The following is a 56528-nucleotide window of genomic DNA, read 5'->3' as shown; positions in this document are numbered from 1 at the left end:
GCTTCACAGTGAGCTACAAACCTCTGTGGAAACTGCTCATCGATAGAGAGCTTCAAAAACAAGACCTCCGGAAAATGACCGGACTTTCGGGAGCAACCATCGCCAAGCTCGGCCGAGACGAAAACGTCACCACAACCGTCCTCGTGAAAATCTGCGAAGCACTCAACTGCGACCTCTCTGACATCGTGACCGTAGCAAAGAAGGAATCAAAATGAGCACACCCAACATCAATCGGCACAGAGTTGACCTCTGGAAAGAGGATGTTTACCAATCCGTGAAGATGTACAACGAATGGTTCCTTGAAGCTGCGCCTGAGGCCTACCGTGGATCTCGTTCTGCCGTTATTGATGAAGTTGAGCATCTCTTTGAAGCTACTGATTACATGAATCGGCTTACTCCACAGGACATCATTGACAACCCCCAGATCATCGGCACACTTCGGATGGTCACGGCGCCACCCATCGCTCGTGACCGCCTAGTTGGTCTTGCCGATGTTCCGAAATCTCTCGTGAACACCCTAGAACAAGGGCGACTTCCTGCCCGGATGTCTGATGCAGCGCTCCGCCAGAACCTGACTCAGATTATTGCAATCATTATGGAGTTGCTCGACGACACCCTTTTCGAATGGGTCGAGACGAAAACGCCACCGTCTCATAAACAGGTCGAGCTTGCCTCAGTCATAGTGGGAGATCGTAGATGCGGCGCTGTGACCGACCCCATTTTTCGTAACGCCCAGGAAGCGCGCCAAATGGCTGTTATGCGGGAATGGCTGACTGCGCGGGGTTACCGGGAAGAACGCTTCTCTAGCGACGTAGCTTTGAAAGACCTCCCTGCAGGAACCTTCTCTGTACACCACAATGTCCCAGTCCAGAATCAAGACGGCAAGATCATCAACATGCCGATTGACCTTGTCGTTCAGCCACACGTGCGCAGACCATCTGGCTTCCCTGTCCTTATCGAAGCCAAGAGTGCTGGTGACTTCACCAATACGAATAAGAGACGCAAGGAGGAGGCGACAAAGGCACATCAACTAAAGCGTACTTACGGAGAGGAACTTGACCTTCTCCTTCTTCTATGCGGTTATTTTGATGCTGGATACCTTGGCTACGAAGCCGCTGAGGGGCTCGACTGGATCTGGGAACATCGTGTGGAGGATCTCGAAATTGCAGGGATTTGATCTTAAGACACTGGAGGCCAAGCGTCTGGCTGACCAGGACAGACTAGATGCTAAGCGGGACGCCGTTGAGCGTAACAAGGAAGGACAATTCGCTACTCCCTCATCTCTCGCACACTCGATAGCCAAGTTTGTTCTCCCCCTCGTGACTATTGACAAGCCGCTGTTGCTAGAGCCGTCTAGCGGTTCAGGCGCCTTTATTTCCGCTGCACTGTCTGAGGCAAAGAAATTAGGTATGACCTTTGAGAAGATCATTGGCGTCGAAAAAGATAAGGAATTCGCTGACTTGGCCGCAGAGTTATGGGGCTCGCTCGGAGCAGAAATTGTCAATCAGGATTTCTTAGAGTTCGCCTCCTCTGCCACCCCCACAGCCAATCTACTCATTGCAAATCCTCCATACGTCCGCCACCATCACATGTCTAGAGAGGCCAAAGCTAGGTACTCTGAGATCAGCTCCCGAGTCTCCGGACGAGCTCCATCCGGTTTGTCTGGCCTTTATGTTTACTTCATTCTTAGCGCTCATCTCTGCCTCGCACCAGGCGCTGTTTCCGCATGGCTCGTCCCTTCTGAGTTCCTTGATACTAACTACGGTAAGTTCGTCAGGAAATACTTGGCCGAAACGGTATCTGTTGAGCGCATTCACCGGTTTAACCCCGACGGATTGGTCTTTGACGACGCTCTCGTAACTTCGCTGATCCTTGTTTTCAAGAATCAGAAGCCTGACGAGAGTCACCTCGTCACCTTTTCCGAAGGAGACGACATTAATGACCCAGAAATACAGAAAGTAACGTTCCCACAGTCTGCCCTCCGTGGAGAAAATCGGTGGAGTGGCTATTTCCTCCACGAACCCGCCACCAATCATCACAACGTTGAGCTAACTCTCTCTGACTTCTTTACAATTCGACGGGGCATCGCAACCGGGAATAACTCCTATTTCATCCGACCTAGGCGAGAAGTATTGGCCGAAGGCATCGACGATTCAGACCTCATACCCGTTCTCCCCCCACCTCGGCGACTAGATCTACTTGCGGTCCCCGCCGATGAAGATGGTTGGCCCCTGGTGACTGAGCAACTCGTCCTAATGAGTTCGAGTGAATCGGAATCAACTCTGGCCACCAAGAATCCAAACCTTGCGAGGTACTTCAAGGCTGCCGACGAAAAGACGAGAAACTCGTACTTGGTGCGCAATCGGTCACCTTGGTACAAAGTCGAGAGCCGGGAACCCGCTCCCTTTCTTCTTACATACATGGGGCGAGCGAACGGGAAGGGAGCCCCTTTCAGGTTCATTTTGAATCGCTCCAAAGCCATCGCGACCAATGGATACCTGATGCTCTACCCGTGCGGAGAACTCAAGAAGGCGATTCGCGATGGGTTGCTCACGCTGGACGATGTCCACGCTTCACTAAATCAGTTTTCCCAAGATTCGCTGATTGCTGGCGGCCGTGTCTACGGGGGTGGACTCCGTAAGATTGAACCAAAGGAGCTCTCCAACATTCCTGCTGCTCATCTAGGGCGCCAGCTAGGGCTCCAAGGGTGTACGCGGCAAGACGTCTTGTTTTAGGGAGAACTGTATTTTCGTTGGCTTAGAACGCACTCAGCACGACTACACCTTTTAATGCCCCACGGGCGCCTTCGAGCTCTTGCCAGTTGAGGTCTATGTTGGGTCCGGTGGGGTGGGGCGTCGCTGCCGAGAAGGCCTCGCTCTTGCAAGTTCGATTGCGCCGCTATCGTTGTTTTCGGTTGCAGGCATGTGCGGCGTCATGCCCATCGTGGGGACAAATATATGATCGCCGTCCTCGACCTCACCCCATTCTACGCCGAGTCAGGAATTCCACAGCCACCTTCAAGACCTGATTCGCCGTCCGCGACAAGGCTTGGCAGGATGGTGTCGAGGTCGTCGCAATAGACGGCTTCACGGGATTCAAGAACCCTGTCGGCGAAAAGATCTCGCAAACGATCATGGTCATGAAGCCCTTCCTTGTCATCCATCCACCTAATGGGGCCTTGCAGGAATCCGACTAGCGCATTCAGCAGAACATATTTGGGTCTCTTGATCGCGCTGAGAACCCGGTCCCGATAGTTTTTGGCGCTCACCATACCTTTTGGCGCTCTACTCTCCGCCCCGCCGGCATGGTTCGCGATGCCCGGCTATGTCTCCCGGTCACGGCAGATGCCGAAGCCGCACTGCCCAAATTTGCGGCTCGACGGTCAACACCACGGCGCGTTTTACCTGGTGGCAAGCGGGTTTTGCCCCATCTGCGTCAACCGCATCTCGTATGGCGTTGTATCCACTTCGATACGGTTTGCGAGCACGCCAATGAATCCCGCACTTCTCTGTCTACCTGACACCTTTTGGCGGCACTCATACTTTTCGGCGCAAGCCACACTTTTTGGCGCCACCCCCTTAGAGCACTATTCGCGACCCAATCGAAGCACCCAAAACGCACCCCAGCGCCCGCTTCCACGCCCGCCCCAAGCCATGCAATGATATGTGCGTCGCAGCGATAAGCAACTGTCCGTGTTGGCGAACTATGCCGAACAGCTGGGGTTTAGCGGGTTGGTATCGCAGTACTTGGAGGTGTTGTTGTGAAAATTAATAGTGCTGTCCAGCTCAAGGGATGGATTAAAAATACCGCGCGTGAGCGTAAGGTTGACCCGCTTGCTTCTTCCGACTTTGTAAGCCGGTAGTTTGCCCTGGTAAGTCCAGGCATAAAGCGTTTTTTCGTTAAACCTAGCAGGTCAGCGGCTTTTGGGATAGATATTAGCCCAAGATGGCTTAGTACTTGCACGGGACGGAGGGCGAGTCAACTACTTTGCTGGATTCCCGAAAGGCACGATGACCCAGATGGAGTCTAACCTGATTCACTGTAAAGAATTGCAGGTTACCAGGGGATCTAATGCGCGGCGCCGGGACGTAAAACGAGCCATTCGCGCCCTCGAATCGGGAGCGATAAATGTGGAAGAGATTGTCACCCACACCTTCCCGCTTTCAAAAGTGCATGAAGCTTATCAGGCAGTACACAATCGGGTCGGCGTAAAAATTGCAGTAATACCTGACTAAAGTTGCAGTTCCGGTCAACCTGTGGGGAACGAGACAAGCCTATCCCGCATTCTTGCTACCGAATCGCCTTAACCTTGTGATATATATGGCAAGTGGATTTTTTGAATAGTTTCAAACGCTTGTTGCCCGGAATAGTCTACGCGTGCGTAGTCGCCGGTATCGCCTGGCTGATTAATCTATTTGTTCCCCTGCTGTCATCAATGCTGGTGGCGATCCTACTGGGGGTAGCAGTCCGCAACACGAAGCTAATTCCGGCTGTCTGCGAACCCGGAATCGCTTTTTCAGCGAAGACTATTTTGCGCTTCGGGGTGGTGCTGCTTGGTTTTCGTCTGTCGCTACCGGCTATTGCCACGCTAGGTGCCGGCACGATTGCGACTATCATCTGCGCGGTGGCGGTCACTATGGTGGCGGGTTACCTGCTTACATACTTTATGCGGGTCAGTCACGCCACCGGGATCCTCACCACTTCCGGCACCGCCATTTGCGGAGCCTCGGCCGTTGCCGGGATTTCTCCAGTGGTTTCTGCCCGCAGTCACGAGGACGCCGATGACGCGGTTGCTACCGCTATCGCTTGCGTTACCTTATTCGGGACTATCTGCCTTGCCGCTTTGCCCGCTGCCGCCAACGCATTGCACTTGTCTCCCACTCAAGCAGCTGTCTGGCTGGGGGCTTCTATTCACGAGGTCGGCCAGGTAGTAGCGGCGGCTAATATTTATGACCCAGCAATCTCTGATTTGGCTACCGCCACCAAGCTGGGACGCGTGGCCTGCCTAGCTATCGTAGTGGCAATCGTAGGAATCATTGAACGGCGAGTAGTAGAAGTACGCCACGAACAGGCTGAGAAAGCCAGCTCTGGCAAGCGCCCGCCCCTGATTCCCGGATTCGTGGTGGGATTCCTAATTGCGGTAGTATTAGCTTCAGTGTTTGCCAGTATTTCTACCGTGAACAGCGCTTTCAGCATTTTAGGAGGCACAGTAGCTACAATGCTGCTCACCGTAGCGATGGGCGCAATGGGAGCCGGGGTAAACCTGCGCAACGTAATTAAGTCCGGAGGGCGCGCCCTCGTCCTCGGAATAATCTTGACTGTCCTAATCGTCGCGGTCTCGTTGGGATCGGTACTTCTGTTAGTCGACTAGCATCCGGATGGAAACGCGTAGGTGAACGGGAGCCCTCGTTCAATACCCAATGAGTGGGAAAGATGCAAAAATTCATCGGCAATATCCAATTCTTGCACATCACTGGCAAGAAAATCCTCCGCCCATCCCTTGCTCTGGAATTGCAAAGAACGACATCGCATTAGCCCCCGTTATCCCAATTAATGGGTGTGCTTATAAGAGGATCTCAATGTTCACTCGACTGGCAGGCCTTTGAAGATGACGGTGATCTGCCCGTCAGCATTCTTGGTGTAGCCAAGAAAGTTAGAGTACGGGAACAGGGCTTTACCTTCAGCGCACCAACGCCGATGCCCCCAGGTGACGTTCTCGCTAATAGACCGTGATTCTTCTTGAGCCAAACTCGACATGATCGTGATCAGCAGTTCGCCTTTAGAATCGAAGTGCTTAATGGGCAGGTCGAGGTCACGTGCCCACCCAATCTCTAGGCGCACACCAGGGCTAACGTGACCCACGTATGCCCACAGCGCTTCGCACTTGGCGAGCAGCACACGGCTCATAAACATCGCCAACTCACGCTGATCAGGATTGGCGTCATCCATGAACTGCGGGAACAGAAGGTGTGGGGCGAACGGAATCTTGCCCGAGCTCACTGAGAACCCACAGAATTGGCGGGCCAGCTCCACGTTCGCTTGCACGTCGCCTGAGTAGGGCGAGGAGGACAAAAGGTCGTCATCATCAAGCAGAGCATCGATAGCGTAGAGGCCATGTTTTCGGATACTGGGCAGTACTTCGTCGAATATCCACGACTCAAACTGGACTGCCGTAGATAGCTTGGATGAGGCGATAAGCAGGTACACGTCCCCCTCAGTAATAAATACTGCTTCTTGGGGTCGTCCGAGCACGTCAATGATGGGGTAACGTTTTGGACCCCCATCGGCGCGAGCATGATTGCGTACTGCCTTGCCTGGATTCTCGTAACCGAGCGCGGTAGCGACATCCCGCCCGTAAAACAGCACCCTGCCCGCATCGTCCTCGACGGTACGTACCGTGCCGAAACGGCTATTAGTAAACACCTGTAACTGGTTATGTCCCATGGCTGGGCTCCTTCCTTTGAGAGCCCGTAGATGGAGTATTTGCGACGGTCGCCGCGAGTCAGTGGCTCTCAACGGGAAGCCAGAAACCCTCTGGGAGTTAACCCCCTCAAGGCTTCAAAACCAGTCCCGGTAAGGAGCTACAATTGGATAGGCTCTAGCCCATACGCCCTCGGACACACCCCAATCCGGACGGGTGAACGAGAAGTCGTCATATTTCATTGGCGGGGTTGCCTGATAATGGGAAAGCAGCGTGATTGGTTTTTAGCCTGCGTGCTGTAGCACAAAACACTAGGAGGAGCGGGAATGTTGTACGTTGAAGCCATAGTGTTATGCCTAGTGTTTTGGCTGACGTGCTTCCTAGGTACTGGCACGGACGTAAAGAATGCTCGGAGCTTGTCCTCCTACCCAAGCGAAGCACAAGACGCAGTACACGGCAGGCCTGAGATTACAGATAACGCTGGAAAGAAAACCTCCCCAGTGCTCTCTTTCCTTTCCAGTCTGCCGGTGTTCAGCGTGGTTCTTTTCCTGGCGGGCTTGCCGGTAAAACAAGCAGGCTTTACCGGCAACTTTCTGAATGTTCTGTTTTTAGGGCAGGCGCTAAATCTGTTCGATTTGCTGGTGATTGACCTTCTCTGGTGGAGACATTCCAAACGAGTACGTTTCACCGGCACGAAGAACAACCCCGAGCTTTACCGTAATCCACGTAAACATCTGGCAGCGTTCGCCCGGGGAACCCTCCTGTTCACCCTCGTCGCCGTCCTAGATGGCTGGCTCCTATCCCTGCTCTAATCCTTCCGGTAATAAGAGCATTCATACCCGTCAGCAGCGAGGGGCAGGCCGGCAGCCAACCAGGTAAAACGCACATGAGTTGGCATGCCAGGGTCACGGTGAAGCCAGAGTCGGTGGGTTCGGCGATGATGATTTCGTCATGCACGTGCATCACTATCCGATGCCCCGCAGCAGCAACATTGGTCATGCCACACACGAGGAGGTCGCGGGCTGTGGCCTGGATGATGTTTTCGGTGAGTTTCCCGCCGTAGGTTTCTAGCCTGCCCTATTTGTGTCCGGTGGTGGTGCCCATGTAGGTGATGGCTACTTCCTATTCCTCGCCATCTTCATCACCTCCTTCGTCCGTACCGGGCTCGTTCATGCACTAGAACGACCGATTCCGTCTCTTTAGTGACATTTCCGGGTACTATGGAGATGGAAGTCAGCTCCGAACACCCGCTTGCGCCGTCACTTCTGATACTCGCGGCGGGCGTTCGATTTGGCTGTAGTGGATACTTGGTGGGCTCCGAATACCTGATTTCAGGTTAGAAACCGGGGTCTGCCGAGCTGTGAGAAAACGTGAGGGGCTGCCGTGAGAAACCGTGAGACTCGTTGGGTAGGAGGGTGATGAAGTTCTACGAGCTGGCCGATGCGCTACAGCTTGCCGTGCCTGGAACCTCGAAACCGACCAGCACGAAGCAGGAGACGACCAACCGTGATCATCACTTTCAAACCACTATGGAAACTCCTCATCGACCGCGACATGACCAGAGAGGATCTACGCCACGCCACAGGCTTATCACCAGCCACCATCGCCAAACTCGGACGTGACGGCAACGTCACCACCGACGTCCTCGCCCACATCTGCCAAGCACTCGATTGCAGCTTGGAACAAATCGCCCTAGCTACATCGCGTAGCGTTCCATGCGGTGAAAACCATGAGCACGCATAGTGACCCCCAGACTTCAACCTTTTAAGCAACGGAGCAATTCATGTCAGATATGATTAATCAGATCCCAAGCACAACACCCGATTTCACGACAGAGGCGGCGAACAAACTCGCTCAACTGTTCCCGGAGATCGTGGCCGACGGGAAAGTTGACATCGAAAAGCTCAAAACCATCCTCGGAGTCGACGTTGATGACGCCCGCGAAAGATTCGGCCTTACATGGCCAGGCAAGGCAAACGCTATTAGAGCGGCGCAAACGCCCACCACGGCAACCCTGATGCCCGATAAAGAAAACTCCATCGATTGGGACACTACTCAGAACGTGTTCATCGAGGGCGACAACCTTGAAGTGCTGAAAATTCTACAGAAACATTATTACGGGCAGATCAAGATGATCTACATTGAGAAGGCATGTCCACACTCTATACAATCTAACGCCAGTTCAGAAATGTGCTTCGAGGGCGAAAACATCCTGTTATCAAGGGATTTAGCCGCATGGAGAGTGTGTTGTTAGAGGCTTCAGCGGTGATAACTGCATGTGAAATAAGAGAAGAAACGCCGAGTCTGGTTGTTCAGGCTCGGCGTTTTCGTACGGCAGACTGTCGCCGTTAAATTGTGTGAGGTTGCGTTAAAAGGTTTGAGAATCTCCGCAGAATGACATCGTAAAGCTCTTTTACTTAGTCTTAGAATCCATAATAGCGTCCCTTTGTAGCATCGCATAAACTCATAGATTTTCCCTGAGAATAGAAAATAATAGTTGAAAACTCGAAATAAACATGGTAAACTCAAAAAGAAGGAGGGTGTGATATGTCGGTAAATTATAAACGGCTATGGAAACGCCTGATTGATCTTGAGATTGAAACATCAGAGCTTCAAGCTAGGACGGATATCGCTCCTAGCACTTTTTCTAAGCTTCGAAAAAATAAGTACGTATCCATGGACGTGCTTGTGCGAATTTGCGAGTGTCTCGAATGCCAGCTGAGTGACATTGTTGAAGTAGAGAACGTCTGCACTTCGGAGACCTCTCACGAAGAGGCACACAATGGCTGATTGCACTTTATATAACGACGACTGCATTGTAACCATGGAAAAACTTCTTGCAGGTAGCGTTGATTTAATCCTAACTGATCCCCCCTATAATTTGGGCAACTTCATGAAGGATCGGGATACGAATCTCAAAAAAATGAGGGATAACTTTTTTGGTAGTGCTGGCTGGGACGACCTCTCTGCAGAAGACTGGGAAAAGTCTATGGATCTCTTTTTTGAGAAAGCCGTAAAGCTATTGAAAAAGGGTGGCTCAATGATTGTCTTTATGTCGATCATCAAAGTAGAAACCATCATTCGCTTAGCTCAAAAACATGGTCTCTACTATAAGACAACTGGAATTTGGCATAAGTTAAATCCGATGCCAAGGAACATGCATCTTCATTTTGTTAATTCGACTGAAGCTTGGGTGTATTTTACTTACGGTAAAAAGACAGGAACTTTTAACAATAACGGAAAAGTAATTCACGATTTTGTGGAAGCCGGTGTTGCTGCAAATGGTGAAAGACGTTTTGGAAAGCATCCGACGCAAAAGCCGCTCTCTTTAATGCGATTTTTCATTGAACTCCTAACTAATGAAGGAAATGTCGTTTTAGACCCTTTTATGGGAAGCGGAAGCACTGGTGTTGCTGCAAAGCAATTGGATAGAAACTTTATTGGTATAGAACTGGATGAAAAATACTTTGGCATCGCTTCTAAGCGTATGCAAGAGGTAAATCTATGAGATTGAATGCGATTGACTTATTTGCCGGAGTTGGCGGTCTTTCCCTCGGTTTTGAAAAAGCAGGGTTCAATATTCTGATGGCGAACGAATATGATCCCCAGATTGCTCAGGCATATAAAGCCAACCATTCAAAGACTAATATGGTGGTTGGAGATATACGCGATTTGCCTATAGAAGCTACTTTTAAGGAGTATTTAGGGAAGACGGATATCGTGATAGGGGGTCCTCCCTGTCAGGGATTTTCTCAAAAAGGAAAAAGGAAATCGATCCACGACGATCGAAACTATCTGTTTAAACATTTTGTTCGAGTTGTGGCTTACCTGAAACCGACATTTTTCTTGATGGAAAATGTTCCCAACTTGCTGACGACTAATAATGGGTCTTTTAAGGCTGAAATCATTAAGTTGTTTGGAGATCTGGGATATACAGTCAACGCTCAAATATTAAATGCTGCTGATTTTGGCGTACCACAAAACAGAAGAAGAGCTTTTATTTTAGGGTATTTAGGTGATGCTGTTCCTTCGCTACCCTTACCACTAGAATACAAGACATCAACTTGGGAAGCCATTAGTGATCTGGCTTACCTGAACTCTGGCGAAGGAGAGAATCAAGAGCACTATAGATTTGATCCGCAGTCAGAGTATCAAAAGAAAATGAGATACCAGTCTTCTCTCCTGCATAATCACACTGCGACGAGACATTCGGCTCTGGCTTTAGAAAGAATGCGGATGATTCCACCAGAGCGGGGAAAAGAATGTCTTCCAGAAGAGCATTTAACTAAATCTATATACAGTGGAACATGGGGACGCATACGCAAAGACGAGGTCTCGGTAACTATCACTACAAGGTTTGATACCCCCTCCTCTGGGCGATTTGTACATCCTTTTTTAGACAGAGCCATAACTGTTAGAGAAGCTGCTCGGTTGCAGTCTTTTCCCGATAATTTTGTCTTTTATGGAACAAAGTCTTCGCAAATGCTTCAGGTAGGAAATGCAGTTCCTCCGTTATTAGGTGAAGCTATAGCTAAAGAAATCATTAAGCAAATACGAGGTGAACAATGAGCGTACTACCTAAGCAATTAAAAAAATATCCTGAGATTGACTTGAAACTGGGGATAAAGTCCTCTTTGCCTCACCCAAAAGCTACTTTGGCTTTGACAATTATGCTATGGGAAGTTTCAGATGGGGCAAGTACTATCCACTACTCTGAATCCATTGGAAATGGACAACTTGCCATTGATTCCGTCTGGCAAAAAAAGCTAATAGATAGATATTCAAGCACATATAATCAATCAGGAGTATCTGACGCCGATTTCCTTCAGACGATCAACAATAATTGCCTTGTTAAGTCTCAACTTGAGGCATTAGTTGTGGCTCTAGCTTTAGTCTGGCGACTTGCGAAAGTTGATTTTGTTGAAAATAAACCAGCGAGTAGTGAGCGAACTGGAAAAGAAAGGTTCGACAAGAAACTACTTTATACAAAGAACATTGATGTCGTCCATCTTCTTATGAAGCAAGATAAAGACGCATTTGATCGAGTGCTGCTCAATTGGATTGGATTGTCCTCTGTCTCTGTTGACAACCGTAAAGAACTAGATTTCTTAAACCTTTTGTCAAACTTCTCTGAGGAAGCTGTTTTTAAGTTGCAGGAGAAAGAAACGGGAGATATTGTCTTCAATCAACTTGGTATCTATCAGGCTATCCTTGAAGATGGTACGCCGGTTGATATTAAAGGAGACGTAGAACCAAAAGGTGCATTACGAATATTGAGAAGCTCCCTAAAAGAGGGGCTCTCCTCTCATTTCGATTATTCTGATCAAAACGGTGTAGTGCCAAAAGCAGGATTAGAAGACATCATTAAATCCTATTCCAAACGGGTTGACTCGTATCTAAGTCTCTGCAACTCAAAGCATTTAAGAGTGGCAGCTGAACAGCCAAATGCATCATCACGTATCTCTCAATCTGAAACGGCCAAAAACGTATTGCTATACGGTGTCCCTGGATCTGGTAAGAGCCACACTATTAAGCAAGAGTACTGCGATGATTACACGCATATGGAAAAAGTTGTATTTCATCCAGACTATATGAATACGGATTTCGTGGGACAGATACTACCCACAGTTAAAGAAGATGGTGCTATCACTTATGAATTCACCCCAGGACCGTTTGTTCGTATTATGCGAAAAGCATTTGATGCACCAACAGAGACTTTCTTCTTAGTTATTGAAGAAATCAACAGAGGTAATGCTCCCGCAATTTTTGGCGAGATTTTTCAACTGTTGGATCGTGATATCACAGGTAAAAGCACCTATGCGATCACCAACCATATGATTGCCGATGCCGTATTCGGCGACACAGAAGAGCCTGTCTATATTCCATCCAACCTCTGGATTTTAGCAACGATGAACACAGCCGATCAGAACGTCTTCACTTTAGATACGGCATTTCAAAGAAGATGGAATATGCGCATGATAAAGAACGATATAAGCAAAGCCCATCATGCTGAGACTCCTATTTTAGATACTGGAATTACGTGGAAGACATTCTCTAACGTTATTAATAGTCAAATTCTAACCAACAACGCTGTCACACTTTCTTCGGAGGATAAACGGCTTGGTGCTTACTTTATTGGAGATGAAACCTTGCAACCCTCATCTGAGTCGGATTACTTGTTTTTCGGAGAAAAGGTAATTAAATACCTGTGGGATGACGCATTCAAGTTTAACCGCGATAAGGTGTTTGATTCTCGTTTCACTAGTCTCGAAGAGGTTATTGATCAGTTCAATGCTAGTTCAGGGTTTTCACGATTCAATATTTTTAGCCCTGATGTAAAAGATTTACTTAAGCAAGATTCTGCTGTTACTGAGGAACCTTGATGGGCTGAAACTCACAAGAAAGTGGGGTGAGAAATGGTGTCTACCGGCATTAATGAGCAAATTTCCAATACGATTGTTCACCTATGCAGAACTGCTACGAACAAGGAAGGTGATACTTTCGTAGGTATAAAATCTGAACTGATTGATGGGCAACATCAGTTGACTGTTAATTTTCCTATTGGTTATCAGATTTCTGATAACGAAGAGGATGTCCGAGACGAGATTGTTCAGCTCGTCACTGTTTTACAGGAGTATAATGATGAGCAATCTCAGATCTCTACTTTTTCTAATGAACAGTTACTGAAGACAGTGCGATTCCCTGTTCAATCATATTTCTACGTGATGTTTGATTACTTAAACCACGGAGAGTTTACCATCAAAGAAGATAAGTATGCACAGGGAACGTCGGGACCTATAAGCTGGAGTCAAACTATCAAAAAGGAAAAACCGATAGTCCAGAAGAACGGTTTTGTCTATCCTCAGCAACGAGTTAAAACACATAACGATACCGATAAAGACCTCATCACCGAGATCCATAGATACTGCGTATACCAAAGTTACTTAAAACTTGGATGGATTTATAACCTTCCGTTACCGGTTAAACCTATACGTAAGCATGACAACACAACGTATCTCAAATACCTTCAGTCAAAATTCCTTCAGACGAATAGGGATAGTGATAAAAAACTATTTCAAGCTATGCTGGATATTTTGAATTTTTGTAATACTGAAGATGATCCCAAGCAGTTTTACTTTGGAACAAACTCATTTGAGTACGTATGGGAGCGCCTAATCCAGAGTACTTTTGGAAACATTGATAAGTCGAGATTTTTTCCAAAAACAACATGGAAATTGCGAGTTGGTGTGCAAAGAGAGAATCATCCGCTTGAGCCAGACACGATAATGGTATCGGACGGAGACATATACATACTTGATGCAAAATACTACAAGTACGGGATTTCTCTACTGCCAAAAGATTTGCCCAATTCATCTTCTATCAATAAGCAAATCTCTTATGGCGAATATGTGGCTACAGATTCCAAATTTGAATCTGAACGTAGCAATGGGATGCAGATATACAACGCATTTTTAATGCCGTATAACATGCACTCTGCCCCGATGTTTTCTGGAGAGAAATATTTGGCTATAGGCGAAGCGACTGCGGATTGGAAAGATTACGACATTAACCCTATGACCTATTCGCGAATTCAAGGGATTCTTATTGACGTAAAGTCACTAATGTCAAATAAAATCAAAGGAAATACTAACGAAATCATCGCTTTGTCTAAGGCTATTATTGAATCGTTAGAGAAGAGCTAAGATCATTTGTTGATCCTAGCTCTTTTTTTATACCTACGTTGAGTTGTTGCATTGCTGCATGCAGTGCAACAATATTTTTTTCTGCTATTTGTTTTATACACTTCGAAGAATTGCTGGCAATAAGGGTTGGCACATTTTCTATACATAACTTCGCGAGAGTCCATATAGAAAAGCGAAAAATATATTGCTGAGTAAAGAGAGGGAAGCTTCCAGTCGGGAGCTAATTTAGTTTCATTATATTCAGCTCGTATTCCTTCCAAAGCATGATCCAGCTCTGTTTTTATGAAATAACGAGAGAGATTTTTTATTGTCTTTACACGCAGTTTCGTATCTTCTTGAGAGATCCAATCTTCCAATACTGATTCAAGGTCGTCGTAGGACTCAAATTCATCAGGATCGTTTACATGCAAATCAAGCGTTAGATGGAATAGTAAATCAATGAACAATTGATCGTTGTGGTTCTGCTGGAGTTTGTAATTAGATACAAAAATTCGCATTACATTTTTTGCCCAATTAGAACGTTGATCGCTATCTATCCACTTGTTATAGGTTTCATAAGGAATAGTGCTATTCCCTTCATCAACCACATGATCCGCAATTTCAAAGACTGGCGTGTGAAGGCCGTTTATTTCTATTGTCCTCGTACTCGTAATTTCATGAAAAGAAGCGAAGCCTTCAATTGTTCTAAGTATTGGATACGCATAAGGTTCGACAACTTCTCTATCAGTAATTCTGAGAGAAAAAGTCGTTAAAAAAGCAATGTCTATAATTGCATTTAGCAATTTAGAGCAGATTGAAACATCAGAGTCCTCTGCAACCCCATCTAAATCTTGATAGTTCAACAGAATCATCAAGGCTTGTAAACGCCTAGCAATTAAAAAAATTTGCTGATGCTCTACAACCACATAATCGTCTTCATTCGGTAGCGGAAATAGAAAACCATACTTCTCCATAAATATTTTTAAATCAGAAAAGCTTCCATTGGTTAAACCAAGGAATTCACCCAAAATATTATTTTTACTCGTGGTGTTGTTTTCGCATCTCAAACCTTCACCTACTACATAGCTCATACGCACTGTTTCTTCAGGAAGTTTTTTAATTAAAAGACGAGGACAAATTTCACCATGAGTCCTATCGAGAACCTCTTCTTTTTCTACCTTGCACTGATTATTTACAAAGCCAAAATAGCTTTTATCCATCCAAACACCTCCAAGTAATCTAAAAACTGAGAATAATCCATTACCCATATATCTTAAATGATTACTCGGCTGACTTCAAGCATTATCGGATAAATAAGTAATGATAAAACAGTCCATCTTCCATTACCTAATCTTTTTAAAGAAAATATAGACATAAGCGAAAGGAGGTGAAAACTCATGGCAAATCGGAAACAAACCAGCCGCAAAGTGGCATCTCAAGCGGCAAAGATTCTGACCGATGGACGCTATTCCAAAGCGTCCAAGGCTGTGGCCGGCAGTGCGCTGGCGCAGACACGATCCAGCAAGACGAAGCGTAAGTAACTACTAGTCGCTCTTGCTATGCGGGCGGCGACCTGTTCTCACGCGTGAGCAACCTGCCCGCAGCCCTTCGGGGCCATTTCAAAAAATCTCATGTAACCAAGCCTGATATTCGAATAGGGCGAATGGTGAAAAGAGCTCTTCAACAGTCAAATCGGTAATCAAGCCGTATTTGCCGTGGAAGAGAAGCTTTTACACCTTCTCTTAGTGCGCCCTTTTTTCAGGCAGGTTTTCTTAGGAGCTGGTGTATCAAGCACTGGCTCTTTTCATTGCTCGCTCCTTATCCGCGATCAGGCGGAAAGGACAAGCAATGTCAAACAAAGAAAACAACAAATCAAAGGTTTATTTCAGGGGGCATGGTCTCGTTGAGGTCAGCCCGGAATTCAAGAAAGAGCACGAACGGGAATGTGCGCGCATCCGCGCGAAGATGCAGTACCACCACGAGTGTCATTGTCCCAAAAATCGGATCAATCAATGCGACGGAATCTGTGATGGGTGTCCATTTCGTGCAGATGGTCGTTGGGTTTCGATGGATACCCGTCTTCCGGGGACTGAGGATTTCACTTACCACGACGTGTTGGCTAGTAGCACCTATGAATCACCCGAAGGCGTGCTGGCAAGAAAGACGCTGTGGAGTTATATCGATCGGATGTTTGCAGATCTCTCCGAAGAGGAACGCACTCTCCTTATGTATCGGTATGCCCAGAAAAGTGAGCGCGAAATCGCTGAGCTGACTGGTATCAAGCGCACGACTCTCAACTATCGCATCAAGAAGTTATTAAAACGTATTCAGAACGATTTCCCAGAGCTAAAAGACATGCTCCTATCAGTCAATTCTGGTGGCTAAAAAAAAATTCTTTCTCACTTTTTCGTCCAAATCCCTGCCGAGTCTTCAGGGAGGGGTGAGGGCGAAACAAGACGGCTCTTAGAAAGGAGGAATCCCGATGAAACGAAAACCTGTGTGCCCGGATGTATCGAGAGACGAGCTGATTGAAGTGCTCGCTGCGATCTCGATCATCACCAAAGACCTGACAAGAAAACTGGCGGCAAGTGAGAAAGGAGGAAAACTCGATGTCAAACACAAAGCGGTATATCGAAACCATCGACGCGCTTCGGGAATGTAGTCAAACCCTGTGCGACTTGGCTGACGATCTGGAGCGGTGGTTCGGCTCACCAGAGCAAGACACGCTACCTGCTGAGCCTGATCCTCAAGCACAGCCAAAGCTCGCAGCTGTGCCCACACTGGAAGAAGTCCGTGCGGTATTGGCGGAGAAAACCCGTGAGGGAATGACCGATCAGGTACGTGGCTTGATTGAAAAGTATGGAGCCAGCAGGCTGTCTGAGGTCAATCCCAAGGACTACCTTGCGCTGTTGAAAGACGCGGAGGTGCTCCATGCCAACTAAGCACGCGTTTTTGTCGGCATCGAGTGCGCATCGGTGGCTTCACTGTCCACCGTCTGCCAAGCTCGCCTCTGCCTATCCCGATCAAGCATCCAATTATGCACTGGAAGGCACGGATGCTCATGAGCTGTGCGAGTACAAACTCAAAAAAGCTCTCGGCATGAAAGCGTGCGACCCGCGCGAGAACCTGTCCTTTTACAACGAGGAGATGGAAACCTGCGCCGAAGACTATGCGAACTTTGTCATGGAGCAAGTCGCATGCGCTAAGGCAGCCACGCCTGATCCGGTGGTGCTGATCGAGCAGCGGCTGGATTTCTCTCATTGGGTGCCAGACGGTTTTGGCACGGCAGATGCGGTCATTATCGCTGATGGTGTACTCAGTGTCATCGACTACAAGCACGGTCAAGGCGTGCTCGTCGAAGCTGATCACAATCCCCAGATGATGTGTTACGCACTCGGAGCTTACGAGATGTTCGCTGCGATCTACGACATTGAGAGCGTCTCGATGACGATCTTTCAACCACGGCGTGAGAATGTTTCTACTTTCGAGATGAGCGTGACAGACCTTCTCGCTTGGGCAGACACCACGCTGAAACCGACTGCCGATCTGGCCTTTGCCGGTGAGGGTGCGTATGCGGCTGGCGCGTGGTGCGGGTTTTGTAAAGCCAAGGTGGACTGCCGTGCTCGCGCGGAAGCAAACCTCGCACTCGCTAAATATGATTTTGCTCTGCCACCGAAGCTCTCTGATGCAGACATCGAAGCCATCCTGCCGGTCTTAGATGATCTTGCCCGTTGGGCTGAAGACATCAAAGACTATGCACTTGCGCGTGCCATGTCTGGCAAAGCATGGTCGGGCTTCAAGGTGGTCGAAGGCAGATCCAACCGCCGCTATACCAACCCCGATGCGGTCGCCGAAGTCATCACCAAGGCTGGCTTTGATCCTTTCGAGAAGAAACTGCTCGGGATTACCGCCATGCAAAAACTGATCGGCAAAACCCGCTTCGACCAGCTACTAGCTGACCTGATTGAAAAGCCGCAAGGCAAACCAACTCTTGTGCCGGATAGCGATAAACGTCCGGCACTCTCAACCGCAAAAGACGATTTCAAGGAGGAAAACTAATCATGAAAACCAATGCCTATAAGAACCCGATGAAAGTCATCACTGGACCAGATACCCGTTGGAGCTATGCCAATGTCTGGCAGCCCAAATCCATCAACGGCGGGACACCCAAATACTCGGTGTCCCTCATCATTCCCAAAAGCGATGTGGTCACGGTAAATAAGATCAAAGCCGCCATCGAGGCCGCTTATAAGGAAGGTGAAGCCAAGCTCAAAGGAAACGGTCGAAGCGTGCCGGCACTCTCTGTGATCAAAACACCGCTTCGGGATGGTGACGTGGAGCGCCCTGACGATGAAGCCTATGCGAATGCCTACTTCCTCAACGCCAACTCAGCGACCAAGCCCGGCATTGTGGATGCGGATCGAAACGACATCCTTGATAGCTCCGAGGTCTACTCCGGAGTTTACGGGCGCGCTTCAATCAACTTCTACGCCTTTAACTCCAATGGCAATAAGGGTATCGCTTGTGGGTTGAATAACCTGCAAAAGATCCGTGACGGTGAGCCGTTGGGTGGGCGCATGAGTGCAGCCGATGACTTTGCAACCGATGAGACGGACGACTTCCTCGGCTAAACCCAATAAGGAGAACGACCCATGACCTATCTGTTGGACTTTGCCACCCAGCTCATCTTGTCTTTGGCCGTCGGCTTTAGCTTCGGCGCAGCCTTTGCCAACGTACTGATCGCACGGCTGGACAAGAAAAACAAGTAACACCCTTAAACCTTGGAAGGGCAGGTCATCCATCATGGTGGCCTGCCTCTTTCTTTCTGGAGGAAACCCATGAAAACACTCTCTGTTGATTTAGAAACCTACTCCTCGGTCAATATCGGAAAATCTGGGGTCTATAAATACGCTGAAAGCCCTGACTTTGAGATTCTCCTGCTTGCTTACGCAGTTGATGGCGGAGCCGTTCAGGTCATCGATGTGGCACAAGGCGAAACCATCCCGCTTGAGATTCTTGATGCGCTTCGTGATGAGCGGGTCGTGAAATGGGCGTTTAACGCGAACTTCGAACGCATCTGCCTCTCCAGCTATCTCAAGCATCAAGGAATACTCGAAGATGGCTACCTTTCTCCTTCTTCTTGGCGCTGCTCCATGGTGTGGTCTGCTGTTATGGGCTTGCCGCTCTCCCTTGAAGGGGTTGGTGCGGTACTTGGTTTAGAGCAGCAAAAGCTCAAAGAAGGAAAAGACCTCATCCGCTACTTTTGCGCGCCGTGCACGCCGACGAAAGTCAATGGTGGGCGCACTCGAAACCTTCCTCACCATGCCCCTGATAAGTGGGAGCGATTCAAGGCCTATAACCTGCGTGACGTTGAGGTCGAACAAGCCATCCAAAACCGGCTTGCTAACTATCTCGTGCCAGATGTGATCTGGGAAGAATACGTCCTGGACCAGACCATCAATGACCGTGGTGTCGCGATTGACCTTGGTCTTGTCGATAAAGCTATTGAGATGGATGCTTGTTCTAAGACTGAGTTGATGGAACGAATGCGTGCCATCACGCAGCTCGATAACCCGAACTCGGTTACGCAGATGAAAGACTGGCTTGCCAAACACGGTATGCCGACCGATTCGCTTGGCAAAAAGCAGGTTGCTGCCCTCATTGAAACCGCACCGTCACGCTTGCGCGAAGCCTTAGAGCTTCGGCGGCAACTGGCGAAATCCAGCGTGAAGAAATACCAAGCCATGAAAGAAGCCGTCTGCAAAGATGGTCGAGCGCGCGGGTGTTTTCAGTTCTACGGAGCCAACCGCACCGGACGCTGGGCAGGCAGGCTCATCCAAATGCAAAACCTACCCCAAAACCACCTCACCGACCTCGGCGAAGCAAGAAACCTCGTGCTTTATGGCGACGTTACAGCCGTGAAACTTCTCTTTGGAGACGTGCCCGATACGCTTTCGCAACTGGTTCGTACTGCCTTTATCCCCAAAGAGGGACGCAAGCTCATCGTGGCGGACTTCTCCGCCATTGAAGCCCGTGTCATTGCCTGGCTGGCTGGTGAGACCTGGCGGCAAGAAGTCTTCGCAAAAGGCGGGGATATCTATTGTGCGTCGGCTTCGCAGATGTTTCGCGTGCCGGTTGAAAAACACGGGATTAATGCGCATCTTCGCCAAAAAGGAAAGATCGCAGAGCTCGCCCTCGGATATGGCGGCTCTGTTGGTGCGCTCAAAGCCATGGGCGCGTTAGAGATGGGACTTAGCGAAGAAGAACTCAAACCGCTTGTGACCGCATGGCGGGCTGCTAATACGAATATCACGCAGTTTTGGCGGGACGTGGACAAAGCCGTAATCGAAGCTGTGGGACAAAAAGCAATCCGTAAAACCCACGGACTGACCTTTCAATGCACCCACGGGATGCTCTTTGTCACGCTCCCGTCTGGAAGACGCTTGGCGTACGTGAAACCCAAGCTCGGAGAAAACCAATTCGGCGGCACATCGGTCACCTATGAGGGTGTCGGAGTGAATAAGCGATGGGAATGCATCGAATCGTATGGTCCGAAGTTTGTCGAAAACATCGTCCAAGCCACCGCCCGAGACCTGCTCGCTCATGCCATGCAAACGCTCAAGCACCAAGAGATCGTGATGCACATCCACGACGAAATCGTCATCGAAGCACCCACAAGCCTGTCCGTTGAAGAAATCTGCGAGCAAATGAGCCAAGCACCCACATGGGCAAAAGGCCTGCTGCTCAATGCCGATGGATACGAGTGTGCCTTCTATCAGAAAGAGTAAACAACCGAAGTTCGAAAAAATATTTTTGAGAAGTTTTCGTCCAAAACGCCTTCTTGTCTTCAGGGAGTGGTGGAGGGAGCAATCCAGCCTCCTCCAAATCCAATTTTTAAGGAGGCGTTACTCATGAAAGAAGTAACCAACTACCACCACCCTGAACTCGGAAGCATCCGAGTCACCACGATCAACGGAGAAGTCTTCTTCGTTGGCAAAGATGTCGCCGAGATCCTCGGCTACAGCAATCCCCGAAAAGCTCTCATCGACCACGTCGATAACGAGGACAAGGGGGTAACGATTTGTGACACCCTTGGTGGAGCGCAAGAGCTAACCGTGATCAACGAATCCGGCCTCTACGCACTGATTCTCTCGAGCCACATGCCGAAAGCCAGACAGTTCAAACGCTGGGTCACCGCTGAGGTACTGCCGTCAATCCGCAAGCACGGTTTGTATGCGACCGATGAGCTGCTCGAAAACCCGGACTTTTTGATTCGAGCACTTGAAGAGCTTAAGGCCGAGCGCGCTATTCGAAAAGAACTGGAAATGACTGCACTGATTCAAAGCCAGCAGATTGCCGAGTTACAGCCGAAGGCGAGTTATTGCGACATTGTGCTCAGCTGCCAAGATGCGGTCAACATTTCGGTGATTGCCAAAGATTATGGGATGAGTGCCAAGCGTATGAACCGGCTTTTGCATGAGCTGGGGATTCAGTTTAAGCAGGGCCGGATTTGGCTGTTGTACCAGCAGTATGCCGAGTGTGGCTACACCAAAACCTCCACGAGCACCTATCAAAACAGCTCTGGTCAAGAGTGCTCTGCGGTGCATACCAAATGGACGCAAAAAGGACGCCTCTTCCTCTACAACACCCTGAAAACCGCCGGTATCTACCCGAAGGTCGAACAGGAGGTGGGCGCATGAGTACCGATTATCGAAACAAAGAAGGCTACGCCGACCCCACCCCGTATGAAGCCATCTATAAAGAGCCGCGCTTCGGGTTTCACCCGGTGGTTTACATCGCTTCTGCCTATGCTGGCGACATTGAAAACAACGTCTCAGCTGCCCGCAGGTATGCGCGGTTTGCGGTGGATGAAGGCTGCATTCCGCTCGTACCGCACCTTTTGTTGCCGCAGTTTATGGATGAGAAAACCGAGCGTGCCAAGGCTTTGTTTTTCGCCCGCATCCTGATGGATCGCTGTATGGAGGTTTGGGTGTTTGGCCGGCCGAGTGAGGGCATGCGCCGCGAGATTGTTCACGCGAAAAAGCATCGCAAACTGATCCGTTACTTCACCGAGAACATGGAGGAGGTATCGAACGCATGAGGCTGAGTTACGCAAACGTGCAAGGCAAGAAAACAAACACCAGCTATCCCTTCATCGCCAAGATCACCTCAGCAGCAGATCTGGAACAAGTAGCCGCGTTTGATCACGTGTGCGCGATCTATCACGACGGCTACAACCAAAGGAAACGCTTCATCAAGGGCTACCGTTCCAACAAGACCTTTGCCGAGGCAGACTGTTTGCCCTTTGACTGTGACAACACACCGACCGATCCGCTCAGCAAAGACCTTGATGCCTCACACTGGAAAACCCCGAGCGATGTGGCAGCTGCCTATCCGGATGTCCGTTTTTATGTGGTGTATTCCAGAAACCACATGAAGGACAAAGACGGCCGCTCAGCCCGCCCGCGTTTTCACGTCTACTTTCCGCTTGCATCTACGGTTCGCTCCACCAAGGCCTATAACAGTTTGAAAAAGCAGGTGCGTGCGCTTTTTCCTGCCTTTGATGACAAAGCACTGGATGCGGCACGGTTTTTCTTCGGCGTGCCCAACCCGAAAGTCGAATACTTCGACGGGCACTTGTGTATTGATGAGTGGCTGAGCCAATCGAGCCGAGAAATCGTGCAGGGCGCGCGTAACTCCACCATGTCTCATTTCGCAGGTATCGTCTTGAAGAAATACGGCTGCGATGACAGTAAAGCCTTTGATGCATTCCTGCAGCGGGCGCAAAACTGCCAGCCACCGCTTGATCCAGACGAACTCGACAGTATTTGGACCAGTGCGCTGGGGTTTTATGAAAACACCATCAAGGCCGATAAGAACTATATTTCGCCCAGCGAATACAACTCGATGGAGTTCGAAGATGCCTTGATTCCTGCGGACTTCACCGATGTGGGACAAGCGAAATCTTTCTACGACTATATGGGAGATAAGATCCTTTATGTCAAAGGACTCGGCCTTCACTACTACACCGGTAAGTACTGGAAGTGCGAAGAACTCTTGGTGCAAAAAGCCTTGCAGCACTTCACCCATAAACAGTTGTGTCTGGCATGGAAGCTCAAAAACGATGCCGATAGTGACGAGGAACTCGAGAAAGCCGAAGCCTTCTACAAGTTCGTTTTAGGTAGGCGGAAATCCTCCAACATCAAAGCCACGCTCACCGAGCTAAAACCCATGGTGCAACAAGACCTCAAAGTCTTAAACGCCAACGGCTTTTTACTCAACACACCAGCCGGCACGGTAGATCTTGCCACGGGAAAACTACGTGCCCATGACCCGAAAGACTACTGCACCAAGATCACCAAGACCGCACCCGATGACGAGGGTATGGACGAGTGGCTGGCGTTTTTGGAGCGGTTTACCTGCTCAGATAAAGAACTCGAAGCCTATCTGCAACTAGAATCGGGCATGGAAAGTATCGGTGAGGTCTTTAACGAAAACCTCGTCGTGCAATACGGATCTGGTGGTAACGGGAAATCCACCTACAACAACGCAAAATTCATCGTGCTCGGAGACTATGCCGGCACCATCTCGGCAGAACTCTTAACGGTGCGCTCCGGTAAAAATAAGGGTGCTGAGTTGGCCGAAACCCACGGCAAACGACTGATCATTGCCGCCGAGCTACCCGAGGGAAAACGTCTCGATACCGCAGCTCTGAAAAACCTCGCCAGCACCGACCCGATTCGAGCGGAGAAAAAGTTCGAAGCACCCTATGAGTTTCTACCCACCCATACCACGGTGCTCTACACCAACCATCTGCCCAAAGTCGGCACCATCGACAAAGGCACCTGGGACCGTATCCTGGTCATCCCGCTGCGGGCGAACTTTCGTGGCATGAAAGGCGAAGTCAAAAACTACGCCAAAATCCTAGCAGACAGGTGTGGCGGTGCGATCTTGCAGTGGATGATTGACGGCGCGGCCAAATACATCCAATCCGGATACGAACTGACCCCACCTGCTTGTGTCAAACAGGCGATTGAGGAGTACCGAGAAGAAAACGACTGGATCGGAAACTTCCTCGCCGAACGCTGCGAACTCAATCCCACATCAACCGAGCAAGCAGGTGCGCTCTATGAGCACTACCGCGCCTACTGCGATGAATTCGGCGAATACAAACGCTCCAACACCGATTTCAAGCGTGCTCTCATCAGCCGAGGATTCGACTGCCGCCGAAACAAGAACGGCACCTTTTGGTTCGGACTCAAGCTCAAAGACAACGGCCTGTTTTAAGAAAGGATGAACAAATACCTATGAGTTTTTACACCTACATGCTGGAAAACTATCTCACCGCAAGTGGACCGAAACGCGACCTTGCATCTGACATGAAATCGGACTTCGAGACCTTTCCGAGAAACACCACCAAAAACCTCCAAGCCGCCCATGCACGCATCCTTGGCTATTTGCAATACCATCACGCCTGCCTGGCATGCCTTGAGGTGTTTGAAGAATGCTGGAGCGAATACGTCGATCATTGCTTAAGCCAGCGCGAAACCCCATCCGGATAACTGGTGAGACGGGCTTTTCGGGTGTTGAGCAAATGTTAAGCGAAAAACACCCGAAAACCCATTCGTATCAGGGGTTTTAGCCTCTCGGTGCTGATGGGTGTTGCCTATTTCTATATATCGCATAAAAGAAAATCATCACACCCTAAGTGAAGTGATGATGACCAAATATATAGACGTAAGTTTCACCCAACACCGCATAACACCCCAAGCAAAAATCACGAGTAACAAGGAGACCAAAACCATGGAAGAAAAACGAATCGAACAAGCCTTGACCAAAACCGTCAAAGCTCGTGGCGGATGGTGTTTAAAGTTCGTCAGCCCATCGATGAACGGGATGCCTGACCGGCTCTGCCTCTTCCCGGATGGAAAAGCCGGGTTTGTTGAGGTGAAAGCACCGGGCAGAAAACCAACCCCACTCCAACAGACCCGCCACAAACAACTGCGCACGTTAGGGTTTCGAGTTTTTGTGTTGGATGACATGAGTCAGATTGGAGGTGTGGTCAATGCGCTATCAGGCACATAAGTACCAGGCTTTCGCCACCTCGTTTATCGAAAACCATCCAGCCTCTGCCGTGCTACTCGATATGGGTCTCGGCAAAACCGTGATCACACTGACGGCGATCTTCAACCTGCTCTTCGACGCATTCCTCGTGCGCCGGGTCTTGGTAGTGGCTCCGCTTCGAGTGGCACGGGAAACCTGGCCGACGGAAGCAAAGAAATGGGATCACCTCTCACTTCTCACGATCAGTGTCGCCGTGGGTACAGCTCGTGAACGGCGTGCCGCAATACTCTCTGGTGCGGACGTTACGGTGATTAACCGAGAAAACCTCGTGTGGCTGATCGAAGAATCGGGCTTGCCGTTTGACTTCGACATGGTGGTCGTCGATGAGCTTTCGAGCTTTAAAAACCACAAGACCAAACGCTTCAAAGCCCTCATGAAAGCCAGACCTCACGTGCGCCGCATCGTTGGTCTTACCGGCACACCTGCTTCTAATGGGCTCATGGATTTGTGGGCAGAGTTCAAACTCTTAGACATGGGACATCGGTTGGGGAGGTTTATTTCCGGATACCGCGAACGCTACTTTTTGCCCGACGCTAGAAACGGACAAGTGATCTTTTCCTACAAACCAAAGCCGGATGCCGAGCGAGCCATCTATAAAGCGATCTCAGACATGACGATCTCGATGAAAGCAACCGATCACCTTGAGATGCCTGATCTTGTCAAAGCTGAGCGCGAAGTCCAGATGACAGATGACGAATCCAAAGACTACGAGAAGTTCAAGCGCGAACTGGTCTTGACCCTTGGTGATGATGAAATCACTGCTGCAAACGCAGCTGTGCTCACCTCGAAGCTCTCCCAGATGGCAAACGGTGCGATCTATACCGATGACGGACAAACCGTACACCTGCATGACCACAAACTCGACGTGTTAGAAGACATGGTTGAAGCCATGAACGGCAAACCCGTACTAGTGGCCTACTACTTCAAACACGACCTACATCGCATCGAAGCAAGGCTCAAAACCCTGAAAGTCACCTTCGCACGCCTGGACTCTGCAGCTTCGATCCGGGCGTGGAACAAGGGCGAACTCACGGTGGGTTTGCTGCACCCGGCATCAGCCGGACACGGACTGAACTTACAAGAAGGTGGATCCCACCTGATCTGGTTTTCACTGCTGTGGAGTTTAGAGCTTTACCAACAAACCAACGCTAGGCTATGGCGACAAGGACAACAAGATAGCACCGTTATCATCAGTCACATCCTGTGCAAAGACTCCATCGATGAGCGCATCTTGACCGTGCTGGAAGGAAAAACCAAAACCCAAGACGCACTGATCAACGCCGTGAAAGCCGAACTCAAACCCCGACAATCCTAGAGACAATCAACAGCCAATCAGAGTCAAACCAAGTCAACCAGAGTCAATCTCCGTCAATCCGAGGAAGCAACCACTAAAAAACTTTCACGGAGGAACAAACTCTTATGTTGACTGCAAAAGAATACCTGCGCCAAGCCTACCGGCTCGACCAACAGATCAACTTTTTCGTTACCGAAATCCAAAACTTAAGAGAACTCGCCACCAGCGTCTCGGCACTCCAATACGACCGAGACCAAATCCAGAAAACACCAAGCACCGAGCCACCTTTCATCAAAGCCTTAGAAAAGGTCTGGGACTTAGAAGAAAAGCTCGCCCACAAGCTCGACGACTTATGTGCGCTGAAAGAACAGATCGTGACGGTCATCGAACACGTTGAAAACCCCGATGAGCGACTGACCTTGTCGTATCGCTACCTGCAAGGTAGAACCTGGGAGGACATCGGCGAGGCATTGTACGTTGATGAGCGAACCGCTCGACGCTGGCACGGACGAGCACTCTTACATGTCGTGATGCCGGATGCCCCGATTGTTCTGCCAAACCGTCAAACTCGTCCCAAGATGTCCGAGAATGTCCGCCACCAGTTTTGATACTATATAATCAGCGATAAAACTAAAGACTAAGACCTCGCAAGCACACGTTCTTACGGGGTCTTTTTATGCCTGAAGAAAGGAGGCGGACATGCCAAGGAAACCTAAGACACCGTGTTCTTATCCGGGATGCCCGCGCCTTACCGAGGGCAGGTTTTGCGAAGAGCACTTGAAAAAATACAACCAAGACTACGAACGCTACGGCAGAGACAAGAATGCCAAACGCAAATATGGACGGGCATGGAAACGCATCCGCGACCGCTACATCACCGCACACCCACTGTGCGAGATCTGTCTGGAGCAAGGCAGATATACGAAAGCTACCGAGGTACACCACAAGGTGCCACTCTCGTGGGGTGGCAGGCACGATGAAGCAAACCTGCAGGCCCTATGCCACGAGTGTCATTCGAGAATCACTGCCCAGATGGGTGACAGGTGGCATAAACGCACACACACAGTCACTTTGGAAAAGTGACAAAACAGACCCCTAGGGGGCATCTTAATCTCTACCATGCGGCCCTCGGGGAACGGTGCCGGGGCCTCGCGTGTAAAAACGCGGATTCAAACACCCGATTAACCCCACCATGTCTACAGAAAGGAGGAAATACTCATGGCAAAAGACGGAACACACCGTGGCGGCAGGCGCAAACGCGCCGGAACAAAGCCAAAACCCTTAATCGATAAGATCGCCGAAGGCAAACCCGCCGAAGTGCTCGATCCCACCTTGCCCGATGTGACCCTCCTTGTGGGTTCTGACATTGGTGAGGGTGCGGATTTAGAGGGCGCAGATATGCCCGAGCCTTCTAAGTATTTGTCGGCGAAGCAAAAAGATGGCACACCGCTTGGTGCCGATGAGCTCTACCGCGAAACATGGGCTTGGCTGCATGAGCGAGGCTGCTCACATCTGGTATCTCCTCGGCTGATTGAGGCGTATGCACAAAACTTCGCCCGCTATATCCAGTGTGAAAACGCCATCTCGCACTTTGGCTTGCTCGGCAAACACCCTACTACGGGCGGGGTTGTGACCAGTCCGTTTGTGACGATGAGTCAGAGCTTTCAAAAGCAAGCCAATGTGCTGTGGTACGAGATTTTCGACATCGTCAAACAAAACTCCACCGTCTCTTACGACGGTCCAACACCAGCCGATGACCTGATGGAACGGCTTTTGCAAACCAAGAAATGAGGTGAACGCTTATGTTTGAAAAAGTAAATCCCGCTCATCCCGATAAAATCGCTGACCGCATCGCCGGTGCCATTGTAGATCTCGCCTATAAGGCTGAGACAGATCCGAAGATTGCGGTCGAAGTACTGATCGGGCACGGAAACTGTCATGTAATCATAGAAACCAACACACATATCAACACGGCAGAGATTGATGCCACAGTCAAGCGCATTGCTGGGAATGTGTCTGTACATGTCGAGCAGGTCGCACAAGATGTGTATCTCTCAGCCAATCAAGCAGACGAGTTTCGCTGCGGTGATAACGGCATCTTCACCGGTGTTCCAGTGAATACTGAGGAAGAAAAACTCGCCCGTATTGCCCGTGACCTCTACGCCGCCTATCCCAGTGACGGCAAACACATCCTCGATGGCGATCAGCTGATTATTTGCCAATCCTGCGCCAACACAGAAAAACTTCGCTCGGATTTTCCCAGCGCGGTTGTGAACCCGCTGGGTGACTGGACCGGTGGCACGGACGTGGATACCGGAGCGACCAATCGAAAACTCGGCTCAGATATGGGACGCGCCGTAACCGGTGGTGGTTTGCATGGCAAAGACCTCTCCAAGGCTGATGTGTCGGTCAACATCTACGCACATCTCAAAGCGCAAGAGACCGGTGAAGTGCAACGATTTTGTTGCGCGATTGGAGATACCAAGGTTGATGGCAAGCCTTACGGCGAGATTGTTGCGATTGCCCGCGATTACATCAACCGTCTGGGTGGGTTTGAGCAGTTTGCTAAATGGGGGTTGATTCGATGAACACGACCAAAGACATGCAACTGATCCCCATTTCCGAGTTGGTTCCGTATGTGAATAACGCCCGCACGCATTCGCCGGAGCAGGTTTTGAAACTGCGTGCTTCGCTTCGGGAATTCGGCTTTGTCTCGCCGGTCATCATCGACAAGGACAAAAGCATCCTCGTCGGTCATGGACGTGTACAAGCCGCCAAAGAAGAAGGCATCTGCCAGGTGCCCTGCGTGATCGCGGACTATCTCACTGATGCGCAAAAGAAAGCCTATATTCTTGCAGATAACCGTCTCGCGCTTGATGCGGGCTGGGACGAAGAGCTGCTGCGTATTGAGATTGAAGCTCTGCAAGGTGCCGATTTTGACCTGTCGCTCATGGGTTTTGATGATGCTGAGCTTTCTGCTTTGTTCGACCTTGGTACAGAAGCCACGGATGATGGTTTCGATGAAGCTGAGGAGCTTGAAAAGCCTGCTATTACCAGAAACGGTGATGTGTGGCAGATCGGTAAACACAAGGTCATCTGCGCAGATTCCACGCTGCCCGAGACCTACCAGACTCTGCTTGGGGATATAAAGGTGAATCTGGTGTGTACCGACGCGCCCTATTTCGTAAATCTTGAGTCCGCATCGGGCAAGATTAGAAACGACGACCTTGATGACAAACAAGCCTACGAGTTCTTGATGAAGGTCTTCGCCTGCTTCAAACAGGCAATGGCTAAAGATGCGTCGATTTACGAGTTTTATGCTACCAGCAAATCGCGAATCTTTTTGGATGCCTTTGAAGATGCCGGCTTCAAGCTCGGAGCAGGCCTTATTTGGCGTAAAGAGCGCGCACCCTTGATGCGCACCGACTGGAAGTTCAACTTTGAGCCGATCCTTTTTGGTTGGCGAAAAGACGGCAAACACAACTGGTATGGAGACCAAAAACAAAAAGCCTGCTTCGACTTCGACGGCATCAAAAACTCGAAAACAGACGGTCACGGGCATCCTTCCAGCAAACCCGTACCCTTGATCGCGCACTTGATTAAACAATCCACTCAAACCAACGCACTCGTCCTCGATGGCTTTCTTGGCTCTGCCTCCACGCTGATTGCATGCGAACAACTCGGGCGCATCTGCTATGGCATTGAGCTGGAGCCCAAATATGTCGATGTGGCCTGCGCTAGGTTTGCCGAGTTTGCTGGCAGCACGGAAAACATCACCTGCACCCGTGACGGCAAGACTTATACCTACTCTGAGCTGCTCGCGAAGCGAGGTGAAACCTATGACGAATAAGCCTTTGACTTTGGGTTCGCTCTTTGACGGTTCTGGCGGGTTTCCTTTAGCCGCTTTGCAGCTAGGGATGCGCCCGGTGTGGGCGTGCGAGATCGAACCCTTTGCGATCCGCGTGACCACGAAAAAACTCCCGCAGGTCGCGCACTTCGGCGACATCCAAACCGTCTCAGGAAAGACTCTGCCGCCGGTGGATATCGTGACCTTTGGCTCTCCCTGCCAAGACCTCTCCATTGCCGGTAGGCGTGAAGGCATTCAAGGCACGCGCTCAAACCTGTTTTACGAAGCCATCCGCATTATTAAAGAAATGAGGTGTGAAACTGATGGACAATACCCCAAATATGCCGTGTGGGAAAACGTGCCGGGAGCTTTCTCTTCCAACAAAGGCCAAGACTTCGCCTCGGTCCTTGAAGCGTTCTGCCAGCTTAAAGGATATTCGCTTCCAGAAACTCGACCTGACAAGTGGCACAGTGCCGGTGAGATCGTGGCAGATGATTTCTCGCTCGGATGGCGGGTACTTGATGCGCAATACTTCGGAGTACCCCAACGACGCAAACGAATCTTCCTTGTCGCAGATCTTACAAGCCCACGTGCCGGAAGAATACTATTTGAGTCCCAGAGCCTGCCAAGGCATCCTCAACCGAGCAGCGAACAAAGACAAACTGCTCCCTCAAATCTTGGAGCACGCACTGATCCGACAAGCAGGTACGTGTTAAACGACCAAGGCGGGGCGGTCATGCACGTGACAGAAAACCAAACGGGCACACTACGGGCAGAAACACATGGACATGTGCCACTTGTCTTTGACAACCACGCACAAGATGCCCGCTACACCGGTCCCTTTGAAACCAACCCGACCATTACCTCACGTTACGGTACTGGTGGAAACAACCAGCCACTGGTCATGAACCAACTGCCAAAAGCGTATGCGATCGCGGGCAAACACAAACGATCCATGTTCACGGGCACCGAAAACGACGAAGCCACCACAACTACCTCACGCACCATCGATACCAAAGGCGGCGATCCGTGCTGTAATCAAGGTGGGATGGCTGTGCTCTGTAAAACCCCATCTACACCGTCTGCCTATGCGGTTCGAAGGTTGACACCTATCGAGTGTGCTCGCTTACAGGGCTTTCCCGATGACTGGTGCGAGAACCTCGCTGAGGAAAACCCTAGTGACTTTCAGATCGCCTTTTGGAAACAGGCCTTTGAGATCTATGCCAAACAATCCGCCAAACCCCGAAAACCAAAAACCGAGCGACAAGTGCGCACGTGGCTGAAAAAACCGTACTCCGATACCGCAGCCTACAAGCTGTGGGGAAACGGCGTAGCACTGCCATGCGTGCGCTACGTACTGGGAGCGATTCTAACGCAGCATCAAAAATAAAACTTGCTATTCCTCCCACACAGAGTGATGTATAGACATACCACAAGGTAAGGAGGAAAAACCAATGTTCACCAGAGAATATGGACTCACCGGCTCAGAGCGCAGACCACTGGTTCGCGTGATAGAAAAAGCCCTCGGAGTCAAAGCTCATTGTACGAGAAAACCAGACTTTTGCTACCACTTCACCGACGGCATCCGGCTGGATAACCACGGGGTGCTCACCATTGAAGATCCGCACGCAAACCGAAAACTTCTCGACGCACTGGATTCGGCAGGATATCCAACCGGGGTTGAAAAACGAGTCGAGATGTCGATTTCCATTCCCAAAGACGGATTCGGGGAAGCGGAGCTTGAGCGGCTGCATCAGATCATTGCGTCGAAAACAACGGTGATTCAAAAAGCACTGGGAATAGACGTACTGCCCATTGAGGTCGGCGAAGACACGATCAGCTTTCCGTGGTTTCCCATTACACCTGCCGCGCGGGATCTCGAAGCCTACATCCAGCTGATTGCACTCATTGCTAAGCTCGCCAAACACTCCGAGCGGATCCTTGCCAAAGACCACGAGGTGGAAAACGAACGCTACTACTTCCGCTGTTTTCTGCTGCGCCTTGGCATGATCGGTCCCGAATATAAAGAAATCCGCAAAATCCTGCTTCGAAACCTCGAGGGATCCTGTGCGTTTAAGTACTACAAACGAAGAGAGGGCGAAGCATGAGAACCCCAACCAGAAAGGAACGAGAACGCATCGAACAAGCCTATCCGATTGGTTCTGTCGTGGAACTGGTTGAGATGAACGACCCGCACGCACCAAGGGTGGGAACGAAAGGTCGGGTGCTTGGCATCGATGACATTGGCTCGCTCTTAGTAGCGTGGGAAAACGGATCGCATCTTCACGTTTTATGGAACATTGACCGGGTAAAAATTGTCGAAAAATAAGGCGAAATACCTGCTCAAACCGCTTGCTATTCTCCTCAAACAGAGTGATATATAGACACACAAGAACAGACGAACCCAAGGAGGAAAACAGTCATGAAAACCACGATTGAACACCTGCAGGAACAAAGCGAAGTCCTCTTCGACGAAAACACCGTGATCGCCATCCGCTACCGCTACTACAACAGAGAAAACGAAGGCTACCAAGCAGAAATCTACAGCTTTGCTGAAGAGCCCTACGGAAGCATGTGGAGCAGTGATTGCCGAGACCGCATCGAGTGCGAACTCCGCCTTGAAAAATGCTGCGACGAGTACTTCAAAACGAATCTGGAAACCATGCGCTGGGCGATGAAAAACGCCTAAAAATACCCCAAAATAGCTGCAGAAATGACTTGCTATTCTCCTCGAACAGAGTGATATATAGACACACAAGGAAAGCAAACCCAAGGAGGAAAACAAGCATGAAAACCAGCGAAACGAAAACCCTGATCACCTCGATTTTGAACATCCCAAAAGACGCGGCACCCCACGGTGACATTCAAGCCGAAGCCGGCATCGACTTTGAAACCCTCGAAGCCTTAGCAAACGAGCTGGGAGCCGAAAAACTGGCGGTTAAAACCATGAACCGCTTCGGATGGCACTTCACCAAAGCAGACGAGATCATCGCCCTGGCCAAGAAGCGCAACTTGGAAGATCCGAGCTACCGCATCGCCCAAGACATCATGGACACCGAAGCGAGCTTTTTGGCCGAATTCAACTAAGACAAACCGCAACCCCAAACAGCAACGAGCCGAACCAAAGCGGCTCTTGCTCTCGTAGAAGAAACCAGATCGCAAGGCGCGGTCTTTTTTTGTGCCCAAATTTAGAAAGGAGGCAACCTAGGCATGCGTAAACTCAAAACCTACCAACCCACCCAATTTATGGCGAAAAGCTCCCACTACGATAAGCGCAAGGCTGATTATGCGGTTGCCTTCATCGAGTGCCTGCGGCACACCAAAGGTACGTGGGCAGGCAAACCCTTTGAACTCATTGACTGGCAAGAACAAATCATCCGCGACCTCTTTGGCATCGTCAAAGAAAACGGATACCGCCAGTTCAACACCGCCTACATTGAGATCCCCAAAAAGATGGGCAAAAGTGAGCTTGCCGCCGCTGTGGCCTTGTTGCTTTGTTGTGCTGATGGTGAGCAGCGTGCCGAAGTCTATGGATGTGCAGCTGACCGCCAACAAGCCTCCATTGTTTTTGAGGTTGCAGCCGACATGGTGCGCATGTGCCCGGCTCTATCCAAACGGGTGAAGATTCTCGCTTCCACCAAAAGGATCGTGTTCACGCCCACCAACAGCTTCTATCAAGTTCTAAGTGCTGAAGCCTATTCCAAGCATGGCTTTAACATTCATGGCGTGGTCTTTGATGAGCTACACACCCAGCCCAACCGAAAACTCTTTGATGTCATGACCAAAGGATCTGGTGATGCCCGTGCTCAGCCCCTTTATTTCCTTATTACTACGGCTGGCACGGATACGCATTCGATCTGTTATGAGACGCATCAAAAAGCCAAAGACATCCTAGAAGGCAGAAAAATCGACCCTACCTTCTATCCCGTAATCTTCGGCGCAGACGAAAACGATGACTGGACTGATCCAGCCACATGGAAGAAAGCCAACCCCTCACTCGGCATCACTGTCGGCATCGATAAGGTCAAAGCAGCCTGTGAATCCGCTCGGCAAAACCCAGCCGAAGAAAACACCTTCCGGCAACTCCGCTTAAACCAGTGGGTCAAACAATCCGTGCGCTGGATGCCACTGGAGGTCTGGGACAAAAACGCGTGCCCTGTTGATCTTGAGGATTTGGAAGGACGGGTTTGCTACGGCGGTCTCGACCTATCGTCGACCACTGACATCACCGCTTTTGTTCTCGTATTCCCACCGGTAGGCGATGATGACCCATACGTGATTGCGCCGTGGTTTTGGATTCCCGAAGACAACCTCGAACTGCGAGTTGCTCGTGACCATGTGCCGTATGACGTGTGGGAAAAACAAGGCTTTCTCAATACCACTGAAGGAAATGTCGTCCACTACGGTTACATCGAAGCCTTCATCGAAAACCTCGGCACACGTTTCAACATCCGAGAGATCGCCTTTGACCGGTGGGGAGCCGTTCAGATGGTGCAAAACCTCGAAGGCATGGGTTTTACCGTCGTGCCTTTCGGGCAAGGGTTTAAAGACATGAGTCCGCCGACCAAAGAGCTCATGAAACTCGCCCTCGAAGCCAAGCTGGCCCATGGTGGACACCCGGTGCTTCGCTGGATGATGGACAACATCTACATCCGCCAAGACCCCGCCGGAAACATCAAATGTGACAAGTCAAAATCCACGGAGAAAATCGACGGTGCTATCGCTACCATCATGGCGCTCGACCGAGCCATCCGCTGTGGCAACGACACCTCCGAGTCGGTTTACGATTCGCGAGGACTTTTGCTTCTTTAACACCGAAGCACTTCACGTTTGTGGGGTGCTTTTTTCATGCCCAAATACCAGGAAGGAGGTTTATTTTCTATGGGGTTTTGGTCTTCACTTTTTCATTACCGTGACAAGCCGCAAAATGCCACCCAAGGCAGTGGGTATCGGTTTTTCCTTGGCGCGACCACGTCAGGCAAAGCTGTAACTGAACGCTCTGCGATGCAGATGACGGCAGTGTATTCGTGCGTGCGAATCTTAGCCGAGGCGATTGCAGGTCTACCGCTGCATCTGTTGGATGAGTCTGATGGCACAGCGAAACGCAAAGCCACCGAACACCCGCTGTATCGGGTGCTTCACGATGAGCCGAATAGCGAGATGACGAGCTTTATCTTCCGTGAAACCCTCATGACACATCTGCTTTTGTGGGGAAACGCCTACGCACAGATCATTCGAAATGGCCGTGGCGAAGTTGTAGGGCTTTATCCGTTGATGCCGTCTCGGATGAGCGTGGACAGAGATGAGCGAAAGCAGCTGGTCTATCAGTATCTGGTGGGTACCGATGAGCCGAACGTGAAAAACGGCGGTCTGGTCACCCTAACCTCGCGTGATGTGCTCCATATTCCCGGTCTGGGCTTTGATGGTCTGGTTGGGTATTCACCGATTGCGATGGCGAAAAACGCGATCGGCATGGCAATTGCCTGTGAGGAATACGGTGCGACCTTTTTCGCTAATGGTGCTGCTCCCGGTGGTGTGTTAGAGCATCCGGGGATCATTAAAGATCCAGAACGGGTGCGCGCCTCGTGGAATGCGACCTTTGGTGGTGCTGCGAACGCAAACAAGATCGCAGTACTCGAAGAAGGCATGCGCTATACACCGATCTCGATTAGTCCGGAGCAAGCGCAGTTTTTAGAGACCCGCAAGTTTCAGCTTGATGAGATTGCCCGTATTTTCCGTATCCCGCCACACATGGTCGGTGACCTCGATAAATCTTCGTTTTCCAATATTGAGCAGCAGTCGCTCGAGTTTGTGAAATACACGCTCGATCCGTGGGTGGTGCGCTGGGAGCAAGCCTTACAAAGAGCCCTTCTAACCGATAAGGAAAAGGCACATCTGACGATTCATTTCAATGTCGACGGGTTGCTTCGAGGCGACTATGAGTCACGCATGAACGGCTATGCCACCGCCCGGCAAAACGGCTGGATGAGTGCAAACGACATCCGTGCGCTGGAAAACCTCGACCGTATCCCTGAGGAGGAAGGCGGTGATTTGTATTTGATTAACGGCAACATGACCAAACTCAAAGATGCCGGACTATTCGCCGGCAACCAACCTTTGGAAGGAGGAGAAACGATTTGAGTAAACGATTTTGGAACTGGAAACAATACCCAACAAATGCCGATGAGCGTCCGTGTGAGCGGACGCTTTATTTATGCGGCACGATTGCCGAAGAGACCTGGTTTGATGACGAGGTAACACCTGCCATCTTCAAAGAAGAGCTCACCGCCAGCACGGGTGATATTACGGTGTGGATTAACTCACCGGGTGGCGACTGTATCGCTGCGGCACAGATTTACAACATGCTGATGGAATACCCCGGTCAAGTGACCATCAAGATTGATGGGATTGCCGCTTCTGCTGCATCTGTGATTGCAATGGCCGGCACCACCGTGTTGATGAGTCCGGTAGCAACCATCATGATCCATAACCCGATCACGAGCGTGTATGGAGACACGCAAGAAATGCGTCGGGCTGCCCAAATGCTCTCTGAGGTCAAAGAATCCATCATCAACGCCTACGAGATCAAAACCGGCATGAACCGCCGAGAACTCGCCAAGCTGATGGATGCCGAGACATGGATGAACGCCCACAAAGCAAAAGAACTCGGCTTTATCGATGCAATCTTAGAGCCGAGCAAGATTACCCCCGAAGACATGGCCGCGATTTCGAATCCGGCAACCGCCATGTTCGACCGCAAAAAGGTCGTGAACTGTTTGCACGAGAAGCTGGCGAAAGCCTGCCACATCAACACTGCGAAGGCGAAACCTACCGAAGAAGACACCAACTCGCCTAAGCATTTGGCAGATGAAATCTTAAAACGTCTGTCGATTTACGAAACCCTGTAAGGAGGAAAACACTTATGAATATTATGGAACTGAATCAAAAGCGTCAGGCCGCGGTCGATGCCGCTAAGCTCTTTGTTGCGTCTCATCGAAACGAACACGGTGTGCTGTCGGATGAGGATAACGCCATCTGGGAAAAGATGGACAAAGAAATCCAAGACTACTCCCGTGAGATCAAGCGCATGACCCGTGAAGCGCAAATGGATGAGGAACTCAAAGCACCGGTCAATCAACCGCTGGTCTCCAAACCCGCCACCGCTACTGCCACTATGGACAAGACGGAAAAACCGAAGAGTTTTCGAGCCAAGGCCGAATATAAGCAGGCGATGTTGGATGCGTTGCGGTCGAACTTCACGCGCATTTCCAATGTGCTGCAAGAAGGCGTGGATGCTGATGGTGGCTATCTGGTGCCTGAAGAGTACGATCAGACGCTGTTCAAAAGTCTGCAAGAAGAAAACATTGTTCGCCAGCTTGCCCGCAAGGTGAACACCAGTGCCGTGCATAAGATCAATATCGCTACAACCACTCCGGCAGCGGCATGGATTGACGAAGGCGGCGCATTAGAGTTCAAGGATGCCAAGTTCGACCAGGTTCTGCTCGATGCCCACAAGCTCTATGTTGCCGTGAAGGTGACCGAAGAGCTCCTCTATGATTCAGCTTTCGATCTGGAATCCTATCTCATGACCAGCTTTGCAAAAGCACTGGCAAATGCTGAGGAAGATGCCTTCTTGAACGGTACGGGAACCGGTCAGCCTTTGGGCTTGTTTGCTGACAAAGGCGGCGGCGAGGTCTTTAAGAAACTCACAGCCGAGATCAAGGGCGATGACGTGTTGGATTTGACCTATGGGCTGAAGCGCCCGTACCGCAAAAACGCGGCGTTCATCATGAACGATGCCACCATTGCCACCATCCGCAAGTTCAAAGACGGAAATGGCAACTTCATGTGGCAGCCGTCCTATCAGGTCGGAGAGCCCGACACACTGCTTGGGTATCCGATTCACACCTCTGCCTTTGCCCCCGAAGACAAGATCGCTTTCGGAGACTTCTCCTACTACAACATCGGTGACCGTGGTACGCGCTCCTTTGCGCAGCTGCGTGAACTTTATGCCGGTAACGGCATGATTGGCTTTGTGGCTAAAGAGCGTGTGGACGGCAAGCTCATCTTGCCTGAAGCCGTACAAATCCTGCAGCTCAAAGGCACGACTCCCGCTGCTCGCTAACCGATAGAAAACCCCTGATGCTAGGAAGGGTGGCTCTCCTCATAGGGAGTCACTCTTCCTGCGTTTACGCCAGGGAAAGGAGGAATGAAGCTACATGTGGACACTCGAGGAAGTCAAAACCTACCTACGCGTGGATTTTTCCGATGACGACGCACTCATCCAAACCCTGATGGACTCGGCGTTGCGGTTTGTGAAAAACGTGGCACGCATCGAAACCGATGCGGAGCTTACTGCTTTTACTGATGCGAAGGCAGCACTGCTATACACCGTCGCTTACCTCTATGAACACCGAGAACAAGCCGATCACCGCGAGCTTGCCTTAACGCTTCGCGCCCTTCTTTTCGGTCAACGTCAGGAGGCGTTCTAAATGGATATTGCACTACTCAATACGCGGGTGACCTTCCAAAAACGCAGTGTGGCATCGGATGCGATTGGCAACCAGATCGAACACTGGACAGATGCGTATACCTGCGCGGCCACCATCTCTGGTGAGGGCGGAGACGAGGTGATGGCAGCTGGAGCCGAACGCGATCGGCACGCCATGAACGTGACGGTGCGCTGGTGCAGGCAAGCCGCCAATGTGAATCCAAGTGACTATCGGATCATCTTTGACGGGGGCGTGTTTGATATCGAGCGGATCGATCACCTCTCGTTTAAGAAACGCGCCATCAAATTCTTCTGCACCAAGGAGCGTGTCTCATGAGCCGGCGCGTCAAAATCGAGGATCTCAGCGAGGCAGTCATGCAAGAACTGAACGCCTATGCCAAGACAACCTCTGAGGGCATGAAGAAAGCTGTCACCAAAGCCGGTGCGACCGTGAGAAAAGAAATCCAAGCGACAGCGCCTATGCGTTCAGGCGCATACAAGAAAAGCTGGTCGGTCAAAAAAGTGAGCGAAAACGCCAACAGCCTACAGGTGACCGTCCATTCGAGGAATCGCTACCAGCTCGCACACTTACTGGAACATGGGCATGCGAAACGAAATGGTGGGCGCACCAAAGCCATGCCGCATATCGCACCGGCTGAAAGTCTAGGCGAAGAACAGCTCTTGGCTGAGCTAGAAAGGATGATCCGAGATGGATGAACTACTCACGCTCTTAAAGCAAATCGGGTTGCCTTATGCCTATGACCATTTCGCACCCGGACAAGCACCTGCTCCACCGTTTCTGTGTTACCTCAAACCCGAAACCCACAACTTCGCAGCCGACGGCATCGTCTACCTAAGCGTTGAGGTGGTACACGTGGAGCTTTACACCGACTACAAAAACCCCGCCATCGAAAAGCGCATGGAAACCGTGCTTCGTGAGGCGGGGATCTTTTTTGACAAAACCGAAGTCTATATCGAATCCGAGCACCTCTTTGAAGTGCTCTATTCCTTTGAATGGAAAGGAGAACCATAAACCATGGCAGATGTAAAAGGAAACAAGGTCAAATACAACATCAAAAACGTCTATGCCGCCAAGATGACCGAAACCATCAAAGACGGCGTATCCACCTTCACCTACGCCGAGCCTAAAGCGGTCCCCGGCGCAGTCTCACTCTCACTCGATGCAGAAGGCGAATCCTCACCGTTTTACGCTGACGGCATCGTGTATTTCCGTACCGTCACCAACAACGGATATTCAGGCGAGCTGGAAATTGCGCTCATCCCGGAGTGGTTTCGCACCGAAATCTTGCAAGAAACTCTGGATGCGAAAGGCGTGCTGGTTGAAAACTCTTTGACAGCAGAATCGGTCAAGTTTGCGCTGCTCTTTGAGTTTGACGGGGATGTAAAAGCTATCCGTCACGCGCTCTACAACTGCACCGCCAGCCGCCCGTCTATTGAGTCTCAAACCAAAGAAGACACGATTGAACCCGGCACCGAAACCCTCTCACTGACGGCTGATCCGCGCGCAGATGGTCTGGTAAAAGCCAAGACCGGAGACACCACGGATAAAACCACCTACGACAACTGGTACAAGACCATTTATGTCCCGACCCAGAAAGGAGCCAGTGCATGATTGAGAAAACCATCACCGTATCAGGCAAACCCGTCGCGTTTCGCTCTTCGGCTGCAATCCCCAGATTGTATCGGGCAAAGTTCGGCCGTGACATCTTCAAAGACCTCTCCAAGCTCGAAAAAGCCTACAGCCACGCCACAAGCGAAGACGGAGGATTTCCGATTGAGGATCTCGAGATTTTTGAAAACGTCGCCTACGTCATGGCCTTCCATGCCGACAACACAATCCCGAAAACCATCGAAGCATGGCTCGATGAGTTCGAGATGTTTTCCATCTATCAAGTGCTACCCGAGATTCTTGCCTTGTGGGGCGAGAACCTGAAAACCGAGGTGACATCAAAAAAAGACAAGCGGCCACAAGCCGCCAAATGACCACCGCACTCCTGCTCCTTCGTGCCTGCCAGATCGGGGTACCCATTGGTGACATGCACCTAATCTCAATCGGGCTGCTGCTCGATATGTGGACGGAGAAAACCAACGACACAGCCACCTATGAGCGCATTGCCACCCAAGAAGACTTTGACCGCTTCTAAGCCACCACACGGGTGGCTTTTTTCATGCACCAGAAAGGAGGATGTATGGCTTCACGGATTAAGGGCATCACGGTTGAAATCGGTGGGGATACCACCGGTTTAGACAAAGCCTTAAAACAAGTCCAATCAACGCTTCGTGCCACGCAGTCTTCCCTTCGGGATGTGAACCGGCTGTTAAAGCTCGATCCGAAAAACACCGAGCTGTTGGCACAAAAGCAGCGTCTGTTGCAAGACGCGATCAAGAACACCAAAGACAAACTCGACACCTTAAAGACCGCTTCCGAACAAGCAAAGGCTCAGCTGGAATCAGGAACGCTTGGACAAGACAAATACGACGCTTTGCAGCGCGAGATCGCAGAAACCGAGCAGGCACTCAAACGCCTGCAGGCTGAGGCACTCAACACGAATACGGTCTTTTCAAAGATGGACGCTGTTGGTGCATCAATGAAAAAGACCGGGGATGCGATTGCGGGTGTGGGACAAAAGCTCATGCCTGTCTCACTTGCCACAGCCGGTCTAGGTACGCTCGCCATCAAGACCGCCGGGGATTTTGATCAGGCTATGAGCCAGGTCTCCGCCATCTCAGGTGCTACCGGCAGTGATTTGCAGGCTTTGCGGGATAAGGCGCGCCAGATGGGTGCGACCACTCGCTATTCGGCAACCGATGCAGCACAAGCCTTGGGATATATGGCACAAGCCGGCTGGACGACCGAGCAGATGCTTTCCGGCATCGATGGTGTGATGAACTTGGCGGCATCTTCCGGTGAAGATCTCGCCATGACCTCCGATATCGTGGTCGGCTCACTCAATGCGTTCGGGCTGAAAGCTCAGGATGCTGCGCACTTTGCTGACGTGTTGGCTACAGCCTCTGCTGCATCGAATACGGATGTGGCGATGATGGGTGAAACCTTTAAGTACTGTGCACCGGTTGCAGGAGCTTTGGGTTTTAAGGTCGAAGAAGCCGCCGAAGCGGTCGGTCTGATGTCGAATGCCGGTATCAAGTCCACACAGGCCGGTACCGCGCTTCGTACCATTTTTAACTCGCTGTCCAAAGATTTAGAAATCACCGGTGAGTCCATCGGAAAGGTCGTGGTGCAGACCACGAACGCGGATGGATCGATGCGTGGTCTCAATGAGATCCTCACCGATTGTCGTGCGGCGTTTGCCAATTTGACCGAGTCGGAAAAGGTCCATGCGGCAGAGCAGCTGGTCGGTAAAAACGCGATGAGCGGTTTTCTCGCGCTCATGAATGCGGCACCCGAAGACATCGACAATATGCGCGATGCGCTCAACAATGCGTCCGGTTCTGCCAAGCACATGGCAGAAGTCATGCAAGACAACCTGCCCGGACAAATCGAAGAGCTCAAATCCGCCCTTGAAGAACTCGCCATCTCGGTCGGTGATGCACTGATGCCGACGGTGCGCGAGATCGTGAAAAAAGTGCAAGACTTCGTCAACTGGCTCAATTCTTTAGATGAGTCCACTCGCGCCGTAATCATCAAAGTGGGACTGTTCGTCGCCGCTTTAGGGCCGGCCTTACTCCTCATCGGTAAGGTCATCTCGTCGGTTGGTGGCATGATCACCACGTTTTCAACCGTGGGCAAAGCCGTATCTACCTTTATGACCGATGTCGGTGGTATCTCCGGTATCTTCACCAAGCTGGGTGCAGCCATTGGCGGGATTTCTGCGCCCGTGGTGGCTGTCGTTGCTGTGGTGGGCACACTGGTTGCGGCCTTCGTGCATCTGTGGAACACCTCAGAAGATTTCCGCAACTCCATCACGCAGACGTGGAATCAGATCAAAGAAGCCTTTAGCAGTTTTGCAGATGGCGTGGTAGAGCGCATTAACGCGCTCGGGTTTGACTTCACCTCTTTTGGTGAGCTGGTCATCTCCATCTGGAATGGCTTCACCCAGCTGCTCGCACCGGTGTTCACCAATGCGTTCAACGCGATTGCGAGCGTGCTGCAAGGAGCCCTCACGGTCATTACCGGGATCTTGGATGTGTTCATTGGACTGTTTACCGGTAACTGGACCCAGCTGTGGGAAGGCATCAAAACCATCTTCAGTGGTATCTGGACAGCTATCACCGGCGTGTTCCAAGCCGCATGGGACATGATTGTTGGTGTGACCTCTACGGTTTTGTCGTGGTTCGGTACAACGTGGAGTGAGGTCTGGACGAGCATCAAGACCTTCTTTGAAAACACGTGGAACGCCATCACGAGCTTCTTTAGCGGTATCTGGGACGCGATCACCACAACGGTCACGGGCGCGGTCACGTCCGTGTCGACCACGGTTTCAACCGTGTTTAGTCAGATCAGCCAGACTGCCACGAACATCTGGAACGGTATCAAGAGTGCTATCACGAACGTGGTAAACGGCATCAAAAACACGGTCTCAAACGTGTTCAACAGTGTGAAGGACACCTTGAGTTCGGTCTTTAACTCGATCAAAAGCACCGCATCGAGCGTGTGGAATGGGATTAAGTCAGCGATTCTGTCTCCCATTGAGTCGGCGAAAAACACGATCAAAGGCATCGTGGATAAGATCAAAGGCTTCTTCTCTGGTCTTAAGATCAGCCTGCCCAAGATCAAGCTGCCGCACTTTCACATTTCGGGCGGCTTTTCGATTGTGCCACCGCGTGTACCGCACCTGTCTATTGAGTGGTACAAGGAAGGCGGTATCATGACCCGCCCGACACTCTTTGGCATGAACGGCACCTCTCTCATGGCAGGAGGTGAAGCCGGCCATGAAGCGATCCTGCCGCTACGTGAGTTCTACACCAAACTCGAAGGCATGCTCGCCGCACGGGACACCTCTGTGATGGAACAGTATCTGGCCGTGATTGCGGGCAATTCCGAAAAACAAATCGTACTCGATAGTAAAACGCTGGTCGGGGCGCTCACCGGCAAGCTCGACCAAGCCTTAGGCCGCCAAGCCGTAATGGCAAAAAGGAGGATCCGATGAATGTAAATGTTGGTTTTGGAGCCACAATCAATGGCAAACACACGTGGAAAGACTACCGGCTCGTGGTCTCAAACACCGATGTGGTGGGGATGCCTAAGCCTAAGACCCTCTTTGTGGATATTCCCGGATCCTCCAAACGGCTCGATCTCTCCGAAGCCCTCACCGGGCGGTGCGAATACAGTGAACGCACGTTATCTTTTGTGCTGGGTGGAATCGGGCCGATTGAAAACTGGGCAGCAAGGCTCACCGCGTTTGTGAACGAGATTCACGGCAAGCGCGTACAAGTCGTCATCGACCAAGAACCCGACTACTACTTTGAGGGCAGAGCCGAGGTCAAAGGTTTTGACCGCATCCGAGCACTGGGAAAAATCGAGCTCGAGATTGTCTGTGATGCCTACAAGTGGGAGGTTGTCTCCAGCAGCGCAGACTGGCTGTGGGATCCCTTTAACTTTGAAACCGGCATCATCCGCGAATACAAAAACCTAAAGGTCAACAACACCCTCGTACTCACCATTCCCGGCTCGCGCATCCCGGTCGTGCCGACCTTCATCCTCTCAAACGTACAAGCAGGAACAAGCAGTCCTTATGTCTATGTGGATGAATACCGAAAACGCTGGAATCTCAGTACCGGAAAAAACCGCTTTGCTGAACTCAGTATCCCACCAGAAGGTTTGCGACTGACGCTGTCAGGAACCTTCACGCTCACGATTGATATGAAAGGAGGATCGCTCTAAATGTTTCAAGTCTTCTACAACAACCAAACCCTCTACCAACCAGGAGACACCCAAGCGATCCTGCTTGAACCAACCTTACAGCTGGCCCTAAGTAAATCGGGTGCCTTCACTGCAAAGATCCCACCCACCAACCCGCTCTATGACAAGGTAAAAGAACTCACCGGTGAGATTCGAGTGGAACGAGATGGCAAAGCTCTTTTCCATGGGCGCATCCTCACCATAGAAATCGACTTTACAAAGAACAAGGAAATCACCTGTGAAGGCGAGCTATCCTTCTTGCTTGACACGGTGCAAGAACCAGCCGAGTTTCACGACATCAGCGTGCGCGCCTTCCTCGAAACCCTCATAGCCAAACACAACACCCAAGTCGGTGACAGTGGCGTGCAGTTCAAGATCGGGCAAGTCACGGTGCATGACCCGAACGATTCGCTCTATCGCTACACAAACTGGGAAACCACCCTTGAGGCAATCAATGACAAACTCGCCGATCGGCTCGGCGGATTTTTGCGGGTGCGCCGTGAAGGCAGCGTACGTTATTTGGACTATCTCGCTGCGTCTGATCACACAAGTGCGCAGGTGATCGAGTTCGGTGAAAATCTCCTCGACTACACCGAGAACCTGCACACCGAAAACCTCTGCACCCGCGTGATTCCGCTTGGTAAACGCCTTGAAACCTCAACGATTGCGGCACTCGAGGAATACACCACCATCAAAACCATCAACGGCGGCAAACCTTACGTGGAATCGGCCGAGGCTGTGAAAACCTATGGGGTGATTACCCGCACGGTGCGCTTTGATGACGTGACGATTCCGGCGAACCTGAAGAAAAAAGCCGAGAAGTATCTGAAAGACACCCAGTTTGCTGATGTCAGTCTCGAGCTATCTGCTGTTGATTTGCACCTGCTCGACCGCAACATCGAAGCCTTTAATCTCGGAGATGAGATTCGAGTGGTGTCCCCGCCACATGGGATGGACCGCCGCTTCACTTTATCGAAACTCACACTCGCCCTCGACCATCCAGAGTCATCTACCATTACGCTTGGCACGGATGTTAAGGCGGGGTTGAGTGAAAGGAGCGTCAGCGAAAACCGCGCTTTGGTGGAGCGTATTGAATCGCTGCCGAAGCAGTCAGAGACCTTGAAACTTGCCCGCGATAACGCGACCGCCTTGATTACGGCAGCCACTACCGGACATGTCGTTACTCGTGCCAATGAAATCCTCATCATGGATACCAAAGATACCAAGACCGCTCGTAAGGTCTGGCGATGGAATATGAACGGACTGGGATATTCCAAAACCGGCTACAACGGCACCTACGGTACCGCGATTACGATGGACGGAGCGATTGTCGCCGACTACATCACCACAGGCACACTGAAAGCCGACCTGATTCGTGCCGGCACCTTAAAAGACAAACAAGGCAACATCAGCTGGAACATGGCAACCGGAGACCTGAGCGCCAAACGCCTGTCAATTAACAGCCCGAACTTCACGCTGACAAGCAGTGGCTATCTCACCGCCAAATCCGCCACCATCACCGGCACCGTCACCACCGAAACGAGTGACACGAAAGTACGCATGGGCGGCGGCAACCTCTCCATCTACTACAACAACAAACAAGTCGGACTAGTCGGCGGAAACGGCTTTGCCAAATCCAACACCATCGCCGGACTCAACTTCGACCTCGACCCCGACGGTGACTACATGACCTGGGCCGTCCTCAAGCGTGGTGGCACGAGCTACGACATGGTCTGGACCTATGCCAGAAGCAGCTTCGGCGGTTTTAGCGCAGGCATGCTCAATGCCGGAGCAGACATCGACATGCGCTACCACAAACTCAGAAACGTGGTCTTCGAAGAAGGTGGACTCACCGGCACACTCAATTTTGTCAACATCGGCTCGGTGCAATCCGATGGACGAGTCGGCTCTTGGTACAACAACTGCTACATGCAGTTCAAAAACGGCCTGCTCATTGGCGGCAGATTCTAAAATAAAGGAGCATTCACATGGAACACGTAGAACCCAAACTTAGAAAACCTGAAATTATCCGCCCTCAAAAAGCGGACGAACAAAAACCCATCATCGAAAGCGATGAGGTCAAGATCGCGCTGGAAATCCTACTCGGCATCGATGAACACAAGGCCGCAGCCGACACCGATCTGGTGCGTGCGGCACGGCAGTTTCGAGACGTGCTCAATTTCCTCACGAAGATCTTCGGAGGTGCGCTATGACAGACAAAGACCTGCCCCTCATCTTGCGGGCAGAAAAAGCCAAAAACGAACTGCGCTATAGCGTGAACCAAACAGCCGGGAAATACGACCTTCCCGGCTTTTTCGTTGACCTCATCCTAGAAAGCGTCCTATCCGAGGAACGCGCGCAGCGCATCGCTCTCATGACCGAACAGATCACCCTCACCAACACCGACACTGATACCGGGAAGGAGGATACGCATGGCGAACGTGAAAACACACCTGAATAAAATCCTTTCAGCAATCTATGGCAAAGACGTAAGAGCGGCCATCCATGACTCCATTGATGCGATTAATACGCAAGTGGAAACCACCACCAAAGCCGAAGCCGATCGTGTGAAAGCCGAAAGCACCAGAGCATCGGCAGAAACCGCACGTACAAACGCAGAGTCTACCCGTGTGAGCCAAGAGAAAACGAGGAGCGAGCAAGAAACCAATCGTCGCAACATGGAAAGCAGCCGAGTCGAAGCAGAATCCAAGCGAGGTTCAGCTGAAACATCACGCGCAGCAGCAGAGAAAACTCGGGTCGAAGCAGAAAACACGCGCACTTCTCAGGAAACAAGCCGCAAAACCGCTGAAACGACCAGAGCATCAGCAGAAACCGCACGAGCCAGTGCGGAATCTCTGCGAGCAAGTGCTGAGGATGTCCGCACGAAAGCAGAAGCCGAACGCGTCAAAGCTGAGACAGCACGCGCCGAAGCAGAAAAACACCGTGAGTTTCGAGAAGATCAACGAAAACAAGAAGAGAAAAAACGGGATGGCGCAGAACGCGTACGCCGTATGACCATGAGCGAGCTTGAAGATAAAGAAGCCACTCGAGAAAAGAACGAAACAACACGCATCAGCGCAGAGCAAGAGCGCAAAACCTTTTATGCCACCATGCAGCAAGGCTTTAGCGACAAGCTCCAAGAGGTCAACCACTTTATGGAAAGTCATAAGCCAGTCGAAATTGACGAATTTCTCACGAAGCGCGGTGTTGCTGCGGATGCCAAAGCGACCGGGGATGCGTTGAAAATGCTTCTGGATAACCAGAAATCGGGTGGATTGCGTTTTGGTGAAATCAGTGCCGTTAAGCTACATCCTGCCTGGACTGCTCCGTGCGACGGATTCTTGCATATCTATTTCAACGCATCAGATGACGTAAGAAATATTTCACTGCGCTTAGAAATCACAAAAGAGACCACGCTGAGTAACGAAGACGAAGGTATGCGTACACTTTGGGCATACAGCCAGAAAGAAGGACAAAGCACCCAGATTGCCTTTGTCCCCGTGAAAAAGAGCTATGCCTATCGCTGCATCAACCCTCTCGGCACAACCCTCAAATCCTATTTCTATCCACTCCAAGTAAACCTGATCACCCCTGGCACAGAACCGCCCACAACCTAAACCCGCCACGCATGCATCTGCGTGGCATTTTCATGCTCAAAACAAGAAAGGAAGAACGCTTTATGAAAGAATTTTGGACCAGTATTCAACTCGTATTCACCGCTGTAGGAGGTTGGCTCGGCTACTATCTCGGTGGCTTTGACGGCCTGCTCTACGCCCTTGTTGCCTTTGTCGTCTGCGACTATATCACGGGCGTGATGGGAGCCGTCTCTGACAAAAAACTCTCCAGCGCCATCGGCTTTAAAGGCATCGCTCGAAAGATCCTCATCTTCATTCTGGTGGGTATCGGACACCTGCTGGACACCCACATCATCGGAAACGGATCCGTGCTGCGCACCGCCGTGATCTTTTTCTACCTGTCCAACGAAGGCTTGTCCCTAATCGAAAACGCCACCCATCTGGGACTGCCTGTACCCGAAAAACTCAAAGCAGTACTTGCGCAACTCCATCAGCGAGAGGATGCCCCAAACGGCAAATAAATCAAGGAGCACACGCCTTATGAATGCACCACCGGATTGGCTGCTCATCTTGTTATGCGTGATCGCTCTTGCCGGGCTCCTCACGCTGATTTTTCTCATCGTCACCACGCTCATGAAGGGTCTGGTGGCGTTTCTTTTAGTCATCTTCTACGTCCTGCTCTTGGCAGGATAAACCACAAATTTAAGGAGGAACATACTCATGGCAAAACGAGGAATCGACGTATCGGTGTGGCAAGAAAACATCGACTTTAACCGCGTCAAAGCAGACGGCATCCACTTCGTCATCATCCGAGCCGGCTACGGCTCAGCACTCTCTCAAAAGGATCGCTACTTTGAGCAAAACTACGCACGAGCCAAAGCAGCCGGGCTAGAAGTCGGCGCATACTGGTATTCATATGCGAAAAGCGCCGAGCAAGCACGCCAAGAAGCACGCATCTGCAAACAGGTACTGGCCGGCAAACAGTTCGAGTACCCAATCTACTTCGATCTGGAAGAACAATCCCAGCTCTCTAAGGGACGAGCCTTTTGTGACTCGCTCATCCGGGGCTTTTGTGACGAGATGGAAGCCGGTGGCTACTACGCAGGTTTTTACACCTCAGCTTCAGTCGCACAAAATATCGTCTCCCGTGCGCTTCGTGACCGCTACGCCTTTTGGTGTGCACAGTGGGCATCCGCCAACTCGCTCGCATCCACATCCGGCCTTTGGCAATACTCATCCAAAGGACGAGTCTCCGGTATCAACGGAAACGTGGACATGAACTACGGCTACGTAGACTACCCGTCCATCATCAAGAAAGGCGGCTTCAACGGCTACGGCAAAGGAAGTGCCACTACTGCAACAAAGTCTATCGACACCCTTGCTAGGGAAGTATTAGATGGCGCATGGGGAAACGGCCAAGACCGCAAGAACCGGCTCACGCAAGCCGGATACAACTACGATGCCGTTCAAGCACGCGTCAACGAACTGCTATCCAAACCGCAAAAAAGCATCGACGAACTCGCACGAGAAGTCATTAATGGCGATTGGGGAAACGGCCAAGACCGTAAAAACCGACTCACCCAAGCCGGATACAACTACGATGCCGTACAAACTCGCGTAAACCAACTCATCTAACGTTTAGCCCGTATCCTTATAAAAGCCCGCATCTGCCTTGATTGGTAGGTGCGGGCTCTTTTTTTGTTTTTGTTTCGTCCAAAACGGCTTCAAGTCTTCAGGGAGTGGTGGAGGAACCAGACCATCCACTTTTTAACGACGGGTTTGTGCACCTCCGAGAACTGTTAAGGAGGTCAAAGTCCATGATGAACCAAAGTCAAAAGGATGCCATCCGTTCACTTCGCAGTGCGGGCTGGAGCTTTCAGGCAATCGCTGCGCACTGCAAGCTGGCAAAAAGCACGGTGGCTAGTTTCTGTAAGCGAGAACAAATCACACCGGATACCGAGAGCCAAGCATCTGTTTCCACACGCTGCGCTCAGTGCGGAAAAGAACTCACCCCGGATACGCAGGGTAAGAAGCGGTTTTGCTCAGAGAAGTGCCGTCTATCGTGGTGGAAAGCTCACCCTGAGCAACTGAAGCGCAAAGCTTTCTACAGCGGAATCTGTGCGCATTGCGGTGAGTCTTTTCAGGCATACGGAAACAACAACCGCAAGTACTGCTCGCACGCCTGTTATATCGCAGATCGGTTTGGAGGTGAACGCCGTGAGTGACGAAACTTTCCGCTCAGAGCTGTCGTTTCACCTTGCCCTCTCAATAGCGAAAACACTGCTTGATAAAGGCGTGATTGACAAGCGCGAATACCTGGCATTTCGCAAGGCTCTCTTGGAGAAATACCAGCCTGTTTTCGGCGAGCTTTTAAGCCGATAAAGCTTGCTATTAGAGGGCTTTAGAGTGATGTATAGACACAGAAAGGAGGAGATATTTTATGGCAGAAATTACCAAAATTGAAGCGTTCAAACCCCAGCTCGCACCGAAGAAACGAGTGGCTGGGTACGCGCGCGTATCTTTGGAAAAAGGACGCACCTTCCATTCTTTGTCTGCTCAGGTGTCTTACTACAACAAGCTCATTCAAGGCAATCCTGACTGGGTCTATGCCGGCGTCTATTCCGATAGTGGAATCTCGGGCACAAGCAAGAACAGACCCGGATTTCAACAACTCTTGACAGACTGTCGCGACGGCAAAATCGATGTCGTCCTCACCAAATCCGTGAGCCGTTTTGCTCGCAACACGGTCGATCTTTTGGATGTGGTGCGTGAGCTCAAAAGCATCGGGGTGGAGGTGCGTTTTGAAAAAGAACGCATCCATTCGCTGAGCGAAGACGGCGAGCTGATGCTGACCTTGCTTGCGTCGTTTGCCGAAGAAGAGATTAGAAGCATTTCTAAAAATGCCAGATGGTCTGTGCAAAAACGCTTTGAACAAGGCATCCCCAACGGACGCTTTCGCATCACCGGCTACGACTGGGAGGGTGACCGGCTGGTCATCAACGAAGAAGAAGCCGAGATTGTTCGAACCATTTATCGCCGCTATCTGGAGGGTGCTTCGCGCGTGCAAATCGCCAAGGAGCTTAACAGCGAAGGCATCACCACCATCAACGGAAAGAAGTGGTCAGATTCCAACGTAAAATCGATCCTGCGAAACATCACCTTCTCAGGAGACCTGCTTCTCAACAAAGAGTACGTCGCAGACCCGATCACGCATGAGCGCAAGGTCAACAAAGGGGAACGTCCTCAATACCTGGTGGAAAATCATCACGAACCGCTGATCTCCAAAGAGGACTGGAACGCAGTGCAAGCCGAAATGAAACGACGAAAGCTCGCAGGCCCTCTTGGCAACCCAGCTATTCCCACGACCTGCTTTACCAGCAAAATCAAATGTTCCAAGTGCGGATACAATTATCGTCGCCACGTCTCACGCCGCAAAAACGATGACTATCCCTTTTGGGGATGCTACGGCAAAGACAAAAACGGCACGATCTTTTGCGATACCGGCAACATCCCTGAAGAAGCCCTGCAGGATGCCGTCTGCGAGGTGCTGGGGCTTGAGACCTTCGACTCTGATGCGGTCACTACTCAAATCGACACCATCACAGCCGGTGAGAACCGAGAACTGGTATTTCGCCTCATGGATGGACGTGAGGTTCAAACCATATGGCACTACGAAAAGAATGCACGCAAGGCGTACTGGACAAAAGAGGTTCGTGAGAAAGTAAGCCAAGAGCGCAGGAATAAGCATCAGCACAAACTAAAAAATGCAGCCACCGCCTTTACCGGAATGATCCGATGCGGAAACTGCGGTCAATCATTCTCATCTACAAAAAGAACCTTTAAGGATGGAACGAAGACCTGCTACCTCTCGTGTAGATCACCGCTCCATATTTGTCCGAGCAATGCCATTCAGGAAGCTACACTGAAAGCTCTGGTGTGCGACGTGCTCGAGCTGGAGGTCTTTGACGAAGCACAAATGGATGCGGCAATTGACTACATCGAGATTGCAAAACCAACCGCCACCTTTCACTTCTTTGACGGGCGCATCGAAAAGCGCACCTACCACGAGAAAAAGAAATCCTATCCGTGCACGCCTGAGCAAAAAGAAGCCATGTCGGCATTCATGAAAACCTACTGGGACGATCCCGAGAAACGCAAACAAGTCAGCCTATTTTTCAAACGCTTGAGAAAGGAGAAAACATGGTCAAGCAGGTCACGACAATCCCGGCCAAAATCAAGCCCTTCACCAAGTCACCCATCAACGCCGTAAAACGACGCAAGGTCGCCGCCTACGCACGCGTGTCTACGGACTCTGACGAGCAGTACACCAGCTATGAAGCGCAAGTCGACTACTACCAAAACTACATCCAATCCAGAGAGGACTGGGAGTTTGTCGGCATCTACACCGACGAGGGCATCACCGGTACGAACACCAAACGCCGCGAAGGCTTCAAGCGCATGATCGCTGATGCTCTCGACGGCAAAATAGACCTGATTGTCACTAAGTCTGTGTCGCGTTTCGCACGCAATACCGTTGACAGTCTCACTACCATCCGTCAGCTCAAAGAAAGAGGATGCGAGTGCTTCTTCGAGAAAGAAAATATCTGGACGTTTGACTCTAAAGGCGAACTGCTCATCACCATCATGAGCAGCCTTGCCCAAGAAGAATCTCGGTCCATCTCGGAAAACTGCACATGGGGACAGCGTAAACGCTTCGCAGACGGAAAAGTCACCGTTCCCTTTCGGCGATTCCTCGGATACGACCGAGGACCCAAAGGCGAACTTGTCGTCAACAAAGAACAAGCCGAGATCGTCAAACGCATCTATGCGCTCTACCTTGAAGGTAAAGGCTTCTACCGCATTGCTACCATCCTCAACGAAGAGGGCATCCGTACAGCCACTGGTAAAGCCAACTGGCATCAAGGCTCTATCAAGTCCATCCTCACTAATGAGAAATACAAAGGCGACGCGCTCTTACAAAAGTCTTTTACCGTGAACTTCCTGACCAAAGAGAAGAAAATTAACGAAGGCGAAATTCCGCAATACTATGTGAAAAACAACCACGAAGCCATCATTGATCCTGAGGTCTGGGACGAGGTTCAGCGCCAAATCGAGCTGCGCCAAAGCTATGGACGCAAAAACCGAACCAAGCTCTTCTCCTGCAAAATTCGCTGCGGTAACTGTGGTGGATTCTACGGAGCAGTAACTTGGCATGCAGGAAGCAAATACGAAAAGGACTATTGGCAATGCCTGAATAAATATCAAGGCAAAAGACTCGGCTGTAAAACCCCACATGTCTCTGACGAGCAACTCAAGGCCATCGTTGTAAACGTCATCAACCGAGTGCTTGAAAACAAAAACGAGATCACCAGTCACTTCAGGGAGGTGGGCGACACACTATTCGACATCGATAAAGCACGAGCTGATCTGGCAAAAGCTCAAGGTGAACTACAGGTCACCGAAACCCTCCTGAAAGATCTTATCGAATCCAACGCACGCATCAGCCAAGACCAAGACGCCTACGAGACCCGCTACCAACAACTGGCCGCCACCTACGAAACCCAAGAGCGCGAAGCCAAAAAGGCAGAACAGCAACTCCTAGAGCTAGAGCACAAACGTTACCAAGTCGAGTCCTTCCTTAAACGGCTGGAGCAACAAGACCACCTGCTCACCGAGTTCGACCCCACACTCTTCTACGCGCTAGTCGAACACATCACCGTGCACGCCAAGGATGACATCCGCGTGATGTTTAAAAACGGGATGGAAATCTAAAACCAAAATCCGAAACGAACGAAGCCGGCTGCACGTAAGCGGTCGGCTTTGGTTTATTTCCAGCCCAGTGGTCCGGTCAGATAGTTTTGCAGGACAGGAGCAATAATTTGAACGGCTTGTTCGGCATTCAACTCAGCAATGCTTTCTACCTCAATGAAATATCGGGCAAGAATAAAACCGAGCATCTGAGAGAAACACAACCCTACTCTTAGCCGTATTTCTTCAGGGGAGAATCCGGACTTTTGCGAAATGATTTCCTCAAATCTTGGGAAAAGCACGCGATAGATTGCGTGAGGGTTTTCTGCCAGCGTTCTTCTCAGGAGCGCCATGAGCGGTTTTGCCTGAGGGGATGACCACAGCTCAATGCCGTAACGAATAATCGCTTCTCCCAAGTGTTCCAGCGGGATTTGTGCCATCTGTTTGCTGAGGTTTTCTGTCTGGATCCCGTTTTCAACAATGGCCGCAAACAGCCCTTCTTTCGAGCCAAAGTAGCGATGAATCATCGCTGCATCAATACCGGCTTCAGCGGCAATACTGCGGGTAGTCACTTGTTCGTAGGGATACTTGGCAAATTGCTGCTGTGCCACCTGAAGAATGCGATCTTTAGTTTGCTCGCCTTTGGTTTTCTTGCGCATGCTCATCGGGTGGCTCGTTTCATCATTGCTCCAGCTAATCCCAAAAACAACAGGGCAACAGCGAAAAGCAATACGAATCGCAGTCCGTCATCTTGGGTGAGCTCGCTTGCGGTGGTGATTGACTTAGCAATGTCAACTGCCCAGCTCATTGGCAATATAGCCGAGATTTTTTCCAAAATATCTGGCATGTTCTCACGGGGAACAAGCAGGCCACACAAGATAAACTGGGGCAGAATAAAAGCCGGCATGAACTGTACTGCCTGAAATTCTGTTTTTGCGAAAGCGCTGGCTGCTAATCCTAAAGACACACCCACGATTCCGGTTAAGATTGCCAAACAAATAAGGGAGACGACACTTCCTTCAACCTCAACACCAAACCCGTAGCGAACAAGACAGGTCAGTGCAGTTCCCTGTATTGCAGCCAGAACCACAAAGACCAAACCATAAGCAAGCACCAATGACAGCTTCGAGGTCGGGGTTGTCAAGATTCGCTCCAACGTGCCACTCTTTCGCTCCCGAAGCATGGAAACCGATGTGACGATAAACATCAAAAACATCGGGATAATCGCAATGAGAAGCGGACTCATCGACGCAAAAAGAGCGGTTCGGCCGGGCGGTGTGGGTACATCCACATACGCATAGTAAATAAGCGTGATAAGCACGAGCGGTACACCCAGAATAAGAAAGACCGTTCTGGGATCTGCTTTGAGCTGCATGAGAATTCTGCGAACGGACGCCAGAGTGCGCATCATTCCACCTCCTTTTCGATAAGAGCAACAAATGCTTCCTCTGCAGTATCAGTTTTTGTTTGCTCACGCAGTGCCTTGATACTGTCATGAGCCAAAACACGACCATCTCGCATAAGAAGCACCGAATCGCAACGCTCCGCTTCATCCATGACGTGACTGGACACAATCAAGGTAACACCTTGTTCAGCCAGATTATGAAAGGTAGCCCATAAATCATTCCTGGTTAAAGGATCAAGCCCCACCGTTGGCTCATCTAGCACCAACACTTTCGGATCCGCAACCAACGCACAAGCTAAAGAAGTGCGCGAAGCCTGACCGCCAGACAACTGCGAAACCAGAGATGACGAGTATTCTTGCAACCCGACTATCTCTATAGCTCGCAAAACAGCATCGCGGTCTTTGCGATATAGTTTGGCAAAATAACGTACGTTTTCATACACGGACACATCCGCATACACCGAGAGAGACTGTGACGTGTAGGCGACTTCTTGACGAAGCTGCGCACTTCCGGCGGCTTTTCCCAAGACCATGATTGAGCCCGACGTAATCTTTTGCACACCAACAATCGCGCGCATGAGCGTCGTCTTGCCACACCCCGAAGGACCGATAAGACCGAGAATCTGTCCACGCGCCACAGAGAAAGATAGATTCTTCAAGATCGGTTTTCGCCCACGAACCACGCAGAGATCCTCAACCCTAAGTGCAGGTTCTGTAATATCTAAGCTGGATTTTCTTGGCATAATGACACCACCCTTCTAAAAGTCATCACCTGATGACTTAATTATACCCAAAGATTGAGCGGAGAAAACAGGCTAAAGCGCGTGAATCCAACAGTGATGCGTCAGCGCTTGTTCCGTGTCATATTGAGTTACACCAGCTCTTTTCCCATTTTCGTACGGCGCTCAAGATTTTCGTACGGCAGCCGGCAGGCGTTAAATTGTATGGTTAACAGTATGAAAATAGAGAAGGCATGTCCACACTCTATACAATCTAACGCCAGTTCAGAAATGTGCTTCGAGGGCGAAAACATCCTGTTATCAAGGGATTTAGCCGCATG

General features: G+C 50.6%; 66 protein-coding genes (1 of these 66 cut by a window edge). 59 read left to right on the top strand and 7 right to left on the bottom strand.

Translation table 11 applies throughout. From position 1 onward, the window contains the following. The 3 genes in view from G445_RS0102490 to G445_RS0102480 are tightly spaced (each overlapping or abutting the next) and all read left to right on the top strand, a layout consistent with a single transcriptional unit that may run on beyond the window. Window positions 1–215, top strand: partial view of a helix-turn-helix domain-containing protein gene (locus tag G445_RS0102490; protein WP_022865992.1) — the 3' portion only. The gene continues 16 nt to the left of window position 1, outside the view; only the last 215 of its 231 coding nucleotides appear in the window; its start codon lies off the left edge, out of view; its stop codon occupies window positions 213–215. Beyond that, window positions 212–1177: a XamI family restriction endonuclease gene (locus tag G445_RS0102485; RefSeq protein ID WP_022865991.1), complete on the top strand. Its 966-nt coding sequence runs from the start codon at window positions 212–214 to the stop codon at window positions 1175–1177. The genes G445_RS0102490 and G445_RS0102485 overlap by 4 nt, the downstream gene beginning before the upstream one ends. Continuing rightward, on the top strand, window positions 1089–2735 hold the full coding sequence (locus tag G445_RS0102480) for an Eco57I restriction-modification methylase domain-containing protein (protein WP_306718280.1): 1647 nt from the start codon (window positions 1089–1091) through the stop codon (window positions 2733–2735). Before G445_RS0102485 ends, G445_RS0102480 begins: the two co-directional genes overlap by 89 nt. A gap of 251 nt (window positions 2736–2986) precedes the next feature. Here G445_RS0102480 and G445_RS11435 read toward each other — a convergent pair whose 3' ends face one another. Continuing rightward, window positions 2987–3163, bottom strand: a complete 177-nt coding sequence (locus tag G445_RS11435) for a hypothetical protein (protein WP_156825527.1) — start codon at window positions 3161–3163, stop codon at window positions 2987–2989. A 1164-nt stretch (window positions 3164–4327) separates the two neighbouring features. Between G445_RS11435 and G445_RS0102465 the strand changes: the two genes are divergently transcribed. Continuing rightward, window positions 4328–5371 carry a YeiH family protein gene (locus G445_RS0102465; RefSeq protein WP_022865987.1) on the top strand — a complete coding sequence of 348 codons (1044 nt, stop codon included), beginning with the start codon at window positions 4328–4330 and terminating at the stop codon, window positions 5369–5371. 212 nt (window positions 5372–5583) lie between these two features. Here the strand turns inward: G445_RS0102465 and G445_RS11880 are convergent, their stop codons facing one another. Further along, complete coding sequence (locus G445_RS11880) at window positions 5584–6444, bottom strand: DUF7768 domain-containing protein (RefSeq protein WP_084676411.1); 861 nt, start codon at window positions 6442–6444, stop codon at window positions 5584–5586. A 393-nt stretch (window positions 6445–6837) separates the two neighbouring features. Here G445_RS11880 and G445_RS0102445 point away from each other — a divergent pair, with 393 nt between their 5' ends. The 8 genes from G445_RS0102445 (at window position 6838) to G445_RS0102410 (ending at window position 14124) form a co-directional block, all read left to right on the top strand. Then, on the top strand, window positions 6838–7233 hold the full coding sequence (locus tag G445_RS0102445) for an ABC transporter permease (protein WP_245855155.1): 396 nt from the start codon (window positions 6838–6840) through the stop codon (window positions 7231–7233). Window positions 7234–7927: 694 nt separating this feature from the next. Then, window positions 7928–8164 carry a helix-turn-helix domain-containing protein gene (locus tag G445_RS0102440; protein ID WP_022865984.1) on the top strand — a complete coding sequence of 79 codons (237 nt, stop codon included), beginning with the start codon at window positions 7928–7930 and terminating at the stop codon, window positions 8162–8164. Window positions 8165–8204: 40 nt separating this feature from the next. Beyond that, window positions 8205–8675, top strand: coding sequence for a hypothetical protein (locus G445_RS0102435; RefSeq protein WP_022865983.1), 471 nt, complete (start codon window positions 8205–8207; stop codon window positions 8673–8675). A gap of 293 nt (window positions 8676–8968) precedes the next feature. Continuing rightward, window positions 8969–9211 carry a helix-turn-helix domain-containing protein gene (locus tag G445_RS0102430; protein ID WP_022865982.1) on the top strand — a complete coding sequence of 81 codons (243 nt, stop codon included), beginning with the start codon at window positions 8969–8971 and terminating at the stop codon, window positions 9209–9211. Next, window positions 9204–9929, top strand: coding sequence for a DNA-methyltransferase (locus tag G445_RS09280; protein ID WP_022865981.1), 726 nt, complete (start codon window positions 9204–9206; stop codon window positions 9927–9929). The genes G445_RS0102430 and G445_RS09280 overlap by 8 nt, the downstream gene beginning before the upstream one ends. Beyond that, window positions 9926–10990 (top strand): DNA cytosine methyltransferase, encoded by a 1065-nt coding sequence (locus G445_RS0102420; protein WP_022865980.1) that lies wholly within the window; start codon window positions 9926–9928, stop codon window positions 10988–10990. Before G445_RS09280 ends, G445_RS0102420 begins: the two co-directional genes overlap by 4 nt. After that, window positions 10987–12804: an McrB family protein gene (locus tag G445_RS09275; RefSeq protein ID WP_022865979.1), complete on the top strand. Its 1818-nt coding sequence runs from the start codon at window positions 10987–10989 to the stop codon at window positions 12802–12804. Before G445_RS0102420 ends, G445_RS09275 begins: the two co-directional genes overlap by 4 nt. A gap of 33 nt (window positions 12805–12837) precedes the next feature. Continuing rightward, window positions 12838–14124 carry an LlaJI family restriction endonuclease gene (locus G445_RS0102410; protein WP_022865978.1) on the top strand — a complete coding sequence of 429 codons (1287 nt, stop codon included), beginning with the start codon at window positions 12838–12840 and terminating at the stop codon, window positions 14122–14124. Window positions 14125–14126: 2 nt separating this feature from the next. Here G445_RS0102410 and G445_RS0102405 read toward each other — a convergent pair whose 3' ends face one another. Beyond that, a complete protein-coding gene (locus G445_RS0102405; RefSeq protein ID WP_022865977.1) occupies window positions 14127–15323 on the bottom strand; it encodes a hypothetical protein in 1197 nt (398 codons plus the stop codon). Window positions 15324–15500: 177 nt separating this feature from the next. On the opposite strand from G445_RS0102405, the gene G445_RS11645 reads away from it, so the two are divergent. The 47 genes from G445_RS11645 (at window position 15501) to G445_RS0102170 (ending at window position 54087) form a co-directional block, all read left to right on the top strand. Continuing rightward, the gene (locus tag G445_RS11645) at window positions 15501–15644 is read left to right on the top strand and encodes a hypothetical protein (RefSeq protein WP_022865976.1); all 144 of its coding nucleotides are present in this window, start codon (window positions 15501–15503) and stop codon (window positions 15642–15644) included. A gap of 307 nt (window positions 15645–15951) precedes the next feature. Beyond that, window positions 15952–16488, top strand: coding sequence for a sigma factor-like helix-turn-helix DNA-binding protein (locus G445_RS0102395; protein WP_040430263.1), 537 nt, complete (start codon window positions 15952–15954; stop codon window positions 16486–16488). A gap of 97 nt (window positions 16489–16585) precedes the next feature. Then, the gene (locus G445_RS11640; protein ID WP_169511052.1) at window positions 16586–16765 is read left to right on the top strand and encodes a hypothetical protein; all 180 of its coding nucleotides are present in this window, start codon (window positions 16586–16588) and stop codon (window positions 16763–16765) included. After that, a complete protein-coding gene (locus G445_RS0102390; RefSeq protein WP_022865974.1) occupies window positions 16713–17045 on the top strand; it encodes a hypothetical protein in 333 nt (110 codons plus the stop codon). The genes G445_RS11640 and G445_RS0102390 overlap by 53 nt, the downstream gene beginning before the upstream one ends. Next, window positions 17035–18162: a DUF2800 domain-containing protein gene (locus G445_RS0102385; protein WP_022865973.1), complete on the top strand. Its 1128-nt coding sequence runs from the start codon at window positions 17035–17037 to the stop codon at window positions 18160–18162. Before G445_RS0102390 ends, G445_RS0102385 begins: the two co-directional genes overlap by 11 nt. 2 nt (window positions 18163–18164) lie before the next feature. Continuing rightward, the gene (locus G445_RS0102380; protein ID WP_022865972.1) at window positions 18165–18734 is read left to right on the top strand and encodes a DUF2815 family protein; all 570 of its coding nucleotides are present in this window, start codon (window positions 18165–18167) and stop codon (window positions 18732–18734) included. Between the two features lie 207 nt (window positions 18735–18941). Continuing rightward, a complete protein-coding gene (locus G445_RS0102370) occupies window positions 18942–20891 on the top strand; it encodes a DNA polymerase (protein WP_022865970.1) in 1950 nt (649 codons plus the stop codon). A gap of 123 nt (window positions 20892–21014) precedes the next feature. Beyond that, the gene (locus G445_RS0102365; protein ID WP_022865969.1) at window positions 21015–21803 is read left to right on the top strand and encodes a phage antirepressor; all 789 of its coding nucleotides are present in this window, start codon (window positions 21015–21017) and stop codon (window positions 21801–21803) included. Beyond that, window positions 21800–22204 carry a DUF7768 domain-containing protein gene (locus G445_RS0102360; protein WP_022865968.1) on the top strand — a complete coding sequence of 135 codons (405 nt, stop codon included), beginning with the start codon at window positions 21800–21802 and terminating at the stop codon, window positions 22202–22204. Before G445_RS0102365 ends, G445_RS0102360 begins: the two co-directional genes overlap by 4 nt. Beyond that, on the top strand, window positions 22201–24390 hold the full coding sequence (locus G445_RS09270) for a phage/plasmid primase, P4 family (RefSeq protein WP_022865967.1): 2190 nt from the start codon (window positions 22201–22203) through the stop codon (window positions 24388–24390). The genes G445_RS0102360 and G445_RS09270 overlap by 4 nt, the downstream gene beginning before the upstream one ends. 20 nt (window positions 24391–24410) lie before the next feature. Continuing rightward, a complete protein-coding gene (locus tag G445_RS0102350; protein WP_156825526.1) occupies window positions 24411–24665 on the top strand; it encodes a YozE family protein in 255 nt (84 codons plus the stop codon). 241 nt (window positions 24666–24906) lie between these two features. Then, window positions 24907–25188, top strand: coding sequence for a VRR-NUC domain-containing protein (locus tag G445_RS0102345; protein WP_026420877.1), 282 nt, complete (start codon window positions 24907–24909; stop codon window positions 25186–25188). Then, complete coding sequence (locus G445_RS0102340) at window positions 25169–26542, top strand: DEAD/DEAH box helicase (RefSeq protein WP_022865964.1); 1374 nt, start codon at window positions 25169–25171, stop codon at window positions 26540–26542. The genes G445_RS0102345 and G445_RS0102340 overlap by 20 nt, the downstream gene beginning before the upstream one ends. 104 nt (window positions 26543–26646) lie before the next feature. Next, the gene (locus G445_RS09265) at window positions 26647–27129 is read left to right on the top strand and encodes an RNA polymerase sigma factor sigma-70 region 4 domain-containing protein (RefSeq protein ID WP_022865963.1); all 483 of its coding nucleotides are present in this window, start codon (window positions 26647–26649) and stop codon (window positions 27127–27129) included. A 91-nt stretch (window positions 27130–27220) separates the two neighbouring features. Then, window positions 27221–27604 (top strand): HNH endonuclease, encoded by a 384-nt coding sequence (locus G445_RS0102330; protein ID WP_022865962.1) that lies wholly within the window; start codon window positions 27221–27223, stop codon window positions 27602–27604. Between the two features lie 135 nt (window positions 27605–27739). Further along, window positions 27740–28312: a P27 family phage terminase small subunit gene (locus tag G445_RS0102325; RefSeq protein WP_022865961.1), complete on the top strand. Its 573-nt coding sequence runs from the start codon at window positions 27740–27742 to the stop codon at window positions 28310–28312. Between the two features lie 11 nt (window positions 28313–28323). Beyond that, entirely contained in the window at window positions 28324–29109 is a 786-nt protein-coding gene (locus G445_RS0102320) for an S-adenosylmethionine synthetase N-terminal domain-containing protein (RefSeq protein ID WP_022865960.1), read from the top strand. Continuing rightward, on the top strand, window positions 29106–30371 hold the full coding sequence (locus tag G445_RS0102315; RefSeq protein ID WP_022865959.1) for a site-specific DNA-methyltransferase: 1266 nt from the start codon (window positions 29106–29108) through the stop codon (window positions 30369–30371). Before G445_RS0102320 ends, G445_RS0102315 begins: the two co-directional genes overlap by 4 nt. Then, on the top strand, window positions 30361–31758 hold the full coding sequence (locus tag G445_RS0102310; protein ID WP_022865958.1) for a DNA cytosine methyltransferase: 1398 nt from the start codon (window positions 30361–30363) through the stop codon (window positions 31756–31758). Before G445_RS0102315 ends, G445_RS0102310 begins: the two co-directional genes overlap by 11 nt. Before the next feature lie 64 nt (window positions 31759–31822). Further along, window positions 31823–32476 carry a hypothetical protein gene (locus tag G445_RS0102305; RefSeq protein ID WP_022865957.1) on the top strand — a complete coding sequence of 218 codons (654 nt, stop codon included), beginning with the start codon at window positions 31823–31825 and terminating at the stop codon, window positions 32474–32476. Next, entirely contained in the window at window positions 32473–32697 is a 225-nt protein-coding gene (locus G445_RS0102300; protein ID WP_022865956.1) for a DUF4314 domain-containing protein, read from the top strand. Before G445_RS0102305 ends, G445_RS0102300 begins: the two co-directional genes overlap by 4 nt. A gap of 93 nt (window positions 32698–32790) precedes the next feature. Then, on the top strand, window positions 32791–33057 hold the full coding sequence (locus G445_RS0102295) for an Nmad4 family putative nucleotide modification protein (RefSeq protein WP_022865955.1): 267 nt from the start codon (window positions 32791–32793) through the stop codon (window positions 33055–33057). Window positions 33058–33155: 98 nt separating this feature from the next. Then, window positions 33156–33455, top strand: coding sequence for a hypothetical protein (locus G445_RS09260; protein ID WP_022865954.1), 300 nt, complete (start codon window positions 33156–33158; stop codon window positions 33453–33455). A gap of 123 nt (window positions 33456–33578) precedes the next feature. Continuing rightward, on the top strand, window positions 33579–35180 hold the full coding sequence (locus tag G445_RS0102285; RefSeq protein WP_022865953.1) for a terminase large subunit: 1602 nt from the start codon (window positions 33579–33581) through the stop codon (window positions 35178–35180). A gap of 69 nt (window positions 35181–35249) precedes the next feature. After that, complete coding sequence (locus G445_RS09255; protein ID WP_022865952.1) at window positions 35250–36509, top strand: phage portal protein; 1260 nt, start codon at window positions 35250–35252, stop codon at window positions 36507–36509. Next, the gene (locus G445_RS0102275; RefSeq protein ID WP_022865951.1) at window positions 36506–37276 is read left to right on the top strand and encodes a head maturation protease, ClpP-related; all 771 of its coding nucleotides are present in this window, start codon (window positions 36506–36508) and stop codon (window positions 37274–37276) included. Before G445_RS09255 ends, G445_RS0102275 begins: the two co-directional genes overlap by 4 nt. A gap of 14 nt (window positions 37277–37290) precedes the next feature. Then, window positions 37291–38493 (top strand): phage major capsid protein, encoded by a 1203-nt coding sequence (locus G445_RS0102270; RefSeq protein ID WP_022865950.1) that lies wholly within the window; start codon window positions 37291–37293, stop codon window positions 38491–38493. A gap of 94 nt (window positions 38494–38587) precedes the next feature. Further along, window positions 38588–38860, top strand: a complete 273-nt coding sequence (locus tag G445_RS0102265; protein WP_022865949.1) for a head-tail connector protein — start codon at window positions 38588–38590, stop codon at window positions 38858–38860. Then, window positions 38861–39196: a phage head closure protein gene (locus G445_RS0102260; protein WP_022865948.1), complete on the top strand. Its 336-nt coding sequence runs from the start codon at window positions 38861–38863 to the stop codon at window positions 39194–39196. After that, window positions 39193–39576, top strand: a complete 384-nt coding sequence (locus G445_RS0102255; RefSeq protein ID WP_022865947.1) for an HK97 gp10 family phage protein — start codon at window positions 39193–39195, stop codon at window positions 39574–39576. Before G445_RS0102260 ends, G445_RS0102255 begins: the two co-directional genes overlap by 4 nt. Beyond that, window positions 39569–39892 carry a hypothetical protein gene (locus tag G445_RS0102250; RefSeq protein ID WP_022865946.1) on the top strand — a complete coding sequence of 108 codons (324 nt, stop codon included), beginning with the start codon at window positions 39569–39571 and terminating at the stop codon, window positions 39890–39892. The genes G445_RS0102255 and G445_RS0102250 overlap by 8 nt, the downstream gene beginning before the upstream one ends. A gap of 3 nt (window positions 39893–39895) precedes the next feature. Then, the gene (locus G445_RS0102245) at window positions 39896–40492 is read left to right on the top strand and encodes a major tail protein (RefSeq protein ID WP_022865945.1); all 597 of its coding nucleotides are present in this window, start codon (window positions 39896–39898) and stop codon (window positions 40490–40492) included. Beyond that, window positions 40489–40863 (top strand): hypothetical protein, encoded by a 375-nt coding sequence (locus tag G445_RS0102240; protein ID WP_022865944.1) that lies wholly within the window; start codon window positions 40489–40491, stop codon window positions 40861–40863. Before G445_RS0102245 ends, G445_RS0102240 begins: the two co-directional genes overlap by 4 nt. After that, a complete protein-coding gene (locus G445_RS11635) occupies window positions 40860–41024 on the top strand; it encodes a hypothetical protein (protein WP_022865943.1) in 165 nt (54 codons plus the stop codon). Before G445_RS0102240 ends, G445_RS11635 begins: the two co-directional genes overlap by 4 nt. A 45-nt stretch (window positions 41025–41069) precedes the next feature. Next, window positions 41070–43988, top strand: a complete 2919-nt coding sequence (locus G445_RS0102230) for a phage tail tape measure protein (protein WP_022865942.1) — start codon at window positions 41070–41072, stop codon at window positions 43986–43988. Next, a complete protein-coding gene (locus G445_RS0102225; RefSeq protein ID WP_022865941.1) occupies window positions 43985–44722 on the top strand; it encodes a hypothetical protein in 738 nt (245 codons plus the stop codon). The genes G445_RS0102230 and G445_RS0102225 overlap by 4 nt, the downstream gene beginning before the upstream one ends. Beyond that, the gene (locus G445_RS0102220) at window positions 44723–46711 is read left to right on the top strand and encodes a phage tail protein (RefSeq protein WP_022865940.1); all 1989 of its coding nucleotides are present in this window, start codon (window positions 44723–44725) and stop codon (window positions 46709–46711) included. 17 nt (window positions 46712–46728) lie between these two features. Next, window positions 46729–46953, top strand: a complete 225-nt coding sequence (locus G445_RS0102215; RefSeq protein ID WP_022865939.1) for a hypothetical protein — start codon at window positions 46729–46731, stop codon at window positions 46951–46953. Beyond that, window positions 46950–47201 carry a hypothetical protein gene (locus tag G445_RS0102210; protein ID WP_022865938.1) on the top strand — a complete coding sequence of 84 codons (252 nt, stop codon included), beginning with the start codon at window positions 46950–46952 and terminating at the stop codon, window positions 47199–47201. Before G445_RS0102215 ends, G445_RS0102210 begins: the two co-directional genes overlap by 4 nt. Then, window positions 47173–48357, top strand: coding sequence for a hypothetical protein (locus G445_RS0102205; RefSeq protein ID WP_022865937.1), 1185 nt, complete (start codon window positions 47173–47175; stop codon window positions 48355–48357). Before G445_RS0102210 ends, G445_RS0102205 begins: the two co-directional genes overlap by 29 nt. An 11-nt stretch (window positions 48358–48368) precedes the next feature. Next, window positions 48369–48836, top strand: coding sequence for a phage holin family protein (locus G445_RS0102200; protein WP_456151099.1), 468 nt, complete (start codon window positions 48369–48371; stop codon window positions 48834–48836). A gap of 19 nt (window positions 48837–48855) precedes the next feature. Then, window positions 48856–49008 (top strand): hypothetical protein, encoded by a 153-nt coding sequence (locus G445_RS11420; protein ID WP_022865935.1) that lies wholly within the window; start codon window positions 48856–48858, stop codon window positions 49006–49008. A gap of 27 nt (window positions 49009–49035) precedes the next feature. Then, window positions 49036–49950: a GH25 family lysozyme gene (locus G445_RS0102190; protein WP_022865934.1), complete on the top strand. Its 915-nt coding sequence runs from the start codon at window positions 49036–49038 to the stop codon at window positions 49948–49950. Window positions 49951–50132: 182 nt separating this feature from the next. Beyond that, window positions 50133–50540 carry a hypothetical protein gene (locus tag G445_RS0102185; protein ID WP_022865933.1) on the top strand — a complete coding sequence of 136 codons (408 nt, stop codon included), beginning with the start codon at window positions 50133–50135 and terminating at the stop codon, window positions 50538–50540. Then, window positions 50533–50697 (top strand): SHOCT domain-containing protein, encoded by a 165-nt coding sequence (locus G445_RS11415; RefSeq protein WP_022865932.1) that lies wholly within the window; start codon window positions 50533–50535, stop codon window positions 50695–50697. The genes G445_RS0102185 and G445_RS11415 overlap by 8 nt, the downstream gene beginning before the upstream one ends. A 58-nt stretch (window positions 50698–50755) precedes the next feature. After that, entirely contained in the window at window positions 50756–52585 is a 1830-nt protein-coding gene (locus G445_RS09250) for a recombinase family protein (RefSeq protein WP_022865931.1), read from the top strand. Continuing rightward, entirely contained in the window at window positions 52516–54087 is a 1572-nt protein-coding gene (locus tag G445_RS0102170) for a recombinase family protein (protein ID WP_022865930.1), read from the top strand. Before G445_RS09250 ends, G445_RS0102170 begins: the two co-directional genes overlap by 70 nt. A 53-nt stretch (window positions 54088–54140) precedes the next feature. Here G445_RS0102170 and G445_RS0102165 read toward each other — a convergent pair whose 3' ends face one another. The 4 genes from G445_RS0102165 to G445_RS12105 form a co-directional block, all read right to left on the bottom strand. Next, window positions 54141–54728 carry a TetR/AcrR family transcriptional regulator gene (locus G445_RS0102165; RefSeq protein ID WP_022865929.1) on the bottom strand — a complete coding sequence of 196 codons (588 nt, stop codon included), beginning with the start codon at window positions 54726–54728 and terminating at the stop codon, window positions 54141–54143. Then, window positions 54725–55474, bottom strand: a complete 750-nt coding sequence (locus G445_RS0102160) for an ABC transporter permease (RefSeq protein ID WP_022865928.1) — start codon at window positions 55472–55474, stop codon at window positions 54725–54727. The genes G445_RS0102165 and G445_RS0102160 overlap by 4 nt, the downstream gene beginning before the upstream one ends. Further along, window positions 55471–56211, bottom strand: coding sequence for an ABC transporter ATP-binding protein (locus G445_RS0102155; RefSeq protein WP_022865927.1), 741 nt, complete (start codon window positions 56209–56211; stop codon window positions 55471–55473). The genes G445_RS0102160 and G445_RS0102155 overlap by 4 nt, the downstream gene beginning before the upstream one ends. 128 nt (window positions 56212–56339) lie before the next feature. After that, window positions 56340–56528 (bottom strand): hypothetical protein (locus G445_RS12105; protein ID WP_211210496.1); only part of this gene is annotated, 189 nt, incomplete at its 5' end.

The sequence above is a fragment of the Actinotignum urinale DSM 15805 genome, assembly GCF_000420445.1.
GTDB lineage: Bacteria > Actinomycetota > Actinomycetes > Actinomycetales > Actinomycetaceae > Actinotignum > Actinotignum urinale.
Note: the sequence above shows the minus strand (reverse complement) of the source record. Positions and strands in the feature narration are given on the sequence as shown.

Excerpts from the sequence above, each read along its gene's own strand:
- G445_RS0102435 (WP_022865983.1), top strand. The coding sequence starts at position 8,205 with ATGTCAGATATGATTAATCAGATCCCAAGCACAACACCCGATTTCACG.
- G445_RS0102250 (WP_022865946.1), top strand. The coding sequence starts at position 39,569 with ATGGATGAACTACTCACGCTCTTAAAGCAAATCGGGTTGCCTTATGCC.
- G445_RS11635 (WP_022865943.1), top strand. The coding sequence starts at position 40,860 with ATGACCACCGCACTCCTGCTCCTTCGTGCCTGCCAGATCGGGGTACCC.
- G445_RS09280 (WP_022865981.1), top strand. The coding sequence starts at position 9,204 with ATGGCTGATTGCACTTTATATAACGACGACTGCATTGTAACCATGGAA.
- G445_RS0102190 (WP_022865934.1), top strand. The coding sequence starts at position 49,036 with ATGGCAAAACGAGGAATCGACGTATCGGTGTGGCAAGAAAACATCGAC.
- G445_RS0102480 (WP_306718280.1), top strand. The coding sequence starts at position 1,089 with ATGCTGGATACCTTGGCTACGAAGCCGCTGAGGGGCTCGACTGGATCT.
- G445_RS0102380 (WP_022865972.1), top strand. The coding sequence starts at position 18,165 with ATGAAAACCAATGCCTATAAGAACCCGATGAAAGTCATCACTGGACCA.
- G445_RS0102285 (WP_022865953.1), top strand. The coding sequence starts at position 33,579 with ATGCGTAAACTCAAAACCTACCAACCCACCCAATTTATGGCGAAAAGC.
- G445_RS0102170 (WP_022865930.1), top strand. The coding sequence starts at position 52,516 with ATGGTCAAGCAGGTCACGACAATCCCGGCCAAAATCAAGCCCTTCACC.
- G445_RS0102215 (WP_022865939.1), top strand. The coding sequence starts at position 46,729 with ATGGAACACGTAGAACCCAAACTTAGAAAACCTGAAATTATCCGCCCT.
- G445_RS0102420 (WP_022865980.1), top strand. The coding sequence starts at position 9,926 with ATGAGATTGAATGCGATTGACTTATTTGCCGGAGTTGGCGGTCTTTCC.
- G445_RS0102365 (WP_022865969.1), top strand. The coding sequence starts at position 21,015 with ATGAAAGAAGTAACCAACTACCACCACCCTGAACTCGGAAGCATCCGA.
- G445_RS0102240 (WP_022865944.1), top strand. The coding sequence starts at position 40,489 with ATGATTGAGAAAACCATCACCGTATCAGGCAAACCCGTCGCGTTTCGC.
- G445_RS0102255 (WP_022865947.1), top strand. The coding sequence starts at position 39,193 with ATGAGCCGGCGCGTCAAAATCGAGGATCTCAGCGAGGCAGTCATGCAA.
- G445_RS0102155 (WP_022865927.1), bottom strand. The coding sequence starts at position 56,211 with ATGCCAAGAAAATCCAGCTTAGATATTACAGAACCTGCACTTAGGGTT.
- G445_RS0102210 (WP_022865938.1), top strand. The coding sequence starts at position 46,950 with ATGACAGACAAAGACCTGCCCCTCATCTTGCGGGCAGAAAAAGCCAAA.
- G445_RS0102485 (WP_022865991.1), top strand. The coding sequence starts at position 212 with ATGAGCACACCCAACATCAATCGGCACAGAGTTGACCTCTGGAAAGAG.
- G445_RS0102385 (WP_022865973.1), top strand. The coding sequence starts at position 17,035 with ATGCCAACTAAGCACGCGTTTTTGTCGGCATCGAGTGCGCATCGGTGG.
- G445_RS0102325 (WP_022865961.1), top strand. The coding sequence starts at position 27,740 with ATGGCAAAAGACGGAACACACCGTGGCGGCAGGCGCAAACGCGCCGGA.
- G445_RS0102330 (WP_022865962.1), top strand. The coding sequence starts at position 27,221 with ATGCCAAGGAAACCTAAGACACCGTGTTCTTATCCGGGATGCCCGCGC.
- G445_RS09265 (WP_022865963.1), top strand. The coding sequence starts at position 26,647 with ATGTTGACTGCAAAAGAATACCTGCGCCAAGCCTACCGGCTCGACCAA.
- G445_RS09260 (WP_022865954.1), top strand. The coding sequence starts at position 33,156 with ATGAAAACCAGCGAAACGAAAACCCTGATCACCTCGATTTTGAACATC.
- G445_RS0102205 (WP_022865937.1), top strand. The coding sequence starts at position 47,173 with ATGGCGAACGTGAAAACACACCTGAATAAAATCCTTTCAGCAATCTAT.
- G445_RS09275 (WP_022865979.1), top strand. The coding sequence starts at position 10,987 with ATGAGCGTACTACCTAAGCAATTAAAAAAATATCCTGAGATTGACTTG.
- G445_RS0102160 (WP_022865928.1), bottom strand. The coding sequence starts at position 55,474 with ATGATGCGCACTCTGGCGTCCGTTCGCAGAATTCTCATGCAGCTCAAA.
- G445_RS0102395 (WP_040430263.1), top strand. The coding sequence starts at position 15,952 with ATGTCAAACAAAGAAAACAACAAATCAAAGGTTTATTTCAGGGGGCAT.
- G445_RS0102185 (WP_022865933.1), top strand. The coding sequence starts at position 50,133 with ATGATGAACCAAAGTCAAAAGGATGCCATCCGTTCACTTCGCAGTGCG.
- G445_RS0102260 (WP_022865948.1), top strand. The coding sequence starts at position 38,861 with ATGGATATTGCACTACTCAATACGCGGGTGACCTTCCAAAAACGCAGT.
- G445_RS0102200 (WP_456151099.1), top strand. The coding sequence starts at position 48,369 with ATGCATCTGCGTGGCATTTTCATGCTCAAAACAAGAAAGGAAGAACGC.
- G445_RS09270 (WP_022865967.1), top strand. The coding sequence starts at position 22,201 with ATGAGGCTGAGTTACGCAAACGTGCAAGGCAAGAAAACAAACACCAGC.
- G445_RS11880 (WP_084676411.1), bottom strand. The coding sequence starts at position 6,444 with ATGGGACATAACCAGTTACAGGTGTTTACTAATAGCCGTTTCGGCACG.
- G445_RS0102410 (WP_022865978.1), top strand. The coding sequence starts at position 12,838 with ATGGTGTCTACCGGCATTAATGAGCAAATTTCCAATACGATTGTTCAC.
- G445_RS0102350 (WP_156825526.1), top strand. The coding sequence starts at position 24,411 with ATGAGTTTTTACACCTACATGCTGGAAAACTATCTCACCGCAAGTGGA.
- G445_RS09255 (WP_022865952.1), top strand. The coding sequence starts at position 35,250 with ATGGGGTTTTGGTCTTCACTTTTTCATTACCGTGACAAGCCGCAAAAT.
- G445_RS0102405 (WP_022865977.1), bottom strand. The coding sequence starts at position 15,323 with ATGGATAAAAGCTATTTTGGCTTTGTAAATAATCAGTGCAAGGTAGAA.
- G445_RS0102245 (WP_022865945.1), top strand. The coding sequence starts at position 39,896 with ATGGCAGATGTAAAAGGAAACAAGGTCAAATACAACATCAAAAACGTC.
- G445_RS0102345 (WP_026420877.1), top strand. The coding sequence starts at position 24,907 with ATGGAAGAAAAACGAATCGAACAAGCCTTGACCAAAACCGTCAAAGCT.
- G445_RS0102390 (WP_022865974.1), top strand. The coding sequence starts at position 16,713 with ATGTCAAACACAAAGCGGTATATCGAAACCATCGACGCGCTTCGGGAA.
- G445_RS0102165 (WP_022865929.1), bottom strand. The coding sequence starts at position 54,728 with ATGAGCATGCGCAAGAAAACCAAAGGCGAGCAAACTAAAGATCGCATT.
- G445_RS0102265 (WP_022865949.1), top strand. The coding sequence starts at position 38,588 with ATGTGGACACTCGAGGAAGTCAAAACCTACCTACGCGTGGATTTTTCC.
- G445_RS0102225 (WP_022865941.1), top strand. The coding sequence starts at position 43,985 with ATGAATGTAAATGTTGGTTTTGGAGCCACAATCAATGGCAAACACACG.
- G445_RS11640 (WP_169511052.1), top strand. The coding sequence starts at position 16,586 with ATGAAACGAAAACCTGTGTGCCCGGATGTATCGAGAGACGAGCTGATT.
- G445_RS0102340 (WP_022865964.1), top strand. The coding sequence starts at position 25,169 with ATGCGCTATCAGGCACATAAGTACCAGGCTTTCGCCACCTCGTTTATC.
- G445_RS11420 (WP_022865935.1), top strand. The coding sequence starts at position 48,856 with ATGAATGCACCACCGGATTGGCTGCTCATCTTGTTATGCGTGATCGCT.
- G445_RS0102295 (WP_022865955.1), top strand. The coding sequence starts at position 32,791 with ATGAAAACCACGATTGAACACCTGCAGGAACAAAGCGAAGTCCTCTTC.
- G445_RS11435 (WP_156825527.1), bottom strand. The coding sequence starts at position 3,163 with ATGGATGACAAGGAAGGGCTTCATGACCATGATCGTTTGCGAGATCTT.
- G445_RS0102315 (WP_022865959.1), top strand. The coding sequence starts at position 29,106 with ATGAACACGACCAAAGACATGCAACTGATCCCCATTTCCGAGTTGGTT.
- G445_RS0102320 (WP_022865960.1), top strand. The coding sequence starts at position 28,324 with ATGTTTGAAAAAGTAAATCCCGCTCATCCCGATAAAATCGCTGACCGC.
- G445_RS0102305 (WP_022865957.1), top strand. The coding sequence starts at position 31,823 with ATGTTCACCAGAGAATATGGACTCACCGGCTCAGAGCGCAGACCACTG.
- G445_RS0102230 (WP_022865942.1), top strand. The coding sequence starts at position 41,070 with ATGGCTTCACGGATTAAGGGCATCACGGTTGAAATCGGTGGGGATACC.
- G445_RS09250 (WP_022865931.1), top strand. The coding sequence starts at position 50,756 with ATGGCAGAAATTACCAAAATTGAAGCGTTCAAACCCCAGCTCGCACCG.
- G445_RS0102430 (WP_022865982.1), top strand. The coding sequence starts at position 8,969 with ATGTCGGTAAATTATAAACGGCTATGGAAACGCCTGATTGATCTTGAG.
- G445_RS11645 (WP_022865976.1), top strand. The coding sequence starts at position 15,501 with ATGGCAAATCGGAAACAAACCAGCCGCAAAGTGGCATCTCAAGCGGCA.
- G445_RS0102310 (WP_022865958.1), top strand. The coding sequence starts at position 30,361 with ATGACGAATAAGCCTTTGACTTTGGGTTCGCTCTTTGACGGTTCTGGC.
- G445_RS0102370 (WP_022865970.1), top strand. The coding sequence starts at position 18,942 with ATGAAAACACTCTCTGTTGATTTAGAAACCTACTCCTCGGTCAATATC.
- G445_RS0102360 (WP_022865968.1), top strand. The coding sequence starts at position 21,800 with ATGAGTACCGATTATCGAAACAAAGAAGGCTACGCCGACCCCACCCCG.
- G445_RS0102220 (WP_022865940.1), top strand. The coding sequence starts at position 44,723 with ATGTTTCAAGTCTTCTACAACAACCAAACCCTCTACCAACCAGGAGAC.
- G445_RS0102270 (WP_022865950.1), top strand. The coding sequence starts at position 37,291 with ATGAATATTATGGAACTGAATCAAAAGCGTCAGGCCGCGGTCGATGCC.
- G445_RS0102300 (WP_022865956.1), top strand. The coding sequence starts at position 32,473 with ATGAGAACCCCAACCAGAAAGGAACGAGAACGCATCGAACAAGCCTAT.